Origin of the sequence: Teredinibacter haidensis, from assembly GCF_014211975.1 — a bacterium.
Lineage (GTDB): Bacteria > Pseudomonadota > Gammaproteobacteria > Pseudomonadales > Cellvibrionaceae > Teredinibacter > Teredinibacter haidensis.
Map to the genome: position 1 here is coordinate 2,537,547 of NZ_CP060084.1, position 57,671 is coordinate 2,595,217.

Here is a 57,671-nt window from a genome sequence, read left to right on the forward strand (position 1 = left end):
GATGATTTCGGTACGGGCTTTTCATCGTTCGGATACCTTAGAAACCTCGATGTCGACTATATTAAAATCGATGGATCATTTATTCAGGATATCACCAACGACAGATTGGGCCAGGCAATGGTAAAAGCGATCAATATGATCAGTAAAGAAATGGGCATTACAACCATTGCCGAATATGTTGAGAACCAAGCTATAGCCAAAGAACTGCTAACAATGGGCATTTTCCACGGCCAGGGTTTTGGACTGGCCAAACCTATGCCAATGATAAAATCAAAAGAATATTACGCGCTTAAGCTTCGACATCACCAAGTTTTCGAAAAATAAACATTTTTAAAGCGCGCGCGGGTGCGATATCCGCGAACTGCTCACCTACATACAAACGTTCATCAAGTTCAAATTCAGGGCAAGCCCCTTCTATTATCTGCTCAAACGCCTCTGCCGAAATCTCCGGCGCGTTGAGGCAGGCAATAAAAACACCCCCTTCCCCAACCAGATCTGCCATTTTCCTCAGCACTTTGGGATAATCTTTTTGCGCAATGAAACTGCCTTTTTGGTAGCTGGGCGGGTCAACAATAACAACATCATAGGGACCTTCTTTTTTAAGCTTCCCCCAGGATTTAAAAATATTGTGAGGTAGAAATTTTACTTGTCTTAATGGCAAACCATTAATTCTATGGTTATCCCTGCCAACAGAAAGGGAACGCCCACTCATGTCAATATTGACGATGGATTCAGCTCCAGCGGCCTCGGCAACAACAGAAAACGCACAAGTGTAGGCAAACAAATTAAGAATGTGTTTTCCATAAGCGATGGATTCTAACCAATTGCGAGCAGGTTCAATATCAAGGAAAAAACCAACATTCTGCTGGGAAGAGGATAACAAAAATGTTAGCTCGTTACGTGTAGCAAGCCAAGGTTCTGGAATTTGTCCACACTGACACTCTATGGGAGCCCCTAAAAGATACCGGTATTGAACCAGCACGGTATTTAGGCTTTCGATACTAATAAAATGAGAACGCAAAGCCGAAACCAGTTTAGCTTCAAAACCTATTTCAGGTTCTTTAAAAAATGTGACCAGTATACAAGGATAAAAATAATCTACACAACACCACTCAAGCCCGGACCACAATCCACCTCGACCGTGGAACAAGCGTCTACTATTGAGACTTTGATCTGCGGCTAAGACCTCGCGACACCGCTCGACCACCTGTTCGACACGTTTATCCAACTCAACAATGCCGTCACTTCCACCCTCATTCATCTGCCACCCCACCGGGTATAAAATTACATCCTGATAACCACATATCACTGGTATAAAACCTGCCCAGGTAAAGTCTAGCTGAGGATCGTTGGAATCCACCAATAAAGGGCGTTTATTCAAATTTTCCAGCTTGCGCTTAGTTGCTACCACCCAGGTATTGTCTTTACCTATATACTGCAATACTGTTGGCGAGAGCTGCTGGTTACCACGCCCAATAATATGGCCCTGCCCCCCTATTGCCGTAATGACCAAGCGTACAGCTCCTGTTCGCGTTTCCAGCGCGGCTTCCAGTTCGCTGGCAGAGATATCTGAGGTCAATAATTCAAAACCAGAACCGGGATTGAATACGGCCAAGTCAATGCCTAATAGAGTCGCATCCAGTCCCAGCTCCCGCTGAATTATTTGAGTAGTGGAGCCTGGTCCAAAAACGAGAGTCACCGATTCATCCAACATATCTAGCCGCTCACGAAGCTCCGCAGCCATATCCAACAATACAAGCTCTTCTACTTCCATGCCGCCCTGCTTAACATGCTGCACAAATTGATTTCCAGCAGGCACCAACATTTCACCATAGTGCCGACTGCGAACACGGCCTTCGTTAAACGCCAGCTCGTCAATATCCCGAACCTCTTGTTCCTGCAGCGCGGTTAACTCACCATTTAGTAATTTTGCAACGAGTTCTGCGGCTGGTTCCGGCGCGATAGCAAAAACTCCCGAATGCATTTTAACACCGGAAGGAATACCCAATACGGGAACCCGATTACCGATCAAACTGCAGATATCGCGCGCGGTGCCGTCGCCGCCCACAAACAAGAGAAAATCAATTTTTTGATCTAACAAAAACGCTAGCTGGTTTAAAGTATCCTGCGCGCTCGTTTGCTCGGCAAGAGCGATCGTTGAACACTGACAGGTAAAACCCAGCTCAGTGAAATAATCCTGCCCCATATCCCCCGGGCAAGTAATAAATTCCGGCAGCGCCCCCCCCTCCATCAACACGGTTAGTGCGGTAAGAAACTGCTTTGCCCTGAGGGGAGCACGCAGGGCTATCAGCCCTTCTCTCGCCTGCTTCTGTAACTCCAGAGCATCACTACCTTTATTCGCAGTGGGCCCACCCACACCCGCTATTGGATTTACCAGAAATCCGATCCGAATACTATTCGCCATAATAGATCGCTGCTCGTCTTTATCTTCGATAGTGTTCATTTATGCCGTCATTTGCACATTGAAACCTAAGGCCTGGTACTGGGACACAAGCTCTGTTGCTGGATCTAAAATCGTATAGTGGCTGAACTCCCGTCGCTGCGGATAGTTTTTACGTAACAAATCAAACTCTTTACTCAGACTGTTTTTTACCGCCCGCAAGTTTATGTCGTCTTCAAGTATTGGATATGTCTTTAGTATCGCCTCACGTAAAGAATCGGCTTTAAGGGCTATTGGTTCACCGTAGGTTTTTGCTTTGGCCTTAACAATGGTTTCGTCAGTATCGGAATCTGGCAAGCCCAACCAACGGCTCAACGCTTCGTAGATCATCAGAGAACCATTGGTTCTGCCTTCGTAGCTATAGCCGGCAATATGAGGGCTACCCAAGCTCACAAATTCCAGCAAAGCGGTATCCAAGTTCGGTTCAGGCTCCCACACATCCAGGACAATGCGCAGATCATTTGTGTTTCCGCCGCGCAGGTAATGCAGTAGTGCCTGATTATCAATAGCAGCTCCGCGTCCCGCATTTAATAGCAGTGCGCCAGGTTTCATCTGCTGAAAAAAATCTGTGCTCATCATATGATGAGTGGGATAGGGTCCATCGATGGTCAACGGTGTATGGGTACAGACCACATCACAGTCAAATAAATCATTCCACTCACCAATATCTTCAATATCCTGTTTGCTTAAAAACGGATCGTAGCAAACACAGGTATGCCCTGCTTTTTTTAGGGCGAGGTAGAGACGCCCCCCAACATTGCCACAACCGACAATGCCAATTTTTAATTGGGTGTCCAGTCGCTGAAGTTGCGCCAAGGCTGCAAAAACATACTGTACAACACCCTTGGCGTTGCAACCGGGAGCGCTACTATAGGTAATTCCGCTGCTGTTCAGATAATTCTGGTCAAGATGATCGGTACCAATCGTGCAGGTACCTACAAATTTTACTGAACTTGCTTCCAGCAACTCACGATTTACTTGGGTGACTGAGCGTACCAATAAGACTTCAGCATCGCGTACATCCGCTGCTGATATCTGTCGGCCAGGTAGAACAACGACATCGCCCAACGAACCAAACAATTCTTGTACCAGAGGTATATTTTCGTCTGCAACAATTTTCATTTTTAAGGAAACACTCTTTTTAACGAAGTATGAAATATTTTACCAAACCCCAGTTTGTCGGCAAAGTCGATTAATGTTTTTCGGTTTGCGGCTTTTCGTTTGGTTGTAAAACGGCGCCCCAGGGGAGCCCGGTTATCCAATTGAGTTAGCTGTATTGCCAACTCTATTTGTGCTGAGTAATCACTTAATTTTTTCGCCAGTTTTACTGCACTACGTATAGGTAACGCAGGGATCTTATGTAAATTATTATTAAGCTCCGACCAATTAGAAAAGTAACTCAGCAAGCTCGCCGCTGTTTTGGGGCCAAGGCCGGGAACACCAGGTATATCATCACTAACATCGCCAATCAAAGCCAGGTAATCGGCGACCTGTTGAGGTTTTATGCCCATGCTATGCTCTATTGCGTTGGAGGAAAGTCTCTCTCCGTGAGGCGCATCCCACATCGTATCATTCTCCCCGAGAATGATCTGCGCGAGATCTTTATCACGCGACACAATGCAGACCTGCTGGTCTTTTTTTCGGCATCGCAGTGCAAGAGTTGCCAGTAGATCATCAGCCTCGTGGGTGTTCGACGCATAACTTGGAATGCCCATAAATTCCGTCATGGTTTTACAGGCATTTAACTGAAACGCCAGCGCCTCGTCCGGCAATGCCCGGCTGCATTTATAATCGGGGTATATCGAATTTCGAAAACAGCTCCCCAAGCTCTCATCAAAACAGGCGGCAATATGTGTCGCTCTCGTTGTCTCCAGTAAACGTATCAACCAAAGGCTGTAACCATAGACAGCGGCGCTTGAATAACCATCGTCAGTCCACCGATTATCCGGCAACGAGAAGTAATAACGGAAGATATAAATTGAAGCGTCAACCAAGTAAACGGGGTAACTCATAGCTGTTCCAGGTCGTAATCATCCGCGCAGAGGAAAGAAGCGATACCATAAAAATCCGCCAGAGCAGATGCAAAAATCATTGCTCGTGGGCTCATACCATTCTTACAATATTTTTTTGCCTGTTCCAAAATATGCTGTTTAAATACTTCCGATACCCCCATGCCCGCCATCAAATTGTCTGCGCTTATGTTGAAACGATAGCCACACGCCCTGTTGAATATCCACTCCAAAGCTTGGGGTTTTATTTCAGCCGTTTCAAACAGTTGTTGTTGCTCCGGGGATCTACCATCAGGGGCGTACCAATAACCGTAATCCTCCACTTTCCTGCGCTCATTCCCTGCGATACACCAATGACTTATTTCGTGCAGCCCGCTGGAAAAATAGTCTTCACGAAAAATAATTCTCGCGTTTCCATCACTCTTCGCGGGCAGGTACAGCGGCTCTTCACCCCCCCCCTCCAAACGGGTATTAAAGGGCTTTAAAAAACATCGATTAAAAATTACCACCAGATCTTGACTACGAAATATTTTCGGCACAGGAGGAACTAACTCTTCGTAAATAGTGACTAATACCAATCGGCTTTACCAAATCAACCAAAAGAACATTTTTCAACCAAAACCTAAGAAAACCCAATTTTTTATCCAAAGTATTGTTTTATCCAAAAACTACCTATACTGTATGTGCTGATGGTTGACCAAACCATGCTGTCCTACCCGCCAATGGTGGCTAATCAGGATATCAACCTGGAGGTGGTATTATGAAGACCTCAAACGCTGGTCACAACTCGGATAACGTAATCGATCTCTTCACCGGGAAGACCTACTCTTCTGCTAACGACTCTCACATCATTCGCCTTTCTCCAGAACTCGATGGCCTGGAAATGCTTTATTCCAATGAAGCCAGTGAAGATAAATATTTCAGCCTGAAAGTACTATGCTGGGGCCTGCGCGCCAATGGTGAGGTTGTCGGTCTGGTGCCCTGGCTGGATGACCTTGTTCCGTGCCAGGATATAGAAGACCCACTAAACGGGGCCTGGGAAGGTTACTACGATCCCGGTATTGATGAGCTGTTTTTCGAGCCCCCTATCCATAAAGTTGTGGAACTGGAAACCGCTGCAGAGTATTACGAACTGCAGTGTGAAAATGCAAACGATGTGGTACAGGAAATTCCAGATACTATTGGAACCCACGCCGTGCTTGCGGGCAAAGACGACAGCAGTTTAACCCTACAGGAAGTGGTTAGTTGGAGACTGTTTCACGATGGTACTGTTTGCGCCATGCTGGTCGATGAAAACAAAGTTGAGAGCACCCCGGTTCTCCCCGGCGACAGCTGCCTCTACCCGGCGCAGGTGCAGGAAAAATTTCGATATTTTTTCCAACACCATATCGCCAACAAAATAAAATCCGAGGATCCAGAAGCCCTCGCCGCAATTTCGTTGCTGGTTGAAGAATCCTCTCAGGGTTAACACGCTGAACTGAATATCAGCGCGCTCGGCTGCTCCCTGACGGAGTAGCGCACAACTCCGCAACCGCCGGAGATTAAGGTGCCATCTGTTTCAGGCTAGGCTCGTTGGGTAGCAGCCCCCTTAAACGGCACCCCCCCTCGAAGAGGCGGGCCGAAGCTCCATTCACTTTACTGCTAGGGCAGCGAAGCGTTCATTTTCATCCTTTCTTTATCCAGAACATGTAGGTTTGACCATCGTCTTCCTGCTTAACAAGCTCATGCTCAAGAAAGCTGCAAAAGCGAGGAATGTCTCTCAGCGTTGACGGGTCTGTTGCGACCACCTCGATCAAATCACCAGGGGATGCGTCCCGCACAGCATTATGCAGCATCATTACAGGCTCTGGGCAGGTCAGACCAGAAGCATCCACCTTCATACACGCGTCGTTCATTTTTTGATCGCTAGTTAAATTCATTTCTACCGAAGCCCTGGAAACGCACAGTTTTTTTACGAATCATTGACTTGAGTTTTATTTAAATCCCAAGTTTCTACGGTATATTGTAGGCAACCCATAATAAGGATAAAACAACATGGTACATATTCTTATCGAACGTCATCTACATGAAGGTCAATTATCGACTTATTTGGAACAAGCTAAAGTTGCGTTACAGCGTACCTATGTCGTTCCTGGCTTCATTTCAGGGGAAGCCTTTGCCGATATTCAGGACGAGAACCATCGTTTCCTCTTCTGTAAATGGAAATCTCTAGAAGACTGGCACCGCTGGGCGAGCAGTGCCGAGCGCAAAGAGATTCTAAGCCCCGTCCACTCAATTCTGAAACAGCCCGAAAAAATCTGTGTGATGGAGAATTAAAAAGTCCCCCTACCCAGCTCAAAACAAACGTAAATGACCCGTCACCTCTTCGCGGTCATGGTATAGCTGCTTAAACCGAAGTTGGTGCGGAATATCCTGCTCTAACAACCTGTCGGAAATTGCAGCTCTACATTTCATCACTTCTTGATAACGTTGTTTCATGGGTAGTTTTAGGTTGAACACGGCCTCGGTAAACCAGCGCTGACAAGCCCAACGAGAAATCATACTCGCAACGCGTGAGGGTTTGTCGGCGATATCGCACACCAACCAGTCGACAGGCTTATAGGGTTGATACACAAAACCGTCCAGTACATGGTGAGTCACTTGCCCTGACTCCATCAGCTCCTTCGCCATGGGGCCATTATCTACCGCATCAACAAACATACTGCGGCGAACCAGCTGCCAGGTCCACCCCCCGGGAGCTGCTCCCAGATCTACCGCTCTCATACTTGGCGCCAGTCGTTTATCCCAGTCCTTTGCTGGCACAAAGTGGTGCCAAGCTTCTTCGAGCTTGAGTGTTGCCCTGCTTGGGGCCTGTTTCGGCAAGCGCAAACGGGGGACACCCGCCAACCATTGAGAGCTGCTAGATAACGGATAGAGCCCCACAAACGCGCTGGAACCATCCAGAAATAATAGCTGCGCACGATAGCGAGCCGTTTTGCTAACCTTGCCTGTAAGCGCTTTTTGCAAATGGTGGCTAACGCCCTTGCCCAGTTTCGCCAACGCCTTCCCTTCATTGGTATCGGCTGTAACAGACTCGACACTATCAATGAACTCAACACCCAGGGAATCACAAAGCTCATCAAGCCTAGGCAGCAAGGAGTTGACCCTGTCAGCAGGGTTCAGATCCATCACTACCTCGGCTGCGACAAACCAATGACGTACAAATACTAGCTCGTCAAAACGTATTTGCTTGAACAGAGCCATAACAGCTGTACCACTGTGCACCACAAACTCAACATAACCCGTAGCATCTTTGGCCTTCGCATAACCGGAGACACCCTGCTGGGCGCACAGCTCCGAGAGCTCTGCCGCCACCTCTTTTTCGAACCCAGCTCGGCACAGGGCCAGAATCTCCACCATTTTTCGTCTCCCAGTCAGTTCTGGCGGAGATCATACATGCGTTTGATCAAGACCAGAAGACTAACCCTACCTCCTGCCATTGCATTCGCCGCTAAAAAATTCTTTAATTAACAAGTATGAGATCGCGCCAGTAAAAAAGAACTAAAAATTATAAGATAAGGAAGCACATTGAAGAGCTCCAGGATCCATATACACCTCGCCAGTAAACAGACCATATGGTTTGGTCTGTTGGCACTCATGGTCTACAGTCTTTCGATAGCCGCTTCTACACCTATTCCCCTGCAAATTAAATTTAAGCCCATCCTCATCAGCCAGATGGAAAAGCTCAGCTATATCAATACGATCACTCAGGATAACGACGGCTTCCTCTGGTTCGGCGCCATTCAAGGGTTGGCTCGCTATGACGGGTACAGTCTAAAAACCTACCAACACCAGATTGATGACCCCTCGTCACTGAGCCACAACTGGGTGAAATCGCTGATGGTAGATAGCAAGCAGCAACTCTGGGCCGTTACTTTGTCGGGACTGTGTCGATACTTAAGAACGCAGGATGCGTTCGACTGTATTACCTACCCCCGCGACAGAGAAACAGATGCGCCCGGAACCATATACGCCATGTTCGAAGACAGTATTGGTCGCTACTGGGTGAGTACTGGCCGGGGCATCCGCCTGCTGGATCCTCACACAAAAACATTCCGGGATGCACCGGTCTCGATAAGCAGAGTGTTGATTCCCGCCAAGGACAAGGAAGACAACTTCGTTCACCAAGCAATCGAAGATAAGCAAGGGAACATCTGGTTCGGACTGGAAGGCAACGGACTTATCCGTTATCACTTCCTGTCCGATACCGTTACTCATTTTCAAGCGGACCCCGAACAGGCAAATAGCTTACCCTCCAATAAAATTCGAGAAATTTTTCTCGATCGCAATGGAACACTCTGGATTGGTTCCTTGGGTGGAGGGATAAGCCGTTTTGACCCAGACACAGACCAATTTACTCAACTTAGCCACAGCGCCAGTGAAAAAGCTGACACTGTCTGGGCCATTAATCAGGACAGCAGCGGCATACTCTGGATTGGCGATGGTACGGGTGTTCACTTGTACGACCCGGACACCGGCGCTTTTTCCGGTTATACCTATAAAGAGGCCAGTCCCGATGGCCCCGGAAACTATGTCGCACGAGATATCTTTCTCGATAACGCCAGCGGTATATGGGTGGGATACTTTCCCAGTGGGATCGATACTGTTGATCCGCAGGCGTCCCAATTTCTCAATTTCCGTCATGATCCAAATGACCCAGAATCGATCGCCGATGGTGGAGTATTAAGTACGCAGGAAGATCCCAGTGGTAATATTTGGGTTGGCTGTGGCTTTGGCCTTAGCTTACTGGACCGCAGTACCGGCAAGTTCAAGCGTTATGTACACAACCAGGACGACCCCAACAGCATCAGTGGTAGCACCGTCTTGGACTTGGCTATGTCCCCAAATGGAGATCTTTGGATAGGTGCATGGGATCGAGGACTAAACCGCAAGCCCGCCAACAGTGACAGCTTTCAACGCTTTATTTATGACCCAAGCAACCCCAACTCTCTATACGGGCGGGAACCCTGGGCTACCTATATCGACAGTCACGGCACCCTGTGGGTAGGAACAGAAAAAGGGGTCAGCCGCTACCGGCCCGATACCAATGATTTTGTACGCGTTATGCCTCCAGGGGATGATGGAGCAACGTTAAATAGCCTTTACACCCGGCATATTTACGAAGACTCTCAAGGCACCGTCTGGATATCTTCTTTCAATGGTCTGTACGGCCTAGACCCTTCAACCAATCTTTATAAGTACCACTATCGTCACACCCCCAACAATCCAACCTCCATCAGCTCCAACCAAATACTCACCACATTTGAAGATACCGAGGGCAACCTTTGGGTGGGTACCAATGGTAGCGGGCCCAACATACTCGATAGAAAAACCGGTGAGTTCAAACATTTCAATCAATCCCACGGGCTGCCAAACCTAACCGCAAGCGGCATTATTGAGGACGATGCCGGAAGCGTATGGGTCAGCACCTTTCAGGGGCTTGCGCGTTACAACAAAACAAAGCAAAGCTTCAGTGTCTTCGATAAACGCGAGGGGCCTCTGGGTAACCTCTACAACCGTAACTCCCCCGCAAAACTCAGCAGTGGCGAGCTGGTGTTCGGCAGTTCCCGAGGACTGACCGTCTTCAACCCAAGCAGGCTCGAACCCAATACTTATATTCCACCGGTAGCGGTTACCGAATTTTCTATTTTTAACGCTCCCTTAACGCCAGATAGTGACGGGCCTCTAAAGCAATCAATCAATACAACCAATCACCTTGAGCTAAGCCACCAGCAATCGGTTTTTTCGTTTGAATTTGCCGCCCTAAGCTTCAGGTCACCAGATGAAAACCAATACGCCTACCGTATGAGCGGCTTCGAGTCACAGTGGAACTATGTCGGGAACCGCAGGGCAGCAACCTATACCAATCTCGATCCTGGGCGATATACCTTTGAAGTAAAGGCCTCCAATAACAGTGGGATATGGAACGAAAAGCCAACAGCCATAGCGATCACCATAAAGCCGCCCTACTGGCGATCACCCTGGGCTTATCTACTCTATATTGTTCTCGTTGCTACCATCCTGTTTAGAGCATACTCAGCTCATAAAGCGCACCTTATTGCCGAGCGAAAAAGTCTGAAACAAGAACGCGCTATCGTCAAACGATTAAAAGAAATCGACTTGATGAAAGATGAAATTAATCGCGAACTCGATAAAAAAGTCGCAGAGCGAACAGAAGAATTAAGCCAGGAGCACCAGCGCCTTATCGCCGCCCAAAGCGAGCTTCAGACACTCAATGAAAAATTAACAAATGCCAGCGTCACCGATCAGCTCACCCAGTTAAAGAATCGTCGATTCCTGCATCAGGTTATCGCTGAGGATACCGCGATTATTGGTCGCCACTACGAGGACAATCCCAAACAAGAAAATAAACACGATCTCACCTTCGCCATTCTCGATCTCGACAAATTCAAGAGCGTTAACGATCAGCACGGTCACAGAACCGGAGATGAAGTTCTGGTACAAATTAGCCAAATTTTGCGCAACGTACTGCGGGAATCGGATTATATTGTTCGCTGGGGCGGCGAGGAGTTTGTTATCGTTATTCGCTATTTACCAAGAACACAGGTAACCCCCATTATTGAACGGCTCCTCGAAACTATCCATCAACATTTATTTGTTATCAATGATGAACTTACGCTACGACAAACCTGCTCCATCGGCATTGCGGCATACCCTTTCTACGGGTATCACCCAGGCTTAGTAAACTGGGAACAAGTCGTTAATCTGGCCGACAAAGCGCTCTATTACGCAAAAGAATCGGGCCGGAACTGCTGGGTCTGGATAGAAGGTAGCGACCAATTGTCAACAGCAGAGGATATGAAAAAAACGATCGACCAACAGGGTATTGGCGAAGCTATTCAACGTCACCAGCTCATCGTACGAAGCTCCAAACAGTTAAATCAACGCTCTTTGGGCTGACGACTCAAGCAACAACTTAAGGGGAAGCACGGTTTTAGTCTACCAGGGCACCCTCCAATAAAATGGGCATGCAGCCTATATTTTGCTCGTTTTGGGGGAGTTCCCGCAGAAATACGGGAATAAATGCACAATTTAAGCCTTTTTACACTCCGCTGCACTTATCAAATTTACAGTTTCGGAATCTTCTTCGTAGGAGATCAAAATCTCACCTCTGTAGATCTGCGGTAATAATTCGGCGACTTTCTCTTCCAGCGACAGCTCTCTTTCGCCATAATCAGTGCCCTCACGGGTGATGTATGACTCCAACAGATTTTTAAGTACTTCTTCTGTTAGTTTTTCTGGGGGAATTAGCATAGTTCGTCCTCAAATAGACCGGCACTGTACCAAAATCGGTGGAGATAAATCCTAAATTAAAAAATAATGGCACGCGGTGAACGTCTATTACCCTATTCCAAGCGTTAAAGGATCTGTTCCATGATGAAAAACCTGATAGTAACCCTTATTAGTGATGATAAACCCGGCATCGTCGAAACAGTCGCCAGCGTTATTGCTGAGCACCAGGGCAACTGGCTGGAGAGTCAACTGGCCCAGCTGGCGGGAAAATTCGCCGGTGTTATTCGTGTGCAGATTGACGCTGCCCACGAGCCAGCACTAGTCGCGGACCTGGAGCAACTCTCCAGCAAACAGATTAATGTATTTGTCGATAGCGGCAGTAACAACTCACCTACACCACCCGCAAACGAAATTTTACGATTTCACGCAACGGGGCCTGATCGACCAGGCATCGTAAAAGAAATTTCACATGCGCTGGCTCAGTACGCCATTAATGTTGAAAAATTAGATACCCGCTTGTCCAGTATGCCCTACAGTGGCGAACCGCTTTTCGAAGCAGAAGGCTCTATGGCCGTTCCCGCCAATCTGGATAAAAACGAACTAGCAGAACGATTGGATGCTATTGCTAATGAGTTGGCTATGGATATTTCATTACAGGACGGCTAAATAACTGTCCTGTTCACTAACGGTTCAAACGTTCGATTTCGATATTAATCGCTTTGGTCGAAATCTGAACTTCGTAGAGCGAACACAATAACGAGATGGTGAGCATCACCAGGCTTATACCAAATAAAAATTTACCCAGCGCAATCCAGCTTAAAAAAAGCGCGAACATTGCCAGAGTACAAAGAATAAAAGACAACACGCCAAACACCTGCATAGCACGGATAATTTGCAGACGAGTTCTCAGGCTGGCGATCTGTCGCCGAACGATATCCTCAGAATCGATTTCATCCAGCTTACTTAACTGACGAATAACCGACGTTAAGGTAACAAACCGGTTTGTGTAGGCCAGCAAAAGCAATGAAATTGCAGGAAAAAGCAAGCTGGGCGTGGTGATCGTCATATCCATTTTAAGATACTCATAGCAATATAGGCCGGTACAATACCAGCATTCAACGCGATCAATAGGCGCTTAGATCAAAACGCGGTATTATGGGCCGAACCAGACCATTATCAGAATAATATAGCCGATGTACCACAACTATTTTGGACTAAAAGAGCAGGCTTTTTCGATTGCGGTTAACCCGCGTTATCTCTATATGAGCCAACAGCACAAAGAGGCACTTGCCCACCTTATCTACGGTGTAAAAGGCGGTGGCTTTGTTTTGCTTTCGGGAGAAGTGGGCACAGGTAAGACCACCATTATTAAATGTCTCCTGGAGCAACTCCCAGAAAATACTGATATCGCCATTGTACTTAATCCCATGGCTGACGTTACCGATATGTTGCGTACTATCTGCGAAGAGTTAGGTGCAGAATACGATCAACAAAAAATAAACGTTAAAGAACTGACCGACGCCCTGCACGACTACCTGCTTAAAAACCACACGAATGGCCATAATACGGTTTTATTGATCGACGAGGCCCAGCTGCTATCACCAGAATCTCTGGAGCAAATTCGCCTGCTAACCAATCTCGAAACAACGACGCAGAAGCTGCTGCAAATAATTCTGGTGGGCCAACCAGAGCTGAATGATTTACTCGCGCAACCACGTATGAGACAGCTATCACAGAGAATTACTGCCCGCTTTCACCTAATACCACTTACCCTGGCAGAAACCCAAGCCTACATTAACCACCGACTGCGAATCGCTGGTATGCCCGAAGGCAGAAACCCCTACCCGACGGCTATCATACGGAAAATTCACGCGTTTACAGGTGGCGTTCCACGCTTAATCAATATTTTGTGTGAACGTATGCTGATCGGCGCCTATGGCCACAACAAGCCCGTTATTGACCGACAAATATTCCAGCTCGCTCGCAATGAAGTTGCCGGCAGCATGGAGCACCTGCCCAACGGCCACAATAGAAAATGGAACCGCTGGCAGGGCGCCATAATTGGTGCCGCCGCAGTGATAGTACTGGGGCTGCTTATCTGGCTATTTATCCCTTCGACAACAACGCCCATCGTTCAAGCCGTTTCAGCTAAGACGTCGACGACTATGGAAACTGTTGTCACGGCCGATGAGCAAGGGATTCAGGAAACGCCCCTCCCCCCCACCTCGCGCAACAACGATGATATCGATTACCTAACCGACAGCTACACTCAGGCTCAGTACAACCTACTTAACTATCTGGGTTTTGGCGTCTCATCCGAAAGCCATCCCTGCTGGGAACTCACGCGAGAACAAATCGAATGCAAGACAGCAACGCTCGACACCTGGGAGGCATTTCAGGAACTTAATCGCCCTGCCGTACTGATACTAACGACCCCCGAGCGATTCACTTCCCACGTCATTATTACCGGAATTGGGCGTAAAACGGCAGAAGTAATCAGCGATTCAGGGCAAACTTACCAAGTACCGCTTTCCGAGCTTGGCCCACTCTGGAGCGGTAAAATTTTCTACGTTTGGAAGCGGCCAAAAGGTTTTACCGAACCCCTCGCCATTGGTCAGCGCAGCCGTGCCGTGCAATGGCTGGCAGAGCAGTTTGCGGTAATCGACAATCGAGAAAAACCCCTTACTGGTAGAGCCTTTACGCAAACACTGCAACAACGCGTGAGAATATTCCAACGCAACCAGGGCCTGCATGATGATGGCATTATTGGCGAACAAACACTGATGAAACTAAACGAAGTGCTGGGAATCGATAAAACCCTGGCATTACTCGAAGAATAATTTAATAACAGGTTAACCATGTCTCTGATTCTCGACGCTCTGCACAAAGCCGATAAAGAACGCCAAAAAAATGATGCGCCACCGGGACTGGATAGCCACCACGATTCAGCCAACCACCAAACTCAACGGTATTCTTTTAGGGCTCTTATCGCGACCGCCGCGATTGTACTTCTGCTGGCAGCAGCAGGTGCTTACCTCTGGCACAACATATCCGATTCAAATACACCCTCCAGCACACCGGCAAGCAAAGCCATCAACAACCAACAGCCTGAGCAAACAGAGCCCAAAGCGGAAGCGTCAAATCAAAGAAAAACGCTTCCCAGCAGCGTTGGAGCCCCTAAACCAAAGCAAGCCCGCTCCAAAGCTGGCGCGCCCCAAACTACGAAAAAGGCCGTGAAGCCCCCCGTCCCCCAGACGGAAGTCACTGCGCTCTACGAGCAAAAAGCGGCAGACATGCCTAAGAGCCAACAGAACCCGAAAAAGGCCATCCCCCTAGCCAAAAGTCCCGTCGCGTCCCCAGCAAACGAACCCGCCGAGCGGGCCAATCACCATCCGACCATTGAGGATTTCAACAGCATCGGCAACATTCGCAGCTTACCGTGGACGGTGCAGGAAAAAATTCCCACGTTGAATTATTCAGAACACGTTTACTCTCCTAATAACCGGGGCTATATCGTTATTAACGGTACCAAGCGTAAAAAAGGAGATAGCATTGAAAGCGGGCTGCTCTTGGAGAGCGTGTTAACCAATGGTGTATTGCTCCGCTACCAGGGCCAGGTGTTTAAAATGCAAGCCCTCAATAGCTGGGTCAATATGTAAGCCTGCTAGCGGAGCACTTCCTGCCAATAAATAATTCTATCGTGCCCGCGGTAGCTACCAAATGTAAATGTGGCGGCAGGAAGATCGGTATCGTCGGCAAGGCTCCCATCCCCACTCCAATCAAACCACAGCCAAGGGTAATTGGTGAGATCAATCTCGACCTGGAAACTACCGGTATTGCCCACTCCAGGAGCTGTGAAAAAATGGCCCGCGTCACCACCACTAAAATTCACCATGCCACTATTGATATCCGCATAGGCTCCAGTACTCATTCCACCACCAATGGCAACTGAGCGATTGCTCGAGGTATCAAGGGTTCCGCTGGGATAACGGATATCGGTTAAAGTAATACCCGAGCAGCTATCCGCCGCATTCTGTTCCCAAAACACACCATTCCAAAACTCAGTTACAAAGGTCACCGGTAGATTAGCCGTTTCCGGCCCAAAGGAATCTGCCAAACGTAGTCTTCCCAAAAAGCTGCTTGCTTGGCCAATATTAACGCTATCTAGAGCCGGAGCCGTATCGGTATTCAAATCAAAACTTGTGTTAGGAATACTAGCCCCATCGGAATCCGTCAGAACAACACCTAAATCTAAGGTGAAGAACGGGCCATCCTTCAATCCTCCAGCATCTCGAGCTAGGGTGATCGTCGCATCCGCAGCCCCGCTGCCAGACGTCCATGAGACTGCAGTCGCTGCCGAACTGCGATGGCTGAGCACAGTAGGAACGACGGAATCAATAGCACTGTAATCAGCACTTCCTACACCTGTGGAGGGGCTCCACTTGGCAAAACTGCCGGTATAATTTTGTGTTGGCTGCGCCTGCGCGTTCAGTGCCTGCACCTCATACATCACATGAAAAGGTTGATCCATATAACTAAAGCCACCGCTATTACAGGCCGGTTGAACAGTGGTTGGAGATACGCTAAATGCCGCTGGTATAAAACGCCCAACATAACCCGAACGCCCCGCAATTCTATCCGAAATAGCCGCACTGGCCCCCATATAGTCACTGCTAATAATCTCAGCTGCCAATTCAACAATACCGACTTCGCCGTAATAAATGGTGGTGGTCAGTCCGCTGCCCGAGGTAAACGATGTAATCTGCCTGCCGTCTGCAGGCCCGCTTTCACTAGTACCAAGCCCGGTATCCACGCCTGGGGAGGGCGCCACCAAAGTCGCGGACAATTGCACGCCTTCGTTGATCACTTCATTTCCAAAGCTGTCGATGCCCGCGTTATTGGAGAGATCTTCTCTCGAACTCGCATCTGCATCGCGATGTCCGTCTGCAAAACCATTATTGTCGGGATCGTCCCCGTCCTCCCAAGCAACGGCCCTCACTGCAGCAGTAAAATCTATGCCAGCGACGCTGAAGACGTCACCAACGGCATCACTCGCCGCAGGGTTACCACTCACCTGAATATCCAATGCAAACGGCCGAGCAACAAAAGTTGTGCTCCCGCCAGCAATATCCAAACTCGAAAACCCAGAGCTATCATCAAGAAAATTTATCGCATAGCGCCCTATATCACTTGCGAGCAGCGAAAAATCTGCCACGCCATTCACAAATGGCAGTATGAAGTTGGCACCGGCAGGCGCCATATTGGGTGGGAATTCGGTTTCGGTACTACTCGTCAATTGGGCAGCCGCTCCGCCGGGGTCGCGCATACCATCGCGGTTGAACCACACCTTCACATTATCAACATCATACTCAGGAGCCGGGCCGCAACCAAAAACCGGATCATCCCTCACCATGGAAACACGGAAATCGTGCGGCCGCCCCACCACAACATCGTCATTCAAGGTGTCCGTGGACTCAACAACAAAAGCATTGGTACTGAAAGTTAAAGCCAATGAGGTGGACGCCACGCTTGCAGCAGAATCCTCCACTAAAACCATCAAGGTTTCGGCATGACTGTTCGCCAAGTTGAGGGTAATGCTTCCCTCATCCAAGCCCGCGGTCTCAAATATATAACGGGCACTGCCAGCGTCTGCGGCCCCTGGAGTGAGTATGCCTTGAGCATCACTGCTATTCGCAGTGTTACTCCAATCCCCATGGTTGGTAGAGGTAGTGATGGAAATCGTTCCGGCATAATCCGTCAACGTATTATCACTGCTGTCCTCTGCTGTGATGGTAACCTCTGCGGGCACACAGGTACTCGCGCCTCCGGCACCTACATTAATTGCAAAATGATCCACCGTCGCCACAAAAGAACAAGGATGAGTTTCGTTCATCACGGCGGCAACCTCAGATTGCATCAATGGCGCATTAAAAATTCTCAACTCATCAATAAAGCCATCGAATCGACGATTAGAGTTCCCGCTAACAAAGCCTAGATCTGCACCGATTAATAAAGGGTCATCATTATAAAAACCAGCGCCACTGCTTTCGTTATTTGCCTCAGCAATCACACCATCAATATAAATAACCTGCATTCCCTGCTCGTAGGTAATCGCAATATGATGCCAAGTACCAATCGAAATAACCTCGTCGGTCGTAATTTGATAACCCGTCCTTCCTTTTTGCCACCACCAATTAATCTGTCCATTGGCGTTTAGGTGAAACTCATAATTTTCATCTTTTGACACAATCGTTGCCAAGCCGCCGTTGCCACCACCGCCTCGCGCTACACCCCAAGCATTAGGATTTATCCACACAGACACGGTAAAAGCGTCTAAATCGAGCGGCGATATACCACTGTCGTTAACCTGTAGGTAGCCGTCGCCGTTACGATCGAAATCGCCAAAACGGCAGGTTCCAGGGTCACCTAGCAACGCTGGGCCAACATCGTCAGTCTTTGGATAGCCTCCAAGCCTCACGGCTTGTGCGTGTAGACCATTACCCGACTGATCGGTAGCCGCAGTGCCAGCATCCCACACCAGTTCCTCAAACCACCATTCCCCCACGGCAGCAGGTAGCACTGGAGGATCATTAGTACAGAAAGTTCCATACTCGCCAGAACTCACCACGCCGCTATCATAGATAATACTCGAACCATTATTGACGGTAATATTACCGCCCGCTGTTACCGATCCGGTTACTGAATACCCGCTGTGCACAGTAACGTCTCCCTCACTGTATACCACGGCAGTGAGGTCAATATGAATATTGATATTGGATTGAGAATAGAAAAAAAGGCTACGGTCTAAATTATTAACGTTAACAGCAGAACCGTTGTAAATATTAATCCCACCCTTCACATAAATATTTACGGTTCCCGGCGAAGAAATAACGAGCTCCGACGCATACTGCATATTAAAGCTACCGGAAAAAACATAATCTCCAGGGGCCATGTTGACTGTAGAGGCATACTGCAAGGTAAAATTATTGTAGTTTCCAGGAACAACCGAGCGAGTTTCAAAAGTAGTTAAATTAATATTTTCCCTCGGTGCGGTTACAGGAAAACCAAAAAAAGAGCCGCTAGAGGCAAGCACAGCAACCTCTTCACATGCAGAACCTTCACAATGGTTATCGTTATACTGGGGGTTGTAATGATTTGTACGAATAACCTCACCGGGCGTATCCACTAACTCCGATCCGTATTGCATCGTTATAGAACCAGATACAGTCGTACTTTGCACTGAGGACGAAAATATATCTGTACACTGTTGTGCCGATACCCGAGCAGACAGCAGGAGAAGAACAAGAAGCCACACCGCGCTCAGTTGTATTATGGGCCGTTCTCTCATTAATATTCCTCAACTCAGGGGCTATTTCATATATGCCGAAACTTCAATTTCACGTTGTCCTAATAGCTGTCCACCACCACACTCACCCAGGCTGTTTATGTAGTAGAAACTGATAGTATTACCAGTGTCGGTATCCGATCGGCAGCTCACCACCGCAGTGCAAATCGCCAAGCCCGGAATAGTGTAAGTAATGGTCACGCCGCCCGCCATTAAAGCACAGTTAGTATCGGTTTGAGCTCGGGCAGTAACATTATCAAAGAGGTTGGCCATACCGTATTGAGCCCCACTTTCGGCAGCGTAAAATGCCTGAGCAGACAACCCCTCTACCGTCGCCTGCGTACCCGACTGGCTACTTAAACGACTAATGGCAATGGCTAAAAACGCAATACCTACCAATAAAATCAATGCCAAAGGAATTAAAAAGCCGCGCTGCCGGGATGTGTAACTTTTTTTAGGGTACATTACGAACCAATACCTTACTGTTTAACGTAACGCTCTCTTTTCGATCTGAAAAAACAAGTGCTATATAAATAGCAGTGTTACGCTCTTCACTCCCGGGCGACAACTCAAAAGCTTTCCCAGGGGCACTCAGAACCGATTTCGTCGGCACACTCACGTTTTCATCAAGCAGAAAACTACCGCCCCCTGGGTAACTGTCGTCGAGATTCCCGGTATCAAGGCCATAACCGTTATATTGCCTCAAAGCACCATTTTGCAAACAAAACCGGTTCGGATTACTCACCAGATACAAGCGCCCGGTAATCGAATTTCTATTAAAACGATGGGCTGAAGATAGCGTTACGCTGGTGTAAGGCGAGGCACCAAGTAGGTTAATGCTCGCGAGCGAGGATGGAACATTTAGCGTATAGATTTCCGCATTCGACAACCCACCAATTGCCGCATAGGCAATATCGGCCGCTTCTACAGACGTTATCGTAAACGGTGCCGTAATGATAGTTGACGAAGAAGAAGCGCCATTACCCTCATCCGCCACAGCATTTAAATAATTTACCCCTTTTACAATAGGAAAAAATTCAAGGCAGTTACCCGTATCGCTAATACGAATAGCATTGGGTAGCGCATTGCGAAGCTGGCGGGTTATTTGTTCGACGGAAACGCGTCCACGGGCAATAAGCTTACTTCTCGTCTCTGTTTGTTGGTAACTATCGATGGCGTTCACAATGAAGCGTGTTCCCATTACTCCAATAATCCCAATAATCACCATAACTGCAACTAATTCGACTAGCGTAAAACCCAGCGTATTCTTCTTTTTAACGGTGTTTTTTGCCATAGCAGCCTCTAATTTACCCGTTAAAAATTCGTTCTGTAAGCACTAAGGGTTAGCGCATCACCACCGGGCATCCCGACCTTTACCATAATTAATCTCGCCGGAACAGAGGCGGGGCCAAAAGTGGCGGAAGAAACAGAAACCGTAATGGGATATAGAGGGTGAGTACTTGTATCGGAATAACCGTTATAGTCCCCAACGTCATCGTATCCAGCATCGGGAGCGATCCCCATACAGGTGGGTCCGGTTGCCGAGCCGCAGGGAGGAAAGCCTCCTGTCGGGGTATTCTCGTCGAACTTTCGGGAGAGAATCTCATCCAATTGTGCTTGAGCAATATCTAACGCTCTAACACGCACTACTGGATCAACAGATTTTACCACGCTTTGATTAAATACTCGCAAAAGCGCCGATAACGCCAAACCGATAACGACGAGAAAAACAATGATTTCTATAAGAGTTACGCCCGTTTCTCTTTTCGTAGAACAGACTAATTTTGATGTGCTTGCGATAAGGGGAGAACCGTCAGCTTTATTTAACATAACCGGAATCGTCCACCACAATGGTGACCACTCTACCATTTTGAGTTAGGTACAATTGGGAACCTGTTGTATGCCCCAATCTATCGTAACCAAACGAGGCAATATTTAACGTTTGCCCCTTCAGCATCACTAACGGGTAACTAACACCCCCAGCGGAAACGCTCACGTTATCCACGAGAACGTCTATCTGATTAACCGAGGTTCGAACTTCCACTGAACTCTGACGCACCATCGCCAACTGCTGCGCCGAATAAAAAGCCGCGACAATGGAGTCGCGGCTGGCTTGTAATTGAAGCGTGTCACTCGGTAAAATTTTCGTTAAGGCCGTTACCGCGAGTATGCCAATAATAAGCATAACGGTAATTAATTCAACTAAGGTAAACCCGGTAACATTTGTTTTCACAAGTATCTATTAGTGAAGTTAAAAACTCTACTTAGAGAGCTGCGCCAATAGCATAAAACGACACCGACTTGCCCGTCAGGTTACTGAGTGTTAACTCACAAGAAACCTGTGACTTGTTGCCAATAGACGTTGTACTAAGCGCGTATCGTCCTGTATCGAAATTTTCCAGCAAACTTGCTGTATCATCACAAGAATCAATAGTAATCAGCGTATCGCTAGACAAGCCCGCCTCCAACGCTAAATCTACCGCGTGGTTTAACGCCGAACCACTTTCCAGCGCACTGGCAACCCCCATTGCCGCCGCCATTTCAGCTTCATCAGATAAATCCACAAACTTTGGAATTGCTGTTGCGGCCAAAATACCTAAGATAACCATTACTGCGATCAGTTCGATCAGCGTAAAGCCCGATTGTTGTTTCACCATTGTGATATCTCCACGTTTCATTGATAAATTAATAATAGTCCAAATCCTGTTTGAACAAATACTATTAGGTACTAATTAGTCGACAACGATTTGACTCTGCTTTGACGGCTTAACCTTATACGCTACCGCGCACTGTCAAATTGTTGACGACCCCTGTCTCTAAGCTCAGGGACTAAAGACTTCCACTTTTCCAGAGCCTAAATGATAATCGAAATAATATTGTCCTTTTGGCTTTCTTCTTAGCTCATATCGGCAAATTCGGCCATTTATTGAATAAATTCGAAATTCATTGTGCGGCTTACCGTTTTCATCGTCTTTTGAGCCAGCAATAACTGTGCCCGGTGCATTAGAGAAAATCCCATGCCACAATAATTCGCACTCTTTTGGCGATTGATTATAAGATCTTACCGAGGACCTCTCCTCTGCCGAAGCTGGCCAACCTTTTTCATTTATAAAAATCTCAGTGCCTTCCATTGTGACGCTATCGGCACCTGTAAGCTTTGCCTGCCCATACAAATTGGATACTGTTCGTGAAAAGGTTGCCGCCTGAAATTTTACCATCACGGCTTTTGAATCTTCGATTGTCGATCGGTAATAACCGTAACTAAAGTAAATAAGAATACCAATAACCATTAGCACTATACATAACTCAAACAAACTAAAGCCCTGCTGAGATAATAATCTCGCCGACCACCATTGCCGACAACAGGGTTTCACTAACGCCCCCCTGTTTGAACATCGTACATATTCCAAAGCGGTAAAAATATACCCAAGGCCAATATCGCCACAAATACTGCCATAAAAATAATCAGGATGGGCTCCAACCGATCCGTTAGTGTTTTCAAATCGTATTCAACTTCCCGCTCATAAAATTCAGCCACCTCTTCCAATAGGTCATCTACCTGGCCACTTTCCTCACCAACCGCCACCATCTGCAAAACCAATGGCGTAAATAAATTCGCCTGCAAATGGGTTCTTAGCAAGGTATCGCCGCGTTCAACACCCTGCCGAATACTACTGATTTTATTCGCCAAAAAGGGGTTGTCAATTGCCGCAGCGCATAAACCTAAGGACTGATTGACCGGCACGCCGGCTTTCAACATTAAACTAAAACTACGAGCATAACGCGCCATGGATGCCTGCTCGATCAACGCGCCGATAATCGGCAACTTTAACTTACGTTCACCCCAATCTACAGACCCTTTTTCACTCTTGAGGTAGTAAACAGCCACACCAACCAAAATACCAATCAACAATATGATATAGGGCCAATAATTAACGAATAAATTAGACGTTCCAATAAGCCCTTTTGTGATCAAAGGTAACTCAGCACCAAATTGCGAGAACATATCAGCAAAAGGCGGAATAACATAAACATTGATGACGGTCATAGCGATAACTAAAGCGATCAACACAAAACTGGGATAACGCATTGCCTGCTTTACCCGTTTTCGCGTATCTTCGTCGCGCTCCAGATAAAAACCTATCTGCCTAAAAACATCCTCCAATTTACCACTGCTTTCGCCAACGCTAATCATACTCACAAACAGCGAATCAAAAACATCTCCGTGGTGCTGCATCGAACGCGACAAGCTTAAACCGGTCTCCAGTTTATCCGCCACATCGTTTATAACATCACGAAAATGCTCATGGCGAATACTTGCAGCTAACCCCCGAAGCCCTCGGGTAAGGGGAATACCCGCTTTGGTTATGGTGTACATCTGACGACAAAACATAACCAAATCAATAACAGAAACCTTGTCGGCCCCCAGCAGCTTATCGATTTTTTTCAGTGACGATGCACCAAGAGAAACCTCTTCAATTTTAACGGGCGTAATGCCACGCCCAACAAGCTGCGCGGCAATCGCATCGACAGAAGCACCAACCAAGCTGCCATCGACAGCTTGGCCATGATCAGTACGCCCATGAAATTTAAATTGCGGCATAAGTTATTCGCTAATTGTCCTCTGTAAATTCGGCCACCTCGGCCAAGCTTTCGTCTTCAATCTGTGCAGATACTCGCAGCACTTCCTCCAAAGTCGTCACGCCCTGCAGAGCAAAGTCCAAAGCGCTTGCACTTAATGGGCGATAACCACGGCTGGAATGTGCTGCGTCATTAAATTGTCTAACGCTATTGTCGCGCAACGCATTTGCCATGTTGCTGTTAATCTCCAGCAACTCAAACACACCAATACGACCGCGATAACCGGTATTATAACAATGCGCGCACCCCGTGCCCCGACGGAATTTAGCCTGAGTTAAATCGCTATCGCGGTTAAGAGAATGAAGTAAATTACGCTCGTGTTCGGACAGCTCATGTGGCTGGCAACAACTCTCGCAAACTTTCCTCACCAAACGCTGTGCAACAATGGCTTTTAAACTGCTGGCGACCAAATAGGGGTCAACCCCCATATCCACCAACCTTAGTGCAGAGGTGACCGCATCGTTGGTGTGCAAGGTGGACAGCACCATGTGGCCAGTCATTGCTGCACGCAATGCAATTTCTGCCGATTCCGCATCTCGAATCTCACCCACCAGCAAAATATCTGGATCTTGACGCAAGGTTGCACGCAGCACCGTACCAAAATTCAAACCAATTTTTTCGTGAACCTGTACCTGACTAATGCGCGGTAGGCGATATTCCACCGGATCTTCGACCGTAATGATTTTACATTCAGGGGTATTTAATTCAGAAAGTGCACCGTAGAGTGTTGTCGTTTTACCGCTACCAGTTGGCCCGGTAACCAATACCAAACCGTGAGGACGGGTAATTACATGCCTGAAACGCTGAACATAAGCCTTAGGCATTCCAACCTTCTCCAAAGGCAAAACCCCCTGGGTATGGTCGAGAATACGCATAACCACCGATTCACCAAACTGGACGGGCATAGTGGACAGTCGCACATCAATATTGTGCCCACTTGCTTTCAGGTTAAAGCGCCCATCCTGAGGCAAACGCTTTTCAGCAATATCGAGATTAGACATTAGTTTCAAACGCACAACCAGAGCACCGGCAATACGCTTTTCGTTCATAACCTGTTCGACAAGAACGCCATCAATGCGCTGACGAATCCGCAACACCTTTTCATCTGGTTCAATATGGATATCCGAGGCGCGGGTACTAATGGCCTCTTCAAATATTTTTTGCAGCATTTTGACCACAGGAGCATCAGTATCAGTCGCATCGGTAATGATATCGGATAGGTCGACAGAGTCTGCTTGCAGCTCTTCATCCAACTGCTCTGCCAACGATGCAATCTCACTTGCGCGACTGTAGGCGATATCGAGAATATCCAGCAATTCGGATTCACGAACGACAGCAGGTTTAATAGGCTTATGTATGACTTTCTGCAACTCATCGAGACCAAAAATATCCGTTGGATCGGACATCCCTAGGAGAACGCCATCGGCGTCGTCCCTCAAAATCATAACGCGGTAACGTCGAGCCAGGGATTCCGGCAGGGACGCGACCAATTCGCGGTCGAACCGAAAATGTTTCAGTTCAATAAATGGAATATCGAGCTGACGCGACAGCAGCGAAAGTAACGCATTCTCATCAACAAAGCCCATCTCCACCAACTGGCGGCCGAGCTTGCGCCCGGTCTTCTTCTGGTCGGCAAGCGCCTTCTCCAGTTGATCCTGCGAGATTAACTGCTGGGCAACCAGTAAGTCTCCGAGGCGAATGCGTTTGGGTTCTGTATTCATGGGTTAACCGGAGCCCCAACTATTTTTTGTTGATCTGCGTGTAGTGCATCAATACGATTACGCACGTAGCTAACAACATTGGTATCGACACCCCCCACCGTTAACAAATGCTCATACGCTTTTAATGCTTGCTTTGTTTGATTCAGGGCATCTGCTGATACTGCATAGCCCAGCCAGTAATTTGCATTACGCGCATCCAAAGACACTAGTAACTGATATTTACGGAAAGCTTCGATATGGTTTTTTTTGTTTTGGTATAGCGCGGCCAACAAACTAGTGTATTGCTCATACACCAGGGGATCCAGTTTCGATTGTTCAACATCATTGGAAAGCTGAGAAAACGGCTGTGAGCGCATCAACAACAAAGCTGCAGCTAAATTATTTTCGGCAACCAAAATTCGAGACTGCAAATAACTTGCAATCACAATATTTAACTCTGTTGCATTCGCAAGTACAGCGGCTGCACCGACATTACCCTCCTGCATAAGAAAATCGAATAACACCAGTCGACTCCTCACTGCACCCGGATTAACATTGATAAACTTTACCAACGTTTCCTTTGCCAAGGCTTTGCTCCCCTCCGCATAGCGATCCCGCTCAATGATAGCTATTTCTTTATCTCGAGTGGCCCACGTTTTTTTAATGGATACCGGTAACACGTTATTGGCCCCAGGATCTTTAACCGTGAAAATATTAGGTTCAATATTTTGCTGACCTGCCAATTGCATCTGTGCAAGTATTTCTCTAAATCTAGCAACACCACGAATATCAATATTGGCTGATCCTACCCTATCCAGTAAAAAAGACATCCGCTTAGTATTGCCTTCGGTAACAGCCTGATCCATAAGTACCGAGTACCGGTTGGCGATCGCTACTAAACCTTTTCTCGCCTCCGCCGAAGAGACATCCTGCGCCAAGGCCTGGCGATAATAGTCGAGAGCACTATTACCTTTTGGGACCGTTAGCCGGTCATTTTTAAAAGCGACCTGAGCATTAACCAAGAGTACCGCTAATTTTTCCGAAACACCGGAAACCACTTCACTTTCGGGTAGCGTCTTGTCTTCAGGAGGAGCTTGAGATGTCATTTTCGATGCAGCCGAAACAAGATCTGAAGTGATCATTTTGTCTTCAACTTCCAGCGTAACAAATTTACTCTCCGTTACACTGCTCACAGCTGTAACCGGTGGGGTATCAGCGAGCACGCGCTGCGGAGTCGTTTGCTGATCAGCCCCCCGCGAGCCGCCATTTGTGTTCAAAACGAAATAGATACCGCTCACGGAAATGGCGACAATAAACAAAACCCAAAACAGCCGTGATAAAGAACGAGGGGGGGGGGCTGTCGTCGGGCTAATGGCAGATGTAAGGGCAGCACCCCCGGCCAAGGCCTTGCGCTGATCTAAATCCTTAAGCGCTTTGTTAATTAGACTCACTAGTAGACACCTCCACTGACGAATAATGGCCATCGACAATGCCAGGCTACCAGTTTCCCTGTAAAACGCGTTTCAGAGGTATCAATAATTGCAGCGGCGACCTGTCTAATGTCGACACGAGACAAACCTTTTCCATATGCGCTAATGAGTGCTTTATGGGCAACAATATTAATCAAGCGCGGAATCCCACCCGAGCCCAAACTTAACAACCACAAAGCACCAGAAGAAAACAGTTTGGAACTGTTTCCCGCAGAATTCAGACGATGCTGAATATAGTCGGCCACGCCTTTTCTGGAAAATGGCTTCAAATATTCCGAAAAAATAATGCGTTGTTTTAATTGCCGCAAGTCAGGGCGGGATAACAAAGTATCCAGCTCTGGCTGTCCAAGCATCACCACCTGTAATAATTTTCGCTTCTCTGTCTCGAGATTGGTAAGCAAACGTAAACTCTCAATCGTCTCTCTCGGCATAGCCTGAGCCTCATCGAGAACCAACACCACCTGCTTACCGTGATGAGCTAACTGCATTAATTTACGGTAGATCGAGGTCATCAAAACATGTGCCTGCATGCCTGGATCATAATCTGCACCGATTTCCTGCGCGACAAATGCTTTAAGCTCTTCAGGAGTGAGGTAGGGGTTAGGAATATAGGCCGTAACAAATTTATCTTTCAGTTTAGAGAGCAAGATACGGCATAGCATCGTTTTTCCTGTTCCCACTTCACCAACAATTTTTATAAATCCTTCACAATGCTGTAGCGCCACCAACATTGTATTCAAGGCTTCACGATGGCTCTGTTGATTAAGAAAAAATTGTGTGTCCGGCGTGAGTGAAAACGGCGGTTCAGACAGTTTAAAATACTGATGGTACATTTTTGCACCTATTCTCTTGCGCGATAAGTATCGGACATACCACCAATGTTTTTCGTCGTACGAGACAACTCCTCCTCCCACGTGTTTTCATCGACAACAATGGGGCGCATTAAAATAACTAATTCCGTTTTGACTCTCTTGGTTTGACGGGTTTTAAACAACGAATTCACAACAGGAATATCGCCAAGAAACGGACGCTTACCGGCCACGTCTGTTGTGGACTCCTGCATAAGCCCGCCCAGAACAACGATTTGTCCGCTCTTTGCTCTAACAATACTGTCGGACTCTCTAACATCACGCAGCGCTAAGGGCAAAGAGAATAAGCTATCGCCAACGTTGATTTCTTTAATCTGATCTTCTACATGACTCACGATGGGATGAACGTGTAAAATCACATCACCGTCTTCAGCAATTTGTGGCGTAACATCCAAGGCGATTCCGCTAAAGAACGATTCCAACTCCACTTCTGGAATATTCTGAATACTTGATGCGCTGGTCGTTGTATTATTGGAAATGCCGGTTACAAAAAATTCATCCGAGCCCACCCGAATAATAGCTTTTTGATTATTCACCGTTGAGATCCTGGGGCTGGACAGGACCTGAACATTACCCTGCGTTTCCAGCAGCATAAGTAGTTGCGTTAGGTCGAGCACATCGAGCACACCGGATACGACTTCCGTATCCGTAAAATTTTGCGTATCCGTTCGACGAAAGGCTTCGGAAAGCGCACCGTCTACGCTACTTAAAATTGATTCGTCAAGAACTCCATCCTGGTTTGACCTAGTACGAGCTAAAGCCAGTGATCCACCAATAGCCCCCCAGTCAATACCCGCTTCAAAACCGTCATTCAGTTTCACTTCCAGGATCTTCGTTTCCAGAACGACTTGCCTTTTCACACTAAGCTCTGCACGCTCTAGAAATTTTCGCACAGCGCTAAGCTCGTTTGGCAACGCCTTAACTACCACCAATCCCGACTGCGGGCTTGTCATCACCATTCGCCCCTCCGCATCACTGCCAATAATGGCAGTAATCGTCTCGGCAACTGAAGACCAGAAGTCTGTTCTATTCAAAGTTTGTATACGCGCGCCGGGCGTCAGGCCAGAGGATCGGCCGGAACTTGATTTATTGTTGTCGATATAGCCCAACAGATTTTCTGAGTCGCCTTGGCTGCTTCCAGAAGAGCGATTACCACCATTGCTATTACCTTGACTGCTATCGGACGAAATCTTTCCAATACTGACGCTCGTATCGGTGACACCAACGCGCTGTATATCCAAATAATTAATGGGGAACACTTCTGTTCTTAATTTTCGTGGGTAAATGGTGTAAATACTGCTACCAAGCTTATATTCGTACCCATAGACATCACGCGTGACATTCAGTACTTCGCGAATGGTAACCCCTTTCAACTCCAGAGAGATAAAGCCACTGACTTCCGGGTGCGCAACAACATTCACACCGGAATCTGCCACGAGGCTCAAGAAAAATGTTCTGGCAGGTACGAGGTTGACCGATATATCAAAGCGTTCTTCTGCAGCTCTGCTTAATGAGCCGGTAGAACTCAAACCCGCTGCAGTATTCAACAAATTCGCCGAAATATCCTCGGGAACATCCTGTCGCTGAGACTGTTTGTAACTTTCATGAGCAGCAACGGAACTCTCCATAGCTTTTTCAGCGGGTGTTTGATCCTGCGGAATACTGGAACAGGATGTCAAAATTGTCACTGTAAAAAGCTTCACGAGAAGCCATTTTCCCAGCTGAAAATTTGTTTGAATAACTTTCATAATGTCTAATCTACCCGCCAGTTAACGAGAATTCTTCACAATATTAGGACGCAGCCTGACAACTCCAGACTCAGCGCTTCGGCGATAAACAACACTTTTCTCTCTTATTTGAACAATTTTTGCTCCATCAACCAAGTCACCAACTCGAACCAATTTCCCGTTAATAATGGCCTCGTTGCGATCGGCGCTGGAATAAATTGCCTGCAGAACAAGTTTCTTTTCGCCACTGCTCACCTTGGTATAACCCAAGGGTTGAGTAGGATCGCGCAGTTTTTCAGGCAAAACACTATCAGTACCGGTGTTCGCAAGCAGCGTGCTCGACATGCCAAGTACACAGAAAAAAGAAAATGAGAGTAAAATTTTAAACACCGAGCAGCCCCTTATCCGTAGACAATGTATAAACCTCAATCGTCACAGTTGCTTTTGGATACTGTTTTACATCATATTCAATAAAATCCCAGTACAGCTTCCAAGGTAAGCTTTCCAGTTTTTGCAGGTAATTCACAACAGAAAAATAACCACCCTCCAGGGTTATCTGTACTGCGTGCTTGTAAACACCAATGATTCGCTCTTCCGCGAGTCGCTCGTCATCGACTATAGATCTGGCGGCCGTATCATACTGCTCCTCGACAACGTCAACGGCATCGTCCAATTCGCCCCCCTCGTCATTTCCTCTCATTGCTCCAGATAGTTCTAACTTGACTGGAGCAATGGATTTCATTCCTTTCAATTGAAGACGGTTAGATTCGCGCAACACATCGTGCAGGACTTCGGGTAATTTGCTTGCAGACAACAGTCCAACCGCCATTTCTTCAAGCTCATGGTTCGCCTGCTCCAGCTGTTTTTCCAGCCGCATAATCTCTCTTCGCTTTGCCACATTCGGATCGCGACTTAAATTCTTTACCAGTATTTTTTCCTGGGAAGACAACACTTTGAGCTCTCGGTTGGCGTTGTCAAAACGTGTTACCAAAATTTCTCTGCGCTCAGCTAACGCCGTGGCGAAGACCATATCCCAAACCAAATAGATCGCCGCCAGAATTGAGATAGCAATTAGCGCTCGTTCACGCAATTGCAAAGCCACAAACGCGTCAGAAACGCCCTCCCACTTACCTTTAAGTTGATCAGTTATTCTCATTCCCTCTCCTCCACTGTCGCCGAATAGACAGGGCTAAAACCGAGGGTAAACAAGTGGTGTTGGGAGTTTTTCTGTGCAGCGACGCTCAACAGACCAAAACTAGTATTGACGAGGCTGGGCTCCTGCTGGAGTATTTGGATGTAGGTAGCGATATCTTCAGGCGCCTGGGTTTGTCCGCGCAACTGAAGATGCTGCCCGCCCCGGGAAAGTGAAATTTTTTCCAACGAAATACTGGGCATTGACTGCCTAGCCAGAGCCTTTAAGGGATTCACAAAACCGTCAGCATTGCCCAGGTTTTGCCAGGTAATGATTTCACCAACATGCTCTCGGCCTTTTAATGCCGCGCGAAGATACTCCAACTGGGGTTCGAGCTGATTGCTTTGAAACGGATTGGCTTTTGCCTTGAATTTTTCCAGCTGTTTCTTGGTCGCCAACTGCTGGTTTTCAAGCTCTACAACCTGTTGTTCCAATACATCCAGATTTGCGACTGCAATAAAATAGAAAGCCACATAAATTGCAATAATCCCCACCACCGAGAAAAACAGACTGTTTGTCGTCAGCCATTCTTTTTTGGGTCTTAATTCTGGAAGGTATAAGTTAACCTGCTGAAGGCTCATTTGCTTACCCTCTCCCCAAACCAGCGTGGATGTCTGCAACCGACTGACGAAGAGCCCCACCCAATGCCGCTATACACCCGTGCAAAATACTCTCTTCAGAATCGCTAGCAACGGTAACGACTGGTGAAAAACTAAAATATTTGACTGGCACCGTAAGGCTTCGCGACAGATCCGCAGAGATTTTATCCTCACTAATATTTTCGCCACAGATATACAGCACCGATGGCGGTACCTGCCCCATCTGCCGCTCGTAATAATCCAGCGAGCGCTGCACTTCCAAAATAAAACTATCGAGGGGAATATCATCCAACAAGCCACCGCCGTAGGCGATTTGAAACTGGCGCGACAAATACATATTGCCGTTGCGGTACAGGGAAACCGTTCCCGCGCCCTCACAGAGACGCACCATAGCAACGCCACGACTCTGCTCAAGCCCCTGCTCGCATAGAAAGGCAAGATTCCTCAATGCCAGCTCTGCAATATCGATGACTTCAAGTACTAAACCAGACTCTTTGACCATCTCTACAAGTGAGTGAATACGGTCAGTTTCAACCACAACCACGTAGGCCATTTTTTTTCCGGCTTTACTGCCGTCTTGCGGCAACAAAAAAACATCAATCGCAGCTTTTTCAAACGGTATAGAAATTAGGTCTTTTATGCGCCAGCGTATTGCTTCTCGCAAATCGCTTTCTGGCACATCAGGCGCCTCAACCAACAATAGTTGATAGTCTCCGCTCGACAGTACAAGATTGCAGCCACTGTTTTGTAAATCCTGGGACTCGACCCAATCGGAAAGCATTGCCGTTAACTTGGTATCGGCAGACTCATTGAGAAGAATGCGAGAGTGTAAAACCTGAGGAACGGCATGACCAGCAGTGGAGGGAGATGGCTCTGCAGAGACTGTTTTCACGCCGGAGCATACCGCTACAGCGAGAGCATTCTTTTGAACCTCTATACCAATCCGGGCCTTGCGAGCTCTGCTCTTTGCAAGTAAATGCTTTATCATGGATTCCTGCCTGCCCCTCTTGCAGCGACTTACGCGGGGGTATAGTACTTGCTTATAATAAATCCCCGTTCAATAGCGTTTAGTATAGACTTTACTTACGCTTTTGCTTGTAAGTTACTAGTTATATATGAGTTTTTATGTTCAAGATAGTGCTTTTCGAACCGGAAATCCCTCCAAACACAGGAAATATCATTCGTTTATGCGCAAATACCGGGTGCCAACTTCACCTTATTGAACCCTTAGGTTTTATCCTCGACGACAAACGCCTACGTCGAGCAGGCCTGGATTATGCCGAGTGGGAAAGTATTACTCTGCATAAGAACTGGCAGGAATTTATCCTGCAAACAGACAATACGAAGATCTGGGCCCTGTCGACCAAGGGAACCTGTTGCCATTCCGATGCACCATTTGCACCCGGGGATTATCTGCTATTTGGCCCCGAAACACGCGGCATTCCGGCCGATATTCGAGAATCGCTACCCTCAGAACAGGTTCTGCGAATCCCCATGTGCCCAGGAAGTCGAAGCATGAATCTTTCTAACGCTGCAGCCGTTATTATCTATGAAGCCTGGCGTCAGCACTCGTATTTGGGCGCAACAACTTGAATGCCCAGCCAACAACCAAAACCACGCGCCGTTATCAGGCATACCGGTTCTTAGAACATAATCGATATAACAAACAATATCCAACTAAGAGTTGGCTATTATTGGTATACATTCTAAAAACAAGCGAGTATTGGATCGATTAATTATTTAACACTAATCTCCACCTGCAACGAGAGCACGTTTTCAGTATTTAGCCTTAACTAAGCACCCTCGGCTTTTTACCGCCTGCCATACAACCACTAAGACTAAAGTAATAACAAAATTGTACTCCACCGCCCTGGAGCAATAGCGGTTTTTGAACATATCTTCCCCTCCGCCTGCTAAACTTCGCCGACAAAACTATAACGAATAACGACAAAGCGAGCCGGTAAGCCAATGCTTCACAAGAAAACCTATATTGTCTAACAAAAACAGGAGCTATAAATGCTAACAAAACGACTCATTCGCCTCTTGGTACCGCTATGCCTAGTTTCGGTACTTGGGGTACAAACGGCAAGGGCTGCGCTACCGCCGGTTACGCCCAATGCCTCTCCGGAGGCCAAAGCGTTACTGAAATATCTGCACCGCGTCTCGGGCAAGAAAATCCTTTCCGGCCAACACAACGCTCCTCTCAACGGTTCAAACCGTTTACCAGGCATGCACAAACAAACTGGAGAGTACCCCGCCATTTTCGGACAGGACTTCGGGTTTAGTGAGCCAGGCTCATGGGACGGTATCAACTTTCGACAGAATATTGTTAACGAAGCCATACGTCGCCACGAACAAGGCTTTATCAATACCATTATGTGGCATGCTGTTGTTCCTACGCAGGACGAACCAGGCAATTTTGCCACAGCGATTCAAACCCAGCTTAGCGATGAACAATGGGGAGAGCTAACTACCCCGGGAACAGCGTTGAACGAACGCTGGAAGTCCCAGGTCGATGTTATTGCCTGGCACCTTAAACAGTTGCAGTACGCAGGCGTTCCGGTTTTGTGGCGGCCTTACCACGAAATGAACGGCTTCTGGTTCTGGTGGGGCTCTCGCCAAGGGCCGGATGGCTACGAAAAGCTTTGGCGCATGCTGTTCGACCGCTTGGTCGGCTTTCACAAGATCGACAACTTGATCTGGGTATGGAATGCCAACGAAGTGAAGGAAAACGTACCCGACTACAAACTGTTCTATCCTGGTCACGATGTTGTCGATATCCTGGCAACCGACGTCTACACCAAGCGTTATGACGACGAAAATTACAACCAACTGTTAAAGCTTGCCGATGGACGCCCCATTGCGTTAGGCGAAGTTGGTGGCCTGCCATCTACAGAAACCTTGGAAAAACAAAATCAGTGGGTGTGGTTTATGAGCTGGCGCGATCCAGATAACTTCTTTTGGGGCGATGGCGATTCACTGCGTCAGCTGTTCCAATACAAACCGACAACATCCTGGCATGAACTGCCCTGGGTGAAGAAAGAAGGCTCAGCCATCAAGCTTCACTCCCCAGTCTTGCGATAACACACTGAGGGCACCTTGAGGGTGCCCTTTTGTCGGCGATTACGGGGCTGAGAGCACCGTATTATTCAGACGTACACTAAGAATCCTCCATAATACGGCTATCGAGTTCGTCCTCCTCATGCACGTCAGCAGCATCAATCTCCAGCGGCGCTTCAATGGCTTCGAAGCCACTCCCCTCGCCTTCTTCACCACTGACAGCTTCCACCGAAGACTGCAAGCCAATATGGTAAGCAGCAAAGCCCGGATACATAACTTGATTCAGGGCCATACCAATTACACGCCCGTTATAGGGCGCTATAACCTCATGTCGCTGATTGGTAATGGGGTCTGTAATCACACCAAGGATTTCACCTACCGCAACGCGATCACCCAACTCAACTTCGCTAAACAGGATTCCGCCGGAAATCGCTCTTACCCATTGAGACTTGTAGTAAATCGGCTCCGCCTTCAATTGCCAGAACTGTCTGCGATCGAGCATGCCTAGATTGTCCAGCAAGGTTTTTACACTTTTGATACCGTGATTAACGGCTGTCTTTTGCAGCTGCTGAGGCTGCCCAGCTTCCAGTGTCACAGCGGGAATGCCAAATTCGACACTAGCTCGACGCAGGCACCCTGGCGTACCCTCACTGTGAACCACAACAATAGAGCCCATTTTTTTTGCTAAGTCAGCCACCCGTGGCAGTGTCAGATCTGCCCGGAGCTGAGGCAGATTGGTCCTGCGAAACGAGCCAGTGTGCAAATCCACCAACATATCGCAGTGGCGAACAACGCCGTCAAAAAAGGAACTGGCAATACGTGATGCCGAGCTTCCATGGGCATTACCAGGGAAGTAACGATTTAAATCTCGTCGATCTGGCAGATAGCGGGATGAACGGCGAAACCCCTGTAAATTCACAATAGGCACACCTATAACGGTACCCGCCAACTCCGCTGGGTCTATGCTATACAGTACATGGCGAACAACTTCGATACCGTTCAACTCATCCCCATGAATAGCCGCCGTCAAACAAACTGTTGGGCCCGGCTTAAGACCATGTACCACAAGTACCGCGGAGGGGGCCGAAATCCCCATAAACGATACATCTGGAGACCAGGACAAACGCGTGGATGTGCCGGCAGGCACCTCGTTGTCGAGTAGCACCAAAGGTTCCTGTACCACCTCCGGGTCTATTGATAGAGTCTCCGGCTCAGGCGTCTCTAGCGGTTCCTCAATTGGCTGTTCATCAAAGCTGGCGTCCTTCGGGACTTCCAACGTGACTTTCTCGACGGGCGGTGTTGGCGGTGTTTCCATCGGTTCCAGCACCACCTCTTTCAAATCGATATTTTCGGCTTGCTTTAACGCCACAGCCGACGGTGTAGGCGACGGAGGCTCCTCTGGAGCCTGTACTTCTGCCTCGTCATAAACATAGCTCTCAGCCTCTGCACCAGCGGGGTTATCGCTCTCCTCGCTGGCGAACAAGGCAAGCGGTAATAGTATTAATAAAGCCGCAAAAACAAAGTGCGTGGGGGCACTCACTCTTAGCATCCAATGTCTCCACAAAATTTTATGCCGGTTAATGATATACCTAATATACATTCGGTGACTTATCTGTCATTCAGTTCTGTCAAATATCTGGTAGAATCTGCGGCTTTGCAAAATCAAGGGCCACAGGTCAATGCTCGACAAAAATATCCTTTCCCAGCTTACACAGTTAAAATCAGACATACAGGCTTCAAAGGAATACGCTCAAGGCACGGTTGCTGGCACCAATGGCCGCTTCGGGTTTGTTCGCTTGGAAGATGGAAGGGACGCCTTCCTCTCCCCTGAAAAAATGCTGCATGTCATCCCCGGTGACAAGGTTAAAATCAGCCTTACAACCAATAATAAAGGTCAACTGGAAGGCACCCTGGAAGAGCTTGTGGAGCAATCCCTCACCCGCTTCTTAGGCCAGTACCGATCCTCTAAAAAAGGCCACTTCGTCGTTCCTCTGGGAGAAGCCCCTGGGATGAAGTCGTCGCCTATGAACCGCTGGATATTTTTACCACCCAAAGCCCGTGGCCGCTGTAAAGATGGTGATATGGTTGTCGCCCGTCTGCAGCAACATCCATACAAAGATGGCAAGGCGTCTGCGAAGATTCTCGAACGCATTGGTCAGGAAGATGACGCCTATATCGAGCGCCGCTATATCGCCGCCAAATACGACCTGATTCCTCGCTACAGCGAAAGTGCACAGAAACAAAGCAAAACTATCGAAAAAAGCTTTCAGGAGATACAGTTTGGTGATGACCGACTGGATCTAACGACAGAACCTTTCGTCACCATCGATTCGGCGTCAACCCGCGATATGGACGATGCTCTGGCCTTGCAGAAGATAGATGTAGACGGCAAATATGAATATCAACTGCAGGTAGCCATTGCCGACCCCGCCAGTTTTATTGGACAGAACTCCGCATTGGCGCAAAGCACACTAAAAAATGCGCAAAGCATCTACCTCTTAGGCGGTGCAGTCCCTATGCTGCCAGAAGCCCTGGCAAACGAATGTTTTTCTTTACATGAGGCTGCAAACAGGCCCTCCCTAGTGTGCAAGCAAACCTATAGCGCAAAGGGTGAGCTGACGGGCTACAGCTTTCACAAAGCGCTAATTTGTTCACAACATAAACTCAGCTACAAAGGTGTTGCCGCCTTACTGGCTGGAGAAGAAGAATGCGAGCTGAGCAACCTGCCTGAGAACATTCAACAAATGCTCAAAGACCTGTCCGAACTCGCCGAGCTGAGAACCGCCTACCGCAAGGCCGAGTACCTAGTGGGTGATGAACAACTGGAATACGATATTCATCTCTCCGACAAGGGTAAAATCGAGAAAACGACCCCGCGTAGTCGCACCAGGGCCCATCAGATCGTTGAGGAATCCATGCTCGCCACAAATTTTTGCGCGGGCGAATTCCTCAAACAAAAAGGTATGGGCCTGTTTACCATTCACGCCGGCTTCAGAGTTGATCGACTGGGCGAAGTTAAAGCACTGCTCAAGGAAGAAGGTTTCGAGCACGAAGACCTTCAAACTGAAAGCGGCTATCTCACGCTAATTAAAGACATCGCAGCGTCGAATAAAGCTCACCTTTTGTCCCCGCTTCGTCGCATGATGCCGAGCAGCGAATTGAGCATAGATCCAGCGGCTCACTTGGGTATTGGCATGCCGCACTACGCCACTATCACATCCCCCATTCGCCGCTATGCCGATCTATATAACCATTGGGCAATACACAACCAGCTCAATAAAAGCAGTTTCTCCGCTATCAAAGATGAAAATAAAACGTCCATACAAAACGCTCTGACCTATGGCCGGCAAGCCGACAGAGAGCTTTTCCAATGGCTGACCTGCCAATATGCCGAAAAGCTGATCGGCACTACAGGTAAAGCAAAAATACGCATTGTTACCCAGCAAGGCTTTGGTGCTCGCCTGTTAGACAGTGGAATTGACGGATTTATTTTGTTCACGAAAAAACAAGAAAAATCCTTCGACGCTAAACGCATGACCTTGACCGTAAACGAACATACTTACGCTCTGGAACAGGAAGTTGAAATTAAAGTGGAAAGTGTGGATATGGACAAACGCCGCATTGCATATAGTGTTATATAAAACTAACACGGACTAGCTGTTAGAAGGGGGCTCTAGAGCCCCCTTTTTTTGAGAATAAAAAACCCAGACAAAAGCTCTTCAATTGCACCACCATCGCACCAAGTTAAAGCGAATAAATTTTACTTTAACTCTTCATCGTGGTCTAAGGTGCAACACCTCCCACCAAAAAACTCCCCATTTTCGTGCACTACCTAGCATTCAGGCCGCCCTTAATTTGTATTAAATGCCCATATAACCAATTGTTTTTTAACTGAATTTCGTCTGACAAACCAAGTTGGCAAGGGAATTGCCATTTCATAGGCACGCATTTGCGAATGGCACAGTAATTTTTAATCGGCCGTTTTTAAGCACACTTTTAGTACACGGTGTGTGTATAGAACTTGATTCAGCCACACAGCCACCTGACTTTTGGGATTAAAAAAATGGGACACTACTCTTCAATCTATCGAAAAATTAAAAAACTTTCATCGGTGATGCTTTCGGCATTATTGATTGCAACAACAGCCAGCAACGTTATTGCAGAAGAACTTAAACTAGAAAAAGACGAATTAACATTTGGCTTTATTAAATTAACCGATATGGCCCCACTCGCTATTGCGTACGAACAGGGATTTTTTGAAGACGAAGGACTATTTGTCACCTTGGAGGCACAAGCAAACTGGAAAGTACTCCTCGACGGTGTCATCGATGGCAACCTCGATGGAGCCCATATGCTAGCAGGGCAACCATTGGGAGCTACTATTGGCTACGGCACCAAAGCTCATATAGTGACCGCGTTCAGTATGGATCTGAACGGTAATGGCATTACAGTTTCCAACGAAATTTGGAAGCAAATGAAACCCAATATCCCCGTTAAAAATGGGAAGCCCGTTCACCCTATTAGCGCCGAAGCACTTAAACCGGTTGTCGAAAAGTACAAGTCCCAAGGCAAGCCTTTTAACATGGGAATGGTTTTCCCTGTTTCCACGCATAACTACGAACTGCGCTACTGGTTAGCCGCCGGTGGAATTGAACCCGGCTACTACGGCCCCGGCTCTTCCGGTACGGTTGGCCAGATATCAGCAGACACCCTTCTTTCTGTAACACCGCCACCGCAAATGCCCGCCACTATGGAAGCCGGAACCATTTACGGGTACTGCGTGGGCGAACCCTGGAACCAACAAGCCGTATTTAAAGGTATTGGTGTGCCAGTCATTACCGATTACGAGATATGGAAAAATAATCCAGAAAAGGTATTTGGTGTATCCAGCGACTGGGCAGAAAAATACCCCAACACTCACCTGGCAGTTGTAAAAGCGCTCATTCGTGCAGCCCAATGGCTCGATGAAAAAAATAATGTGAACCGTAAAGCCGCCGTAAAAATTCTGTCGCAGCCAAACTACGTCGGCGCCGATGCAGAGGTCATCGCCAACTCTATGACAGGCACATTTGAATATGAAAAAGGTGATGTGCGAGAAGTACCCGACTTCAACGTTTTTTTCCGTTACTACGCCACCTACCCCTTCTATTCAGACGCAATATGGTACCTCACTCAAATGCGCCGCTGGGGTCAGATCAGCGAAGACAAGCCCGACAACTGGTATCACGATATAGCCAAGAAAGTATACAAACCTGACGTTTATATGAAAGCCGCAAAAATGCTAGTTACAGAAGGCAAAGTAAAAAAAGAAGACTTCCCCTTTGGCACGGACGGCTATCGTGAACCACAAAAAGAGTTTATCGACAATATGTCTTTCGATGGCAAGAAGCCAAACGAATATCTTGCACAATTCCCCATTGGTTTGAAATCCGGTGAAACCGTTTCGGCTACTGGAGTTGTTAAGAAATAACATTCATCCGTTTGCGCGGTGGTTCTCCACCGCCTTTTTTTGGCTATTGATTTATATTGAACGGGTTGGAATTATGATTAATAAATTCATACATATTTTGGAAATTTCAGGGCTTACCTGGTTTGTACCACTTGCGCGCCTTGCCGCAGGCGAATCTCCTAAAGAACAGTTAAGACAACTCTGGCTGGTAATGGGCATACCCATTGTTGCATTTTCTGTTTTCCTTCTCTTATGGGCACAGCTGTCGAGTCAGGTTGTCACCAGCCTGGGTACAATCCCAGGTCCTACAGCCGTTTATACGCAAGCAGCGAATCTGTGGCAAGATCACAAATATCAACGAGAAAAATCCTCCAGTTTCTATGAACGCCAGAAGGCTCGCAATGCGAAATATGAAGATCAGGGAAAAACTGAAAAAATAAAATGGAGAGATTACACCGGTTCGCCAACTTATTTTGATCAAATATGGACAAGCATCAAAACCGTATTTATGGGCTTTTTAATCGCCACCTTTGTAGCTGTACCTTTGGGGATATTGTGTGGATTGAGCACAACATTCAACTCAGCTATGAATCCGATAATTCAATTATTTAAACCTGTGTCTCCGCTAGCATGGCTGCCGATTGTCACCATGATAGTGAGCGCAACCTATGTTACCGCCGACAACTCCTGGTTCAGTAAATCGTTTTTAAACTCGGCAATTACCGTAACCCTATGCTCACTTTGGCCAACACTTATCAATACCGCTCTGGGCGTATCCTCAATCGATAAGGATTTAATGAATGTTGGAAAAGTGTTGCAACTAGGCTGGTTTACCAAAGTAACAAAATTGGTCTTACCTTCTTCATTGCCCCTTATATTTACCGGCCTACGTTTATCTTTAGGTGTTGGTTGGATGGTACTAATCGCTGCAGAAATGCTAGCCCAGAACCCAGGCTTGGGTAAATTTGTTTGGGACGAATTCCAAAACGGAAGCTCCAATTCTCTGGGCCGTATTATGGTTGCTGTACTAACCATCGGTATTATTGGCTTTCTGTTGGATAGAATCATGTTCACCCTGCAAAATCTGTTTACCTTTGGCGACAAGCGCTAGGAGCATTAAAATGGTTATTTTTCAGTTAAAAAACGTCAGTAAGAATTACGGCTCTGGAAATAATATTGCTGAAGTGCTTTCCAACATCAATCTGGAAATTGAGGAAGGTGAGTTTGTCGCCATCGTCGGGTTTTCCGGTAGCGGAAAAACAACCCTGATTTCTTCCATGGCAGGACTAATGTCACCAGATTCAGGAGAAGTCTTATTTAAAGGCCAGCCCGTCACGGGCCCGAGCCCTGAACGCGGAATTGTTTTTCAAAATTATTCTCTGATGCCGTGGCTAACGGTATACGGCAATATCGAGCTAGCGGTGAATCAAGTATTTGGCGGGTGGCCACGCAAAAAACGCAGTGAACATATTCTTCACTATATCAATATGGTGGGTCTCTCCCACGCGATCGATCGACGTCCAGCAGAACTTTCCGGAGGGATGCGTCAACGCGTTGCCGTCGCTCGTGCGCTGGCAATGCAACCGGACATGCTATTGCTCGATGAACCTCTGTCTGCATTGGATGCCCTAACCCGCTCTAAGCTACAAGACGAAATGGAAGAAATCTCGCAGAAAGAGAAGAAAACTATTCTTCTCATCACTAACGATGTGGACGAAGCGATTCTACTGGCCGACAGGGTTATTCCGCTTAACCCCGGCCCCAAAGCATCACTCGGTCCGGAATTTAAAATCAATATCCCCCGACCTCGTGATCGCACAAAAATGAACCACAACGAGGAATTTAAAACACTGCGTAAATCCATTACCGAATACTTAATGAAGGTAGCCATGGCGGCAGGTAATACGGACGACTCCTTGTCCCTGCCGGATATTCTCCCCAATACCGCGCGATTCCCCACCAAGACATCCATTAGTCCCGTTCAAGTACCAACCAGTAAAATGGGCAGCTCGAAATCCGGACTACCGAATGCAACAGCGGTTAAAGCGGCACAAGCCCATAGTTTATTTCTCGACAGGTATGTGGAGTTTTCTAAGGTTACCAAAATTTACCCCACCCCCAAAGGACCGCTTACAGTAGTCGATGAGTTTGACCTAAAAATGAAAAAAGGAGAGTTTATTTCGCTAATTGGTCATTCTGGCTGCGGGAAATCCACCGTGCTCAGTATGATTGCAGGCCTGAATGATATCAGCGGTGGCGGTATTATTCTCGACGACAAGGAAGTCACAACCGCAGGCCCTGATCGCGGTGTAGTGTTCCAGGCGCCAAGTCTATTCCCGTGGTTGAGCGCGCGTGAAAATGTGATGCTGGGCGTTAAACGTGTTTACCCACACGGCAGTAGGAAAGATCGCAAGGAAATTGTTGAATACTATCTTTCGCGCGTTGGACTGGCCGACGCATTGGACAAGAAAGCAGCCGAGCTTTCCAACGGGATGAAACAGCGCGTGGGTATTGCACGCGCTTTTGCCCTTTCTCCCAAGCTGCTACTCCTCGACGAACCCTTCGGCATGCTGGACTCTCTCACTCGCTGGGAATTACAGGAAGTTTTGATGGAGGTGTGGAAGCGAACACAAGTAACCGCGATTTGTGTAACCCACGATGTAGACGAAGCTATTCTATTGGCCGACCGCGTAGTCATGATGACCAACGGGCCCAATGCCAGGGTTGGTAAAATTATGGATGTGGATTTGCCGCGCCCAAGAACTCGTAAGCAGCTACTGGAACACCCAGATTACTATCGCTACCGTGAAGAGCTATTAACGTTCCTGGAAGAGTGTGATCACCAGCACCAAGAGAAAACACCTGGAAAAGAAATTATTATCGCAGACGAAAAAAAAGCATCCAACGAAAACCTTGTGGTAGAGCAAAAAACATTGGTTTCTGCGTAGGCGTTTCCATAAAAAAACCAGATCAAAAATGATCTGGTTTTTTTATCATTCCTAGCACTTACAACGTTTTATTTAGCATGTGCATAGTCTTTTCCATGCTTGCCTCTTTGTCATCCATAAATTTAAATTTATTCCAGGCAAGGCGAATAACATCGTTATGGTGAAGCCGCTGCGTCCCTTTAACTGACAAATCATTCACAAAGGAACCATTGGTGCTACCTTTGTCCTCAAGGTAAAACTCCCGGTATTCAGGAAAATGCTCATTGGGCTGATGGAGAATAACCAGATGCGTTGAACTCACTGCAGTATCGTCAATCACAATATCGTTATCCGGGTGACGCCCCATGGAAATAGAGGATTTTTCCAGCTCAAATTTATGTACCACAACATCGTCAACCAGCTGTGCCAATATTGCCATTTCCCTCACCTCGTCAATTGCGTTTGTTGCATCATAAATAACCCACCTGCTTTGCTTCGTGCGCGAAATCACGTTTAATCGCTTTTTTCACTACCTGTGCCAATTCACCCGCGCTCTCATAGCGATCTTCAGCATCTTTTTGCAGACACTGATTGGTAATGCGGGAAGCACTGATAGGTAGCTCTTTACGCAGTGTACGCACGCCCTTGTGCTTTCCGTGAATAATTTCATACGTTAGGCTGGCAAGGTTGTCACCAACAAAGGGTAGCTTACCGGTTAATAGCTGATAGAAGGTCACCCCCAGGCTGAAGACATCGGCAGCGTGATTAACCCGCTTACCTTTCAGCTGCTCTGGCGACATATAAAGCGGACTACCCAAAATTTCACCGGTACTGGTTTTAGAATCGTCCACTAGGCGGGCAATACCGAAATCCGTGACTTTGACCTGGTATGGTGATGGGCAATACATAATATTTCCGGGCTTGATATCCCGGTGAACAATATTACTGCCATGGGCGTACTCCAGCGCCGCAGCCACATCCGCCATAATGCGATAGACCTCGAAAATCGGTAGCAGATTATTCTCGTTCACAAAGGCGCTCAGTGGCTTACCTTCCACATAATCCATAGCAATAAAGGCGAGATCGACCTCTTCACCAACATCGTACACCGAGACAATATGAGGGTGATTCAACCGCCCCGCCGCCTCGGCCTCACGGAAAAAGCGCGTTTTGATATTCTCCTGCTGATCTGGCTGAAACTGACTGTAGGTCAGCGTTTTAATGGCGACTTTGCGGGCGATTTTTGGATCAAAACCCAGGTAAACCGTACCCATCGCCCCTCGTCCCAATTCGCGTTGAATTTGATAGCGCCCCAGCACAGGGCGATCAATGTCCTGCTGATCTATAACGACCGTCGCCGCCACATCAGAGGAAGCTTTCCCGCTCCTGTAGGTGGGAGCTCCCAGGACAGCCTCCAGCGCTTTGATTTTTTGTTCGGTATCCCGGAATTTTCGGCTCCGTATGACCAGCCCCTGAAAGACATCAATAGCCAATTGGTACTGTCGTTTGGACGCATAAGCATTGCCAAGATCGTAGTAGCTCCGCAGAACTGACGGGCTGGACGAACAATCTTCCAGAGCTTTAACCGCTTCTTTTAAATCTCCACGCTCGAGTAATGTTTTCGCCAACACCACACCACTCTCGTCAACCCGCGACTGCAGTTGTTTCCAGCGCTGCCGTTTGATAACCCAAATACGTATACACAAAAAACCGAGCAGTAGCCAAACCCCCTGCGCGGCCATTGGCAACCAAGCCCCTCGGGTCACAACCATCAGCAGCTGCGCAGCCAGCATCAGCACCAACAACAAGGCAACAGACAGCAGCCCCGATGACGCCGACATTCGAGCCATAACCAGCACAAGCATTAAGGTGACCAGCAGCGTTACTCCCGCGCTCACCACAACCTGCCACCAAGGAAGATAGGCTGTATTGCCGTTAAGCAAGCTATAAATAGCTGTCGCGGTATTGTGTGCTTCCAGCGAGGATTTCGCCGCGATCAGAACATAGTCAGGAAAGGCTCCTCGCGCCAAACCTTCTTTCAGCGACATACTATTAAGCAGCGGTGCTAGCCTTTCGCTTGCGGAGTTATAAGTCAGGAAAGCGCCCTGTGGAGACGTTCGGAATCGACTATCCCCAATAGTGAGCCCCTGATCGGCCCGCCAATACAGGTGCTTAGTCTCAGAACGACCATTCGCGGCCAGCAGATAGTAAGAGAGGAAGTCTCCATACAAGACGCTGTTACCACCCGGCATCACCAAATAACGTTGGTTACCATTAACAGGAAAAAGTGGGTAATGCTCCAGACTGGAACGCGGCAAACTTGACTCTCGCCCGTTCAGGTTAACGTCATTTTGGGGCCACAACCAGTTCCGGACAAAACCGGGAACCGGATTAAGAATACCTGGTTGCTCTGCCAACGGCCTCTGACCCGCCTGCACCCCTCCACTAGTTGCGACAACCACACGGTCACTGGTAAGAGTGTCCATCAGTAATTGCTTGCGATCAACCAGCTCTTCAGCCTGCTCAATCAATGCTGAATTGGTGCTACTGACCGCAATCTGCTGCAATAAGCCATCTGCCTCCCCGTCTCCCAGGTCGATAGTACCCGGTAGAAGCAGGCCGACAGTGGCACTCGAACTATGGAGAATATTGGAGAGTAAAGCTCCCAGTTTTCCGGCGCTATTGATATCGTGCTGCCATTGGAGAAGCTCCGCATCAGGAACTAATACGAGGCCGATATGACTACCGCCTTTGGGTGCGTCCACCAGATAACTACTCAAGCCAAAAAGCAGCTGATCGACACATTGAAACCATCGAGAACTTTGTGCGGGAAACAGGGACAAACTCAAACCAATAACAAGCACCCACATGCGTAGGTTAACGTTGGCGATTTTACTTAGTAGTTTTTGAGCCAACATGCGTATTGAATCTAGTTATCCTTGAGATGAACAAGTAAGCGAATACTCACTCTGTATAATAAACACCGGGTATCCAGCTTTTCTTTATTTTAAGCGTCCGAGCTAGCTCATCAGGCAGGTTTTCGTGAAATTCAAACTCGTGTGTACCTAGAGCCAATACTGTTCCCGGCTCAAGCGGAAGTTTACTGACACGCTCTCCGTTGCAGGAAACCCCATTGGTACTATCCAGGTCAATGACCGTCCACTGCCCATTCACTAAATCGATTTTTGCGTGCTGCGCACTGACTGTAGGGTCATCCACACGAATAGGGCAGTCAACACCGCGTCCCAGCAGACAGGGTTCAGTCAGCTCGTAAACCGAAATCGTATTGCCATTCACCAAATGCCGTAAAAAGGCCATAAGTCGCTCCTCTAAAACAGCGAGTTAGACTAGCAGGTACACTTTCGAATTGGTATTGGAGGATTCGAGAACGGGGTCGCGATTAGCGAATTTAGGTGACAAAAGCGACCACCACAAGGAAACTGAAAAAACAATCGATTTATGGTATCTTATAGTGATAATCAATATTTTGTGGTATTTTCCAAGGTCGTCACAAGCTCACGAAAGGTATCGTGGTTTGTCTCATTCAGATCCATTAACAATCGGTGTGCCTCCAATACTCTATCTTGCACTTTGTTCTCATCGTCAATTTTTTCACCCAGTTTTACACCTCGCACAGTAAAACGCTCGCCCGTAATATCGGCAGCGTGCTCCACGATGTGAAAAATGTCCTCGAAGCCCATCGACGCTAATAGTCGCGTAATACTGGGGTTACTGGATACCACCGTTGGGTCTTTATACTCCTGAGCCCTGCCCTTAATGGATATTTTTGCCATCAAACCCAAGGTCGTGCTGTCAATGGCCTGGGCCTCAGACAAATCAAAAACAACCGAGCAAAAGTTCGGAGAATCGAACATTTCCTCAATAAATTCATCAAACGACAGGCAGAGTGTCAACCGAACATCGCCTTCCATCTTGATAACGTAAACACCGTTATGTTCTGCTACTTTAATTTCTCCAGAACTCATGTTTCTCTCTCTAACGACCTATCGCTCTTCTCTACTACAGGATAGAGCCTCTAATTTCCAATATAGCAATATCATCGGGTACTGCTTCAAGATTATCGAGATCCAATACTCGACATAAGGGCTCGATGACGGATGAAACAGACGTCGATGCCAGCATTACCTGCTGCTCGCCGAGCTTATCCAACAAGTAACTTTCCTTCTCGATTAACTGAGACGGCGGCAGTACTTCCAGTATCCCGTCAGAAAAAATTACCAGGCTGAAATCCCGGGGCAACTGTACGCTATTCACCTCCCATTCTCCATCAGGAAAAATCCCTATTGGCTTGCCTTTTCCCATCAGATATTCAGCTCGGGATCCAGCCATAAGAACAGGTAGCGGCAGGTGGCCGGCAACCACGTAGCGCATCTCCAGGGTTTCGGTATCGATAATGCCGAGAAAGGCAGTAAGGTGGCAGCCCACTTTAGAGTTGAGAATCTCCTTATTGACCAGTTTCATCAATGTTCCCGCATCTCGCCGGAAAGATTCTTCTGACTGAAAAATACGGTGTTCTTTAAATACCCTGTTAACCAGCTGCTTTAGCCACACGGTTACAAACGCCGGCGCCGCACCATGGCCGGACACATCCGTTAAATAAAATGGCAGATAGCGCCCGGCGATCAGACCGTAATCGATAAAATCGCCACTGAGATATAGGGAAGGTAAAACCTGGTAGCTAACACTAATCGAACCGTACTGCCTTGGCGTTTTCGGCATTAACTTGCTTTGCACCTGCCGCCCGGCTTTCTGATCGTGCTCCAGCAGGCGTACATACTCCTTTAACTCCAGGTTTGCCTGCTCCAACTGCTCGCGGTAAGATTGGTTTTCGGCCAGTAAATCGTTACGCTCTAAAGCCCGCTTGATGGAGTGAACCAACACTTCCATATCCACCAGTGGTTTTACAAGATAATCTGCTGCACCGTGGCGCAATGCCTCAACCACATCTCCCACAACACCCATACCGGAAACCACAATCACCGGAATCCCCGAATACAAATGGCCAACCTCTTTAAGCACACTTAAGCCGTCGGCCTCCGGCATGCAGAGATCAGTAATGATAAGATCAGGAGTATGGGCCTTTAGCCAGGCCATTCCAGCCGCAGCACAAGCAACGTGATGCACACTAAAACCAGAATCTTCAAGATAAGCAACAATGCTCTCGCGGACGATAGTGTCATCATCAATTACCAGCAATTGCCGATCTGATTCTGTCATCTATTACCTACGAATTTATTCGGAGTTGTATAAGGGGGAGAAAGATATTAACACTACTCCCAAATTTTGGAACGCACAAGCTACCAAAATGGTGGATTTTGCGCTAACGTTGCATATATGTTGAGCACCTAGGTCAACATATAACCACAGCCGAGTGAATACGGTACCACCTTCGATAATCAACCATTACATGAAGGAAAAACAAAATGAATCTTGCTAACAGAGACTACCAGGAAAAACGCAACTTCATTCGCATGAAAGTTGAGACACCCGTCACCATCGACCTAATCAATAGCGACGAACACTACGAAGGCCTGTGCGTGGATTTGAGTGGTGGAGGCATGCTGATAGAAGCCCCCTCAGCGATGCCGGTAGGAACACGGGCAAAGGTTTCAATTAAATCCAGCCATGGCCACAGCCCGATGCTACAAGCACGCGTTGTTGTTAGCCGTGTAGAGGCCCAGCCCGATACAACCGAACGTCCATGTCTGCTCGGAATGGAAATTGAGGAGGTGATCTCTAGCTAGTACCGCAAAATACAACATCGCGAACGCCTTTACCGCATTCGCGCCTGTCGTTTTTTCACAAAGCTTGGACTAGCAAATTGGTCTGAGAGTAAGGATGTTCCCTCCGCACAAACCATTATCAGAGTACCCACTCTGTGGGCTTTTTTCCCTCCAAATTTTGCAACTTAATGGGGTTTAAAAATCAAACCCTTCATCTGAATCTTCTTCAAAGCCCCCGCCAAAATCGTCGTCAACCTTGCCATCGTTAACAAGGTAATCTCGCCGCTGTAGATAAGCGTCTCGATAAAACACATATAAATCTCCAGATGCTAGCTCTTCTAGATCCAACAGCCGCGAACGCATATGGATAATGTTAGCCGCCGTCAGTGAGTAGCGTACCGTTTTTGATTTATGGTAGGAAGCTGGGTTCAGTACCCAGTCTGCAGGCAGGCCTGCCGTTGAAGTGATCGTATTTGGCCCAAGCAACGGCACGACCAGATAGGGCCCTTTTGGAACACCCCACGCTCCCAGAGTTTGCCCAAAATCTTCTCCTTCAGATTCAGGCAGCCCAGCCTTCTTAGCTACATCAAAAATTCCCGCGATACCCACGGTGGAATTAATTAAAAACCTCCCTGTGTCGTTGCCCGCCTGTTTCCATTTCCATTGCAAAACATCGTTCACCACATTCCGAATTTCGCTTAAATTGGAGAAAAAATTTCCAACACCTTTTTCAACAGGATCCGGCGTTATTTTAGTATAACCAACGGCGGCCGGGCGCAAGGCCCAGCGATCCAGCTTCATATTAAAGCTGAACATGGCTCGATTAAATCCCTCATAGGGATCTGCGGTATTTTCCTCCACAATAATCGGTGAGGTCTCGCCCGAATTTCCCTGAGGATTACTCGCACAACCTGAAAGAGCCGCGACAAGTAACATTAATATCCCTATCAGTTTGTACAAATTCATAGCATCGTATCCCTTTTAAACGGTTGCATCTAAGACTAATTGCCATTGTTTATTTAGGCGTTTGTCGGAAACAGGAAACTGTGTTTTTAAACTCTGAGCAAAAAGAGAGACTCTTAGTTCCTCTATCATCCACCTATATTCCTGCCAGCACTTCAGCTCACGAAAGCGGGCGACGCCAAAACGCTCCAGGTGATCACAATGCCGCTGCCAGTGAGCTTCGAGGCTGGCGATATGTACCCTGTCACGCTGTGGACTCTGTGGTGCTTTCTCAAGTCGAACCAAAATAGCACGCAAATAACGTGGAAAATGTTGTAGGCAGCTCCAGGGTGTTGCCTGCACAAATCCCGGCATGAATAGGTTATCTATTTGGTGATTAATATCACCAAATGCAAATGCTAACATCAAGGCATTGCGGTTAGATTTCATCTGCTTTTTTATATCTACCGCTAGCGGCAACAACTCAGCAATAACAGCTTCGTACTCCTGCGCGACTTCGACAATTTGACCACGCCCCAGTTCAAATTGCTGTTTAAAAGTGTTTTCACTGCGAATATTACTCGCATCCTCCTGAAAACATGCACGCGAAACTGCTGCCATTATTATATCGTCTATAACGCTTTCCCGTTTACCCAACTTGAGAACGGTTAACCCCAAATCCTTACCTTTCAGTAATTCTTTTTTAAGATATTTTGCTGTTGTCCCCAGCGCTAACCTCGCCATTCTCACAACGCCACGACGCGTTTCGGCTCTTGCTTCCAGTGGATTATCCAGTACCGCAATATCCACATGCTCCTGCTTATCGACTAAAGCAGGAAAGCCCTTTACCTGTACGCCCGAACGCGGTATCTGCACCTGCTCTGGCAGCTCTCCAAAATCCCACACCCGCACATCCTCCCTTTCCAGCTGATGGTGAACAGCGCTCAGGGTTTTCTTAACTTGCTCCCGGTAACGCTCGCGCAAGACAGTTAAGTCCCGATCACGATCAATCACCATCCCCTTTTCATCTACCACTTGAATATTCATGCGATAGAAATCATCCAGCAATTGCTGCCCCCAATTCTCCGGAGAAATTTTCACATCACTTAGCTGCTGCAAAACGTCTGTCAGGCATTCCTGTAATGACCGTTTATTTGCTTGAAGCCTTGCCATTGCCCGATCGACATACTGAGGAACCGGCACCAATTTTTTACGTATCGGTTTAGGTAGACCTTTGACCAGGGCAATGCACTTATCACGCAATAGCCCTGGTACCAACCACTCGAGTCTTCCCTCGGGAATAAGATGTAAAAACTCAACGGGCACACGCAAGTTCACACCATCATCCCGGTGGCCAGGCTCAAAATGATAGTGCAGCGGCAAAGAAATACCATCGTATTCCAATCTATCGGGAAATTGTGCTTCGGTCACGTCTACAGCAGCATGCAACATTAGCTGCTCTTTAGCTAACTTTAGTACATGCGGAGTATCCCTTTCAGCTGTTTTTCGCCAGTGTTCAAAACCGGTCAAATTAGCGATGCCAGCAGGAATAACGGCTTCATAAAAATCGTACACCATCTGATCATCCACCAAAATATCGCGCCGACGGGCTTTCGCTTCCAGTGTTTGAACTTGCTCCAACAACCAGTTGTTATAAACAAGAAAATGACAGTCACGAGTATTTTCAGCCTCATCCTGATCAATCACCACCTGCGCCCAGCGGGACTCCTCCTCCTCGATTTTTTTACGCTGTGATTTATGCTTGCAGAAATTACCCTCCACCAGAGCCTCACGAATAAATAGTCTGCGGGACTCTTCAATATCAATTTTGCTGTAGGCAACGCGCTTTTTTTCAACCAGCGTCAAACCAAACAGACTAACACGATCAAAGGCCATAACCTGCCCGGTAAGAGCATCGTAAAATGGTTGAAAATAATGGTGCTTCACCAAATGCTGAGCATTCTCCAGCGCCCAATTGGGTTCAACTTTAGCAACCATATGGGCAAAGAGCTGGCTGGTTTCTATATACTCGGCTCCAACCAACCACTTGGGTCGTTTTTTATTTTGTGAAGAACCAGGGAATATTTGAAATTTTCGGTTTCGGCTACCCAGGTATTCCACAACAGGCCTACCTTTACCTTTGCTCCCTTTCGCCGCGTCTTTGGTGTCCTCATTTTTTAAACCCAGGTTCGATAACAAGCCAATAACCAATGCCCTGTGAATCGTCTCGTAATTTGAGGGCTGCTGGTTTTCCTTAAACCCCAGCGTTTTTATAGACAAACGCAGCTGTCGATGTAAATCTCTCCATTCACGAACGCGCAAATAGTTAATAAATTCTTTTTTGCAGAGTTTTCTCAGTTGGTTTTGCGATAATTCCTGCCGCTGCTCTTCGATATAATTCCATACATTTACCAGCGTAATAAAATCTGAGTTTTCGTCCCAAAAACGACGGTGTTTTTCATCGGCAGCCTGGCGCTTATCTGCCGGGCGCTCACGCGGGTCCTGAATACTCAGGCCACTGATGATAATCAAAATTTCCTGCAAGCAATCCAGTGTTGCCCCCGCCAGAACGATACGGGCAAAACGCGGATCGACCGGCAACTGATGTAACTGCCTGCCCAGTGCCGTAACCCGCCCACCTTTATCTACGGCTTGAAGCTCTTCCAACAACTTGTAACCATCATTCACCAGACGATTTTCCGGGCGGTCGACGAAAGGGAACTTGTGGACGTCGCCAATGCGCAATTGCAGCATTTGTAAAATAACGGCCGCTAGGTTTGTGCGCTGGATTTCCGGATCGGTAAATTCCGGCCTGCTGTTAAAATCTTCTTCCCCATAGAGGCGATAACACACGCCCTCTGCAACGCGACCACAACGCCCCTTACGTTGGTTTGCACTAGCTTGGGAGATGGCTTCGATAGGCAGGCGCTGAACCTTTGTCCGTACGCTATACCGACTAATACGCGCCCGCCCTGGGTCAATCACGTATCGAATACCCGGTACGGTTAACGAGGTTTCTGCAACGTTGGTTGCGAGCACGACACGTCGACCTCTATGGCTATGGAAAACCCGGTTTTGCTCTTCAAGGCTTAAACGAGCATAGAGAGGTAATATTTCAAGATGCGAAAAGCCCGCTTTCTTTATCGCATGGGAGGTTTCGCGAATTTCCCGTTCACCACCAAGGAACACCAGAATATCCCCACCCTGCTGTCGCGAGGTTTTTAATATTTCATCAACAACACCAACAATTGCATCCGTTATATCTTCGTAATCTTCATCCCATGGACGGTAAAAGGTTTCCACCGGGAAGGTACGACCTGAAACTTCGATGATGGGAGCATTATCAAAATGAGCAGAGAATTTTTCCAGATCAATCGTGGCCGAAGTCACAATAACTTTTAACTCCGGCCGCTTGGTCACCAGGCTTTTTAAGTAGCCCAGCAAAAAATCGATATTCAGACTGCGCTCGTGGGCTTCGTCGATAATCAATGTATCGTATTTTAATAACAGGGGATCCTGCTGGATTTCTGTCAGTAAGATGCCATCGGTCATTAACTTGATAGAAGTGTTGTTATCGGTGTGATCAGTAAAACGTACCTGATATCCCACCGTCGCCCCCAACGGAACCTTCAGCTCGTCGGCAATACGGCTGGCCACCGTACGCGCAGCAATTCGACGCGGCTGCGTATGGCCGATCAGGCCTTTAATACCGCGGCCCAGCTGCAAGCATATTTTTGGTATTTGTGTTGTCTTACCCGAGCCGGTTTCGCCAGCCAAGATCAAGACCTGATGCTTTTCAATTAATGCTGCAATATCTTCACGCTTAGCGGAGATAGGCAAATTATCGTCGTACTCAATTTCTGGAATCGCAGCTGTGCGTGCCGCTACGCGTTGCAGCGATTGATCAATACGACTTTTTAGTTCCTGTACTTTCTTATCGCAGGGCAAAGACTGCTGCTGGCGCTTTTTTACAAACTGCCACAATCTGTCTAGCTTTTGCTTGTCTGTGTAACAAACCTGCGACAGAACCTGGTTTAGGTAATCGCTGGTGATAGTTTCAGGAGATGTCATAGATACGCGCCCAGAATTGAGCGCGCATTATACTGAAGAGAACTGAAAGATGGCAGGAAAGCGTAAGCTTTGCCTATTCGACTGTATTTCCGTAGGACATCAAACGCTGGTAACGTTTTTCCAGCAGCGCATCCATATCTTCCGCCTGCAACTGATCCAACTGTTCGGACAAACGCTCTTTCAGGCGTGCAGCCATAGTATCCATGTCGCGGTGAGCACCACCCAATGGTTCTTTGATCGTTTCATCGATGATACCCATATCTTGCAGAATACTGGAGGTAACCCCCATAGCTTCGGCTGCCAATGGCGCCTTTTCTACGGTTTTCCAAATAATGTTAGCGCAGCCTTCCGGTGAAATAACGAAGTACGTGGAGTACTGCAACATATTAAGGTGGTCACCCACACCAATAGCCAGAGCGCCACCGGACGAACCTTCGCCAATTACCGTACAGATAATTGGTGTGCGCAGGCGCGACATTACCGCCAGATTTTGGGCAATGGATTCACTGATACCACGCTCTTCGCTGTCGATACCGGGATATGCCCCCGGAGTATCAATAAGTGTCAACACGGGCATTTTAAAACGCTCCGCCATTTCCATCAGGCGCAAGGCTTTGCGGTAACCTTCGGGCTTGGGCATACCGAAATTGCGGTACACCTTATCTTTTACCGAACGACCTTTTTCTTCGCCAATCACCATCACTGGCTTACCGTTCAAGCGGCCAACACCACCAATAATGGCTTTATCGTCGCCAAAATGGCGGTCACCGTGAAGCTCATCCCAATCGTCAAAAACGCGGGGAATGTAGTCGGCACTGTAGGGGCGCTGAGGATGGCGGGCGACCTGAACAATTTGCCAGGGCGAGAGGTTGGAGTAGATGCGCTCCGTAAGCTTGGTGCTTTCTTCACGAAGGCGCCCAATTTCTTCTCCAATATTCAGGTCGTTATCCGTTCCAACCAATTGCAATTCTTCGATTTTGCCTTCCAGAACGGCGATTGGCTGTTCGAAATCGAGATAATTTAAATTCATGACAGTTATTCGACCTGTGCGGCTATTTCGTGGCGGAAAGCGCGATTTTTAAGTATTTTTACGTCGCTTTCAAGGCACCCCTGCGTGGGGAGCGCAAGTTTACCACCGGTATGGGTATATCTTAAAGCCTCAATGCGCAGCAATGCAGTGGATAACGGAAAAATAAGTCTCTGCGCTAACGATAGAGGAGTTCCACGTTTTTATGGCCATAAAGCACTCGCAGATCGTCCATTAATTCATCTGTTGGCGCCACGTTCCACTCACTTGACAGGGCGTAGGTGGCGCCCACGTTCGCTTTTTGATATGCCACCGTAAGCTCGCACGCACCTTTATTGTGCGCCTTCAGTACTGTCTTCAATTGATCTGCGTAATCGAGTGGCAACTTGTCACTTTTCCAGGCAAGCCTGATCGCGCGAACACAGGCTTGCCGTGCATCGGTAAGATCAGAAATTTTGTCGGCCCGCATTTTCAAGCCACCGCTATAGTCATCGTTACTCACCTGCCCTTCCACTACCAGCAGCGCATCTTTCACAAGCTTTTCGCGAAATTCATTATAAGTATCCGAAAAGATCGCCGTTTCAATACGCCCAGTACGATCATCCAGAGTAATAAATGCCATGGTATCGCCACGTTTGGTTTTCATTACGCGGAAAGCGACGACCTGCCCGGCAACCGTTTGTTTGTTTTTATCCGGTTTTAAATTGGCAATGCGAGAGGAAACAAAGTTGGATAACTCCTTATCGTATTCATCAATGGGGTGGCCTGTGAGATAGAGGCCTAACGTTTCCTTCTCACCGTTCAAGCGCTCCTTCATACTCCAGCGCCGAACCCGGTGAAACTCCTGATAAACGGATTCAGAGCTATCGCCACTCGGGACAACATCTCCAAACAGGTCGCTCATACCGGCATTCACATTGGCCGATTTCTGCTCTGCTGCTTTCACAGCTTCGGCTGTGGCCACGTACATCACGGCACGATCGTAATCAATATCGAGCCCCGGCCCTAGCTGGTCAAAGGCTCCACTTCGCACCAACGCTTCGAGCGCGCGCTTGTTCACCTTGCGCCCGTCTACTCGGGCACAGAAATCAAATAAATCCTTAAAAGGCCCATCAACTCGGGCGGCAAGGATATTTTCAACAGGCCCTTCGCCCAGCCCTTTAATGGCGCCGAGGCCGTATATCACATTGTCTTCTTCATCGACCGTAAACTGGAATTCACCGCTATTTACATCTGGAGGCAGCAAAGTCAGCTCCATATTGCGGCATTCCTCGATAAAGGTTACGACCTTATCGGTTTTATCCATATCCGAAGACATCGTCGCCGCCATAAAATGCGCGGGGTAATGTGCTTTCAGCCAGGCTGTTTGATAAGACACCAGTGCGTAAGCTGCGGAGTGGGATTTGTTAAAGCCATAGCCGGCAAACTTCTCTACCAAATCGAAGATTTTAATCGCAAGATCCGGGTCGATCCCCAAGCCTTTAGCTCCATCCTCAAAGCTTTCGCGCTGTTTAGCCATTTCCTCAGGTTTTTTCTTACCCATGGCTCGACGCAAAAGGTCAGCACCACCGAGACTATAACCCGCCAACACCTGGGCAATCTGCATCACCTGCTCCTGGTAGACGATGACGCCGTAGGTAGGCTCGAGAATGGGTTTTAGTGTTTCATGTTGGTACTTGGCGTCCGGGTAGGCAACCTGCGCGCGACCGTGTTTACGATTGATAAAGTCGTCCACCATGCCAGACTGCAGCGGACCTGGGCGAAACAACGCCACCAGTGCAATCATATCCTCCAGGTTGTCTGGCTGAAGACGTTTGATCAGGTCTTTCATCCCGCGTGATTCCAGCTGGAATACCGCCGTCGTTTCGGCGCGTTTAAGCATGCTAAAGGTTTGCGTATCGTCAAGCGGAATGGCCGCGATATCCAGGCGCGCTTCTCCCTGTTTTTCGCGCCGGCGGTCGATCATTTTAACCGCCCAGTCGATAATGGTAAGCGTGCGTAGGCCGAGGAAATCGAACTTCACCAGGCCAGCATCTTCCACATCATTTTTATCAAACTGGGTCACCAGTCCGCTACCGGTTTCGTCGCAGTATAAAGGGGCGAAATCAATCAGTTTGGTGGGCGCAATCACCACGCCCCCTGCGTGTTTACCCACGTTTCGGGTAACGCCTTCCAACTGCAGAGCCATATCCCAGATCTCTCTGCCATCACTGTCGGTAGCGAGAAACTCGCGCAGAATTTCTTCCTGCTCATAGGCTTTGTTGAGATTCATCCCAACATCGGGCGGAATCATTTTTGAGAGTTTGTCTGCTAAACCATAGGACTTGCCCTGCGCCCTCGCTACATCGCGCACCACAGCCTTTGCCGCCATCGTTCCAAAGGTGATAATCTGCGAAACGGCGTCACGACCGTAATTATCCGCCACATAGCTGATAACCTTGTCGCGGTCTTCCATGCAGAAATCGACGTCAAAGTCAGGCATGGATACCCGCTCTGGGTTGAGAAATCGTTCGAACAGCAGATCGTATTGCAGCGGGTCCAAATCCGTAATGTTTAGCACATAGGCCACCAAAGAACCGGCACCGGAACCACGACCCGGCCCTACCGGAATTTTGTGATCCTTTGCCCACTGGATAAAGTCCATTACGATCAGGAAGTAGCCGGGGAACCCCATCTGGATAATGATATCCAGTTCGAATTGCAGGCGGTCCAAGTACACCTGTTTCCGCTCTTTATAATCCAGTGCGCTTTCGTCGAGAATCCTCTTTAACCGCGCATCCAAACCTTCACGACAGATTTTTTCAAAAAAACCGTTTTCTGTCATACCCTCGGGGATGGGATATTCCGGTAGATAGTATTTACCCAGCTCAATTTCCACATTACATCGTTTGGCTATTTCGAGCGTATTTTCGAGCGCCTCAGGAATATCCGCAAACAACTCGCACATTTCTGCTGAAGTGCGAAAATACTGCTGATCGCTATACTTGCGCTCGCGGCGGGGATCATCCAGCGCTCTGCCTTCACCAATACACACTCGCGCTTCATGCACCCCATACTGCGAGGAGTCTAAAAAACGAACATCATTGGTTGCCACCACAGGGCAATCGCTTTGTGCTGCCAATTCT

General features: G+C 47.7%; 48 protein-coding genes (2 of these 48 cut by a window edge). 14 read left to right on the forward strand and 34 right to left on the reverse strand.

The features are described from left to right. Positions 1–324 carry the final stretch of a putative bifunctional diguanylate cyclase/phosphodiesterase gene (locus tag H5715_RS09965; protein ID WP_246434496.1) on the forward strand. 1,851 nt of this gene lie to the left of the window's left edge, so only the last 324 of its 2,175 coding nucleotides appear in the window; its start codon lies beyond the left edge, outside the window; it ends in the stop codon at positions 322–324. On the opposite strand, the gene H5715_RS09970 is transcribed toward H5715_RS09965, so the two are convergent. From H5715_RS09970 to H5715_RS09985, 4 genes are read right to left on the reverse strand one after another with little or no spacing between them, the layout of a single operon-like run. Then, positions 290–2,464 carry a class I SAM-dependent methyltransferase gene (locus H5715_RS09970; RefSeq protein ID WP_246434497.1) on the reverse strand — a complete coding sequence of 725 codons (2,175 nt, stop codon included), beginning with the start codon at positions 2,462–2,464 and terminating at the stop codon, positions 290–292. The two genes, H5715_RS09965 and H5715_RS09970, sit on opposite strands and share 35 nt — an antisense overlap. Further along, positions 2,465–3,583 (reverse strand): 4-phosphoerythronate dehydrogenase, encoded by a 1,119-nt coding sequence (locus H5715_RS09975; RefSeq protein ID WP_075185682.1) that lies wholly within the window; start codon positions 3,581–3,583, stop codon positions 2,465–2,467. It abuts the gene before it with no gap. Positions 3,584–3,585: 2 nt separating this feature from the next. Next, a complete protein-coding gene (locus H5715_RS09980; RefSeq protein WP_075185683.1) occupies positions 3,586–4,473 on the reverse strand; it encodes a 5'-3' exonuclease in 888 nt (295 codons plus the stop codon). Further along, positions 4,470–5,009 (reverse strand): elongation factor P hydroxylase, encoded by a 540-nt coding sequence (locus H5715_RS09985; RefSeq protein ID WP_221892286.1) that lies wholly within the window; start codon positions 5,007–5,009, stop codon positions 4,470–4,472. Before H5715_RS09985 ends, H5715_RS09980 begins: the two co-directional genes overlap by 4 nt. Positions 5,010–5,230: 221 nt before the next feature. On the opposite strand from H5715_RS09985, the gene H5715_RS09990 reads away from it, so the two are divergent. After that, a complete protein-coding gene (locus H5715_RS09990) occupies positions 5,231–5,938 on the forward strand; it encodes a hypothetical protein (RefSeq protein WP_075185684.1) in 708 nt (235 codons plus the stop codon). A 196-nt stretch (positions 5,939–6,134) separates the two neighbouring features. Here the strand turns inward: H5715_RS09990 and tusA are convergent, their stop codons facing one another. Continuing rightward, a complete protein-coding gene (gene tusA / locus H5715_RS09995; RefSeq protein ID WP_139309778.1) occupies positions 6,135–6,389 on the reverse strand; it encodes a sulfurtransferase TusA in 255 nt (84 codons plus the stop codon). A gap of 115 nt (positions 6,390–6,504) precedes the next feature. Between tusA and H5715_RS10000 the strand changes: the two genes are divergently transcribed. Next, positions 6,505–6,786: an antibiotic biosynthesis monooxygenase family protein gene (locus tag H5715_RS10000; protein ID WP_075185686.1), complete on the forward strand. Its 282-nt coding sequence runs from the start codon at positions 6,505–6,507 to the stop codon at positions 6,784–6,786. A gap of 18 nt (positions 6,787–6,804) precedes the next feature. Here the strand turns inward: H5715_RS10000 and rlmM are convergent, their stop codons facing one another. Continuing rightward, entirely contained in the window at positions 6,805–7,866 is a 1,062-nt protein-coding gene (gene rlmM, locus H5715_RS10005) for a 23S rRNA (cytidine(2498)-2'-O)-methyltransferase RlmM (protein ID WP_083608030.1), read from the reverse strand. A gap of 171 nt (positions 7,867–8,037) precedes the next feature. Between rlmM and H5715_RS10010 the strand changes: the two genes are divergently transcribed. Further along, positions 8,038–11,430: a ligand-binding sensor domain-containing protein gene (locus H5715_RS10010; protein WP_139309779.1), complete on the forward strand. Its 3,393-nt coding sequence runs from the start codon at positions 8,038–8,040 to the stop codon at positions 11,428–11,430. A gap of 132 nt (positions 11,431–11,562) precedes the next feature. On the opposite strand, the gene H5715_RS10015 is transcribed toward H5715_RS10010, so the two are convergent. Then, the gene (locus H5715_RS10015) at positions 11,563–11,784 is read right to left on the reverse strand and encodes a YheU family protein (protein ID WP_075185689.1); all 222 of its coding nucleotides are present in this window, start codon (positions 11,782–11,784) and stop codon (positions 11,563–11,565) included. Positions 11,785–11,904: 120 nt separating this feature from the next. Between H5715_RS10015 and H5715_RS10020 the strand changes: the two genes are divergently transcribed. Then, positions 11,905–12,429, forward strand: coding sequence for a glycine cleavage system transcriptional repressor (locus H5715_RS10020; protein WP_083608020.1), 525 nt, complete (start codon positions 11,905–11,907; stop codon positions 12,427–12,429). A 16-nt stretch (positions 12,430–12,445) separates the two neighbouring features. Here the strand turns inward: H5715_RS10020 and H5715_RS10025 are convergent, their stop codons facing one another. Next, the gene (locus H5715_RS10025; protein ID WP_075185690.1) at positions 12,446–12,835 is read right to left on the reverse strand and encodes a DUF2721 domain-containing protein; all 390 of its coding nucleotides are present in this window, start codon (positions 12,833–12,835) and stop codon (positions 12,446–12,448) included. Between the two features lie 121 nt (positions 12,836–12,956). Here H5715_RS10025 and H5715_RS10030 point away from each other — a divergent pair, with 121 nt between their 5' ends. Then, positions 12,957–14,603, forward strand: coding sequence for an ExeA family protein (locus tag H5715_RS10030; RefSeq protein ID WP_075185691.1), 1,647 nt, complete (start codon positions 12,957–12,959; stop codon positions 14,601–14,603). 18 nt (positions 14,604–14,621) lie between these two features. Then, positions 14,622–15,422, forward strand: a complete 801-nt coding sequence (locus tag H5715_RS10035) for a general secretion pathway protein GspB (protein WP_075185692.1) — start codon at positions 14,622–14,624, stop codon at positions 15,420–15,422. 5 nt (positions 15,423–15,427) lie between these two features. Here the strand turns inward: H5715_RS10035 and H5715_RS10040 are convergent, their stop codons facing one another. The 16 genes from H5715_RS10040 to pilM all read right to left on the reverse strand — a co-directional run bounded on the left by H5715_RS10040 (position 15,428) and on the right by pilM (position 32,314). Then, complete coding sequence (locus H5715_RS10040; protein ID WP_083608021.1) at positions 15,428–19,111, reverse strand: DUF6701 domain-containing protein; 3,684 nt, start codon at positions 19,109–19,111, stop codon at positions 15,428–15,430. Positions 19,112–19,132: 21 nt separating this feature from the next. Next, the gene (locus tag H5715_RS10045; protein WP_075185693.1) at positions 19,133–19,573 is read right to left on the reverse strand and encodes a hypothetical protein; all 441 of its coding nucleotides are present in this window, start codon (positions 19,571–19,573) and stop codon (positions 19,133–19,135) included. Continuing rightward, positions 19,563–20,402, reverse strand: a complete 840-nt coding sequence (locus H5715_RS10050; protein WP_075185694.1) for a prepilin-type N-terminal cleavage/methylation domain-containing protein — start codon at positions 20,400–20,402, stop codon at positions 19,563–19,565. Before H5715_RS10050 ends, H5715_RS10045 begins: the two co-directional genes overlap by 11 nt. 20 nt (positions 20,403–20,422) lie before the next feature. Continuing rightward, positions 20,423–20,938 (reverse strand): type IV pilus modification PilV family protein, encoded by a 516-nt coding sequence (locus H5715_RS10055; protein WP_246434499.1) that lies wholly within the window; start codon positions 20,936–20,938, stop codon positions 20,423–20,425. Further along, the gene (locus H5715_RS10060) at positions 20,928–21,341 is read right to left on the reverse strand and encodes a pilus assembly FimT family protein (protein ID WP_185906517.1); all 414 of its coding nucleotides are present in this window, start codon (positions 21,339–21,341) and stop codon (positions 20,928–20,930) included. Before H5715_RS10060 ends, H5715_RS10055 begins: the two co-directional genes overlap by 11 nt. A gap of 31 nt (positions 21,342–21,372) precedes the next feature. After that, on the reverse strand, positions 21,373–21,765 hold the full coding sequence (locus tag H5715_RS20410) for a pilin (RefSeq protein ID WP_075185695.1): 393 nt from the start codon (positions 21,763–21,765) through the stop codon (positions 21,373–21,375). 165 nt (positions 21,766–21,930) lie between these two features. Then, complete coding sequence (locus H5715_RS10070) at positions 21,931–22,482, reverse strand: prepilin-type N-terminal cleavage/methylation domain-containing protein (RefSeq protein ID WP_075185696.1); 552 nt, start codon at positions 22,480–22,482, stop codon at positions 21,931–21,933. Beyond that, positions 22,482–23,711: a type II secretion system F family protein gene (locus tag H5715_RS10075; RefSeq protein ID WP_075185697.1), complete on the reverse strand. Its 1,230-nt coding sequence runs from the start codon at positions 23,709–23,711 to the stop codon at positions 22,482–22,484. The genes H5715_RS10070 and H5715_RS10075 overlap by 1 nt, the downstream gene beginning before the upstream one ends. 10 nt (positions 23,712–23,721) lie before the next feature. Continuing rightward, on the reverse strand, positions 23,722–25,470 hold the full coding sequence (locus H5715_RS10080) for a GspE/PulE family protein (RefSeq protein ID WP_075185698.1): 1,749 nt from the start codon (positions 25,468–25,470) through the stop codon (positions 23,722–23,724). Next, positions 25,467–26,900 carry a tetratricopeptide repeat protein gene (locus H5715_RS10085; protein WP_075185699.1) on the reverse strand — a complete coding sequence of 478 codons (1,434 nt, stop codon included), beginning with the start codon at positions 26,898–26,900 and terminating at the stop codon, positions 25,467–25,469. The genes H5715_RS10080 and H5715_RS10085 overlap by 4 nt, the downstream gene beginning before the upstream one ends. Next, positions 26,900–27,772 carry an ExeA family protein gene (locus H5715_RS10090; RefSeq protein WP_075185700.1) on the reverse strand — a complete coding sequence of 291 codons (873 nt, stop codon included), beginning with the start codon at positions 27,770–27,772 and terminating at the stop codon, positions 26,900–26,902. The genes H5715_RS10085 and H5715_RS10090 overlap by 1 nt, the downstream gene beginning before the upstream one ends. An 8-nt stretch (positions 27,773–27,780) precedes the next feature. Beyond that, on the reverse strand, positions 27,781–29,556 hold the full coding sequence (gene mshL, locus H5715_RS10095; RefSeq protein WP_075185701.1) for a pilus (MSHA type) biogenesis protein MshL: 1,776 nt from the start codon (positions 29,554–29,556) through the stop codon (positions 27,781–27,783). 21 nt (positions 29,557–29,577) lie between these two features. Continuing rightward, complete coding sequence (locus H5715_RS10100; RefSeq protein ID WP_075185702.1) at positions 29,578–29,925, reverse strand: hypothetical protein; 348 nt, start codon at positions 29,923–29,925, stop codon at positions 29,578–29,580. Beyond that, positions 29,918–30,691, reverse strand: a complete 774-nt coding sequence (locus H5715_RS10105) for a hypothetical protein (RefSeq protein ID WP_075185703.1) — start codon at positions 30,689–30,691, stop codon at positions 29,918–29,920. The genes H5715_RS10100 and H5715_RS10105 overlap by 8 nt, the downstream gene beginning before the upstream one ends. After that, entirely contained in the window at positions 30,688–31,308 is a 621-nt protein-coding gene (locus H5715_RS10110) for a hypothetical protein (RefSeq protein ID WP_075185704.1), read from the reverse strand. Before H5715_RS10110 ends, H5715_RS10105 begins: the two co-directional genes overlap by 4 nt. 4 nt (positions 31,309–31,312) lie before the next feature. Next, the gene (gene pilM, locus H5715_RS10115) at positions 31,313–32,314 is read right to left on the reverse strand and encodes a type IV pilus biogenesis protein PilM (protein ID WP_075185705.1); all 1,002 of its coding nucleotides are present in this window, start codon (positions 32,312–32,314) and stop codon (positions 31,313–31,315) included. A 137-nt stretch (positions 32,315–32,451) separates the two neighbouring features. Here pilM and trmL point away from each other — a divergent pair, with 137 nt between their 5' ends. Beyond that, positions 32,452–32,919 carry a tRNA (uridine(34)/cytosine(34)/5-carboxymethylaminomethyluridine(34)-2'-O)-methyltransferase TrmL gene (trmL, locus tag H5715_RS10120; RefSeq protein ID WP_075185706.1) on the forward strand — a complete coding sequence of 156 codons (468 nt, stop codon included), beginning with the start codon at positions 32,452–32,454 and terminating at the stop codon, positions 32,917–32,919. A gap of 423 nt (positions 32,920–33,342) precedes the next feature. After that, positions 33,343–34,410, forward strand: a complete 1,068-nt coding sequence (locus tag H5715_RS10125) for a glycoside hydrolase family 26 protein (protein WP_075185707.1) — start codon at positions 33,343–33,345, stop codon at positions 34,408–34,410. Between the two features lie 76 nt (positions 34,411–34,486). Here H5715_RS10125 and H5715_RS10130 read toward each other — a convergent pair whose 3' ends face one another. Then, the gene (locus H5715_RS10130) at positions 34,487–35,935 is read right to left on the reverse strand and encodes a succinylglutamate desuccinylase/aspartoacylase family protein (protein ID WP_075185708.1); all 1,449 of its coding nucleotides are present in this window, start codon (positions 35,933–35,935) and stop codon (positions 34,487–34,489) included. Positions 35,936–36,065: 130 nt separating this feature from the next. On the opposite strand from H5715_RS10130, the gene H5715_RS10135 reads away from it, so the two are divergent. From H5715_RS10135 to H5715_RS10150, 4 genes are all read left to right on the forward strand, one after another. Then, positions 36,066–38,027 (forward strand): VacB/RNase II family 3'-5' exoribonuclease, encoded by a 1,962-nt coding sequence (locus H5715_RS10135; RefSeq protein ID WP_075185709.1) that lies wholly within the window; start codon positions 36,066–36,068, stop codon positions 38,025–38,027. A 473-nt stretch (positions 38,028–38,500) separates the two neighbouring features. Further along, complete coding sequence (locus H5715_RS10140; RefSeq protein ID WP_425507039.1) at positions 38,501–39,856, forward strand: CmpA/NrtA family ABC transporter substrate-binding protein; 1,356 nt, start codon at positions 38,501–38,503, stop codon at positions 39,854–39,856. Between the two features lie 76 nt (positions 39,857–39,932). Continuing rightward, on the forward strand, positions 39,933–40,946 hold the full coding sequence (locus tag H5715_RS10145; RefSeq protein WP_083608031.1) for an ABC transporter permease: 1,014 nt from the start codon (positions 39,933–39,935) through the stop codon (positions 40,944–40,946). Between the two features lie 10 nt (positions 40,947–40,956). Then, the gene (locus H5715_RS10150) at positions 40,957–42,783 is read left to right on the forward strand and encodes an ABC transporter ATP-binding protein (RefSeq protein ID WP_083608022.1); all 1,827 of its coding nucleotides are present in this window, start codon (positions 40,957–40,959) and stop codon (positions 42,781–42,783) included. 58 nt (positions 42,784–42,841) lie between these two features. On the opposite strand, the gene H5715_RS10155 is transcribed toward H5715_RS10150, so the two are convergent. The 5 genes from H5715_RS10155 to H5715_RS10175 form a co-directional block, all read right to left on the reverse strand. Further along, a complete protein-coding gene (locus H5715_RS10155) occupies positions 42,842–43,201 on the reverse strand; it encodes an FHA domain-containing protein (protein ID WP_075185711.1) in 360 nt (119 codons plus the stop codon). Between the two features lie 31 nt (positions 43,202–43,232). Then, a complete protein-coding gene (locus H5715_RS10160; protein WP_075185712.1) occupies positions 43,233–45,680 on the reverse strand; it encodes a serine/threonine-protein kinase in 2,448 nt (815 codons plus the stop codon). 46 nt (positions 45,681–45,726) lie between these two features. Beyond that, entirely contained in the window at positions 45,727–46,080 is a 354-nt protein-coding gene (locus tag H5715_RS10165; protein ID WP_075185713.1) for an FHA domain-containing protein, read from the reverse strand. Between the two features lie 161 nt (positions 46,081–46,241). Next, complete coding sequence (locus H5715_RS10170) at positions 46,242–46,748, reverse strand: STAS domain-containing protein (protein ID WP_075185714.1); 507 nt, start codon at positions 46,746–46,748, stop codon at positions 46,242–46,244. Positions 46,749–46,782: 34 nt separating this feature from the next. Further along, positions 46,783–48,000 carry a response regulator gene (locus H5715_RS10175; RefSeq protein ID WP_075185715.1) on the reverse strand — a complete coding sequence of 406 codons (1,218 nt, stop codon included), beginning with the start codon at positions 47,998–48,000 and terminating at the stop codon, positions 46,783–46,785. A 206-nt stretch (positions 48,001–48,206) separates the two neighbouring features. Here H5715_RS10175 and H5715_RS10180 point away from each other — a divergent pair, with 206 nt between their 5' ends. Next, the gene (locus H5715_RS10180) at positions 48,207–48,527 is read left to right on the forward strand and encodes a PilZ domain-containing protein (RefSeq protein WP_075185716.1); all 321 of its coding nucleotides are present in this window, start codon (positions 48,207–48,209) and stop codon (positions 48,525–48,527) included. Positions 48,528–48,701: 174 nt separating this feature from the next. On the opposite strand, the gene H5715_RS10185 is transcribed toward H5715_RS10180, so the two are convergent. The 4 genes from H5715_RS10185 to dnaE form a co-directional block, all read right to left on the reverse strand. Further along, a complete protein-coding gene (locus H5715_RS10185; RefSeq protein WP_075185717.1) occupies positions 48,702–49,472 on the reverse strand; it encodes an MlaA family lipoprotein in 771 nt (256 codons plus the stop codon). Positions 49,473–49,487: 15 nt separating this feature from the next. Beyond that, entirely contained in the window at positions 49,488–53,519 is a 4,032-nt protein-coding gene (gene hrpA, locus H5715_RS10190) for an ATP-dependent RNA helicase HrpA (protein WP_075185718.1), read from the reverse strand. Between the two features lie 73 nt (positions 53,520–53,592). Then, complete coding sequence (locus H5715_RS10195; RefSeq protein WP_075185719.1) at positions 53,593–54,549, reverse strand: acetyl-CoA carboxylase carboxyltransferase subunit alpha; 957 nt, start codon at positions 54,547–54,549, stop codon at positions 53,593–53,595. A gap of 175 nt (positions 54,550–54,724) precedes the next feature. Continuing rightward, a protein-coding gene (gene dnaE / locus H5715_RS10200; protein WP_075185720.1) for a DNA polymerase III subunit alpha crosses the window boundary here: on the reverse strand, positions 54,725–57,671 show its 3' portion. Its footprint extends 554 nt past the window's final position; only the last 2,947 of its 3,501 coding nucleotides appear in the window; the start codon falls outside the window, past its right edge; its stop codon occupies positions 54,725–54,727.

What these genes read in the sequence shown, in the direction of transcription:
- H5715_RS10195 (WP_075185719.1), bottom strand. Translation starts at nt 54,549, where the DNA reads ATGAATTTAAATTATCTCGATTTCGAACAGCCAATCGCCGTTCTGGAA.
- trmL (WP_075185706.1), top strand. Translation starts at nt 32,452, where the DNA reads ATGTTCAAGATAGTGCTTTTCGAACCGGAAATCCCTCCAAACACAGGA.
- H5715_RS10110 (WP_075185704.1), bottom strand. Translation starts at nt 31,308, where the DNA reads ATGAGCCTTCAGCAGGTTAACTTATACCTTCCAGAATTAAGACCCAAA.
- H5715_RS10180 (WP_075185716.1), top strand. Translation starts at nt 48,207, where the DNA reads ATGAATCTTGCTAACAGAGACTACCAGGAAAAACGCAACTTCATTCGC.
- H5715_RS10175 (WP_075185715.1), bottom strand. Translation starts at nt 48,000, where the DNA reads ATGACAGAATCAGATCGGCAATTGCTGGTAATTGATGATGACACTATC.
- H5715_RS10165 (WP_075185713.1), bottom strand. Translation starts at nt 46,080, where the DNA reads ATGGCCTTTTTACGGCATTTGGTGAATGGCAATACGATTTCGGTTTAC.
- H5715_RS10185 (WP_075185717.1), bottom strand. Translation starts at nt 49,472, where the DNA reads ATGAATTTGTACAAACTGATAGGGATATTAATGTTACTTGTCGCGGCT.
- H5715_RS10045 (WP_075185693.1), bottom strand. Translation starts at nt 19,573, where the DNA reads ATGTACCCTAAAAAAAGTTACACATCCCGGCAGCGCGGCTTTTTAATT.
- H5715_RS10135 (WP_075185709.1), top strand. Translation starts at nt 36,066, where the DNA reads ATGCTCGACAAAAATATCCTTTCCCAGCTTACACAGTTAAAATCAGAC.
- tusA (WP_139309778.1), bottom strand. Translation starts at nt 6,389, where the DNA reads ATGAATTTAACTAGCGATCAAAAAATGAACGACGCGTGTATGAAGGTG.
- pilM (WP_075185705.1), bottom strand. Translation starts at nt 32,314, where the DNA reads ATGATAAAGCATTTACTTGCAAAGAGCAGAGCTCGCAAGGCCCGGATT.
- H5715_RS10030 (WP_075185691.1), top strand. Translation starts at nt 12,957, where the DNA reads ATGTACCACAACTATTTTGGACTAAAAGAGCAGGCTTTTTCGATTGCG.
- H5715_RS10125 (WP_075185707.1), top strand. Translation starts at nt 33,343, where the DNA reads ATGCTAACAAAACGACTCATTCGCCTCTTGGTACCGCTATGCCTAGTT.
- H5715_RS10090 (WP_075185700.1), bottom strand. Translation starts at nt 27,772, where the DNA reads ATGTACCATCAGTATTTTAAACTGTCTGAACCGCCGTTTTCACTCACG.
- H5715_RS10075 (WP_075185697.1), bottom strand. Translation starts at nt 23,711, where the DNA reads ATGCCGCAATTTAAATTTCATGGGCGTACTGATCATGGCCAAGCTGTC.
- H5715_RS09990 (WP_075185684.1), top strand. Translation starts at nt 5,231, where the DNA reads ATGAAGACCTCAAACGCTGGTCACAACTCGGATAACGTAATCGATCTC.
- hrpA (WP_075185718.1), bottom strand. Translation starts at nt 53,519, where the DNA reads ATGACATCTCCTGAAACTATCACCAGCGATTACCTAAACCAGGTTCTG.
- H5715_RS10170 (WP_075185714.1), bottom strand. Translation starts at nt 46,748, where the DNA reads ATGAGTTCTGGAGAAATTAAAGTAGCAGAACATAACGGTGTTTACGTT.
- H5715_RS10040 (WP_083608021.1), bottom strand. Translation starts at nt 19,111, where the DNA reads ATGAGAGAACGGCCCATAATACAACTGAGCGCGGTGTGGCTTCTTGTT.
- H5715_RS10160 (WP_075185712.1), bottom strand. Translation starts at nt 45,680, where the DNA reads ATGTTGGCTCAAAAACTACTAAGTAAAATCGCCAACGTTAACCTACGC.
- H5715_RS10020 (WP_083608020.1), top strand. Translation starts at nt 11,905, where the DNA reads ATGATGAAAAACCTGATAGTAACCCTTATTAGTGATGATAAACCCGGC.
- H5715_RS10155 (WP_075185711.1), bottom strand. Translation starts at nt 43,201, where the DNA reads ATGGCAATATTGGCACAGCTGGTTGACGATGTTGTGGTACATAAATTT.
- H5715_RS10025 (WP_075185690.1), bottom strand. Translation starts at nt 12,835, where the DNA reads ATGGATATGACGATCACCACGCCCAGCTTGCTTTTTCCTGCAATTTCA.
- H5715_RS10035 (WP_075185692.1), top strand. Translation starts at nt 14,622, where the DNA reads ATGTCTCTGATTCTCGACGCTCTGCACAAAGCCGATAAAGAACGCCAA.
- H5715_RS10080 (WP_075185698.1), bottom strand. Translation starts at nt 25,470, where the DNA reads ATGAATACAGAACCCAAACGCATTCGCCTCGGAGACTTACTGGTTGCC.
- H5715_RS10015 (WP_075185689.1), bottom strand. Translation starts at nt 11,784, where the DNA reads ATGCTAATTCCCCCAGAAAAACTAACAGAAGAAGTACTTAAAAATCTG.
- H5715_RS10050 (WP_075185694.1), bottom strand. Translation starts at nt 20,402, where the DNA reads ATGGCAAAAAACACCGTTAAAAAGAAGAATACGCTGGGTTTTACGCTA.
- H5715_RS09980 (WP_075185683.1), bottom strand. Translation starts at nt 4,473, where the DNA reads ATGAGTTACCCCGTTTACTTGGTTGACGCTTCAATTTATATCTTCCGT.
- mshL (WP_075185701.1), bottom strand. Translation starts at nt 29,556, where the DNA reads ATGAAAGTTATTCAAACAAATTTTCAGCTGGGAAAATGGCTTCTCGTG.
- H5715_RS20410 (WP_075185695.1), bottom strand. Translation starts at nt 21,765, where the DNA reads ATGGTGAAACAACAATCGGGCTTTACGCTGATCGAACTGATCGCAGTA.
- H5715_RS09970 (WP_246434497.1), bottom strand. Translation starts at nt 2,464, where the DNA reads ATGAACACTATCGAAGATAAAGACGAGCAGCGATCTATTATGGCGAAT.
- H5715_RS10140 (WP_425507039.1), top strand. Translation starts at nt 38,501, where the DNA reads ATGCTTTCGGCATTATTGATTGCAACAACAGCCAGCAACGTTATTGCA.
- H5715_RS09975 (WP_075185682.1), bottom strand. Translation starts at nt 3,583, where the DNA reads ATGAAAATTGTTGCAGACGAAAATATACCTCTGGTACAAGAATTGTTT.
- H5715_RS10055 (WP_246434499.1), bottom strand. Translation starts at nt 20,938, where the DNA reads ATGTTAAATAAAGCTGACGGTTCTCCCCTTATCGCAAGCACATCAAAA.
- H5715_RS10105 (WP_075185703.1), bottom strand. Translation starts at nt 30,691, where the DNA reads ATGAGAATAACTGATCAACTTAAAGGTAAGTGGGAGGGCGTTTCTGAC.
- H5715_RS10000 (WP_075185686.1), top strand. Translation starts at nt 6,505, where the DNA reads ATGGTACATATTCTTATCGAACGTCATCTACATGAAGGTCAATTATCG.
- H5715_RS10130 (WP_075185708.1), bottom strand. Translation starts at nt 35,935, where the DNA reads ATGCTAAGAGTGAGTGCCCCCACGCACTTTGTTTTTGCGGCTTTATTA.
- H5715_RS10150 (WP_083608022.1), top strand. Translation starts at nt 40,957, where the DNA reads ATGGTTATTTTTCAGTTAAAAAACGTCAGTAAGAATTACGGCTCTGGA.